General features: G+C 65.1%; 48 protein-coding genes and 2 pseudogenes. 36 read left to right on the top strand and 14 right to left on the bottom strand.

Annotation, left to right across the window (positions count from 1 at the left end; all coding sequences use genetic code 11):
- Window positions 1–18: 18 nt before the first annotated feature.
- Entirely contained in the window at window positions 19–1,119 is a 1,101-nt protein-coding gene (locus XI09_RS43800; RefSeq protein WP_271572494.1) for a LacI family DNA-binding transcriptional regulator, read from the bottom strand.
- 200 nt (window positions 1,120–1,319) lie between these two features.
- Between XI09_RS43800 and XI09_RS43795 the strand changes: the two genes are divergently transcribed.
- From XI09_RS43795 to XI09_RS43730, 14 genes and pseudogenes are all read left to right on the top strand, one after another.
- On the top strand, window positions 1,320–2,387 hold the full coding sequence (locus XI09_RS43795; protein WP_092183118.1) for an ABC transporter ATP-binding protein: 1,068 nt from the start codon (window positions 1,320–1,322) through the stop codon (window positions 2,385–2,387).
- A 43-nt stretch (window positions 2,388–2,430) separates the two neighbouring features.
- Window positions 2,431–3,750 carry an ABC transporter substrate-binding protein gene (locus XI09_RS43790; protein WP_271572493.1) on the top strand — a complete coding sequence of 440 codons (1,320 nt, stop codon included), beginning with the start codon at window positions 2,431–2,433 and terminating at the stop codon, window positions 3,748–3,750.
- A gap of 59 nt (window positions 3,751–3,809) precedes the next feature.
- Window positions 3,810–4,766, top strand: a complete 957-nt coding sequence (locus XI09_RS43785; RefSeq protein ID WP_271572492.1) for a carbohydrate ABC transporter permease — start codon at window positions 3,810–3,812, stop codon at window positions 4,764–4,766.
- Complete coding sequence (locus XI09_RS43780) at window positions 4,759–5,685, top strand: carbohydrate ABC transporter permease (protein ID WP_271572491.1); 927 nt, start codon at window positions 4,759–4,761, stop codon at window positions 5,683–5,685. Before XI09_RS43785 ends, XI09_RS43780 begins: the two co-directional genes overlap by 8 nt.
- A gap of 65 nt (window positions 5,686–5,750) precedes the next feature.
- Window positions 5,751–6,737, top strand: a complete 987-nt coding sequence (denD, locus tag XI09_RS43775) for a D-erythronate dehydrogenase (RefSeq protein ID WP_271572490.1) — start codon at window positions 5,751–5,753, stop codon at window positions 6,735–6,737.
- Window positions 6,738–6,766: 29 nt separating this feature from the next.
- Window positions 6,767–7,759 (top strand): sugar kinase, encoded by a 993-nt coding sequence (locus XI09_RS43770; RefSeq protein WP_271572800.1) that lies wholly within the window; start codon window positions 6,767–6,769, stop codon window positions 7,757–7,759.
- 13 nt (window positions 7,760–7,772) lie between these two features.
- Window positions 7,773–8,423 (top strand): bifunctional 4-hydroxy-2-oxoglutarate aldolase/2-dehydro-3-deoxy-phosphogluconate aldolase, encoded by a 651-nt coding sequence (eda, locus tag XI09_RS43765; RefSeq protein WP_271572489.1) that lies wholly within the window; start codon window positions 7,773–7,775, stop codon window positions 8,421–8,423.
- Between the two features lie 60 nt (window positions 8,424–8,483).
- Window positions 8,484–9,653, top strand: coding sequence for an acetyl-CoA acetyltransferase (locus tag XI09_RS43760; protein ID WP_271572488.1), 1,170 nt, complete (start codon window positions 8,484–8,486; stop codon window positions 9,651–9,653).
- A gap of 118 nt (window positions 9,654–9,771) precedes the next feature.
- Entirely contained in the window at window positions 9,772–9,978 is a 207-nt protein-coding gene (locus XI09_RS43755; protein ID WP_271572487.1) for a hypothetical protein, read from the top strand.
- A 120-nt stretch (window positions 9,979–10,098) separates the two neighbouring features.
- A pseudogene (locus XI09_RS43750) lies at window positions 10,099–11,299 on the top strand (CaiB/BaiF CoA transferase family protein).
- A 169-nt stretch (window positions 11,300–11,468) separates the two neighbouring features.
- Window positions 11,469–12,605, top strand: a complete 1,137-nt coding sequence (locus XI09_RS43745) for a thiolase family protein (protein WP_271572486.1) — start codon at window positions 11,469–11,471, stop codon at window positions 12,603–12,605.
- Window positions 12,602–12,961, top strand: a complete 360-nt coding sequence (locus XI09_RS43740) for a Zn-ribbon domain-containing OB-fold protein (protein ID WP_271572485.1) — start codon at window positions 12,602–12,604, stop codon at window positions 12,959–12,961. The genes XI09_RS43745 and XI09_RS43740 overlap by 4 nt, the downstream gene beginning before the upstream one ends.
- Window positions 12,962–13,455: 494 nt before the next feature.
- On the top strand, window positions 13,456–13,983 hold the full coding sequence (locus XI09_RS43735; protein ID WP_271572484.1) for a carboxymuconolactone decarboxylase family protein: 528 nt from the start codon (window positions 13,456–13,458) through the stop codon (window positions 13,981–13,983).
- Between the two features lie 25 nt (window positions 13,984–14,008).
- The gene (locus XI09_RS43730) at window positions 14,009–14,311 is read left to right on the top strand and encodes a nucleoside triphosphate pyrophosphohydrolase family protein (protein ID WP_271572483.1); all 303 of its coding nucleotides are present in this window, start codon (window positions 14,009–14,011) and stop codon (window positions 14,309–14,311) included.
- Window positions 14,312–14,531: 220 nt separating this feature from the next.
- On the opposite strand, the gene glsA is transcribed toward XI09_RS43730, so the two are convergent.
- The 4 genes from glsA to XI09_RS43710 form a co-directional block, all read right to left on the bottom strand.
- On the bottom strand, window positions 14,532–16,373 hold the full coding sequence (gene glsA, locus XI09_RS43725; protein WP_271572482.1) for a glutaminase A: 1,842 nt from the start codon (window positions 16,371–16,373) through the stop codon (window positions 14,532–14,534).
- Window positions 16,374–16,393: 20 nt separating this feature from the next.
- Window positions 16,394–18,466 carry a TRAP transporter permease gene (locus XI09_RS43720; protein ID WP_271572481.1) on the bottom strand — a complete coding sequence of 691 codons (2,073 nt, stop codon included), beginning with the start codon at window positions 18,464–18,466 and terminating at the stop codon, window positions 16,394–16,396.
- A 151-nt stretch (window positions 18,467–18,617) separates the two neighbouring features.
- Window positions 18,618–19,784, bottom strand: a complete 1,167-nt coding sequence (locus XI09_RS43715) for a TAXI family TRAP transporter solute-binding subunit (RefSeq protein WP_271572480.1) — start codon at window positions 19,782–19,784, stop codon at window positions 18,618–18,620.
- Window positions 19,785–19,950: 166 nt separating this feature from the next.
- On the bottom strand, window positions 19,951–20,172 hold the full coding sequence (locus tag XI09_RS43710) for an acetyl-CoA carboxylase biotin carboxyl carrier protein subunit (protein ID WP_027543130.1): 222 nt from the start codon (window positions 20,170–20,172) through the stop codon (window positions 19,951–19,953).
- A gap of 94 nt (window positions 20,173–20,266) precedes the next feature.
- On the opposite strand from XI09_RS43710, the gene XI09_RS43705 reads away from it, so the two are divergent.
- The 6 genes from XI09_RS43705 to XI09_RS43680 all read left to right on the top strand — a co-directional run bounded on the left by XI09_RS43705 (window position 20,267) and on the right by XI09_RS43680 (window position 26,822).
- A complete protein-coding gene (locus XI09_RS43705) occupies window positions 20,267–21,241 on the top strand; it encodes an IclR family transcriptional regulator (RefSeq protein WP_177234045.1) in 975 nt (324 codons plus the stop codon).
- Window positions 21,171–22,730, top strand: coding sequence for an acyl-CoA carboxylase subunit beta (locus tag XI09_RS43700; RefSeq protein WP_271572479.1), 1,560 nt, complete (start codon window positions 21,171–21,173; stop codon window positions 22,728–22,730). Before XI09_RS43705 ends, XI09_RS43700 begins: the two co-directional genes overlap by 71 nt.
- 413 nt (window positions 22,731–23,143) lie before the next feature.
- On the top strand, window positions 23,144–24,553 hold the full coding sequence (locus XI09_RS43695) for a TadE/TadG family type IV pilus assembly protein (protein ID WP_271572799.1): 1,410 nt from the start codon (window positions 23,144–23,146) through the stop codon (window positions 24,551–24,553).
- A gap of 10 nt (window positions 24,554–24,563) precedes the next feature.
- The gene (locus XI09_RS43690; protein ID WP_271572478.1) at window positions 24,564–25,121 is read left to right on the top strand and encodes a TadE/TadG family type IV pilus assembly protein; all 558 of its coding nucleotides are present in this window, start codon (window positions 24,564–24,566) and stop codon (window positions 25,119–25,121) included.
- Window positions 25,122–25,124: 3 nt separating this feature from the next.
- Window positions 25,125–25,790, top strand: a complete 666-nt coding sequence (locus XI09_RS43685; RefSeq protein WP_271572477.1) for a TadE/TadG family type IV pilus assembly protein — start codon at window positions 25,125–25,127, stop codon at window positions 25,788–25,790.
- Between the two features lie 486 nt (window positions 25,791–26,276).
- On the top strand, window positions 26,277–26,822 hold the full coding sequence (locus XI09_RS43680) for a hypothetical protein (RefSeq protein WP_271572476.1): 546 nt from the start codon (window positions 26,277–26,279) through the stop codon (window positions 26,820–26,822).
- Window positions 26,823–27,002: 180 nt separating this feature from the next.
- Here XI09_RS43680 and XI09_RS43675 read toward each other — a convergent pair whose 3' ends face one another.
- Window positions 27,003–28,178, bottom strand: a complete 1,176-nt coding sequence (locus XI09_RS43675; protein ID WP_271572475.1) for a patatin-like phospholipase family protein — start codon at window positions 28,176–28,178, stop codon at window positions 27,003–27,005.
- A gap of 225 nt (window positions 28,179–28,403) precedes the next feature.
- Here XI09_RS43675 and XI09_RS43670 point away from each other — a divergent pair, with 225 nt between their 5' ends.
- From XI09_RS43670 to XI09_RS43660, 3 genes are all read left to right on the top strand, one after another.
- Window positions 28,404–29,186 carry an acetoacetate decarboxylase gene (locus XI09_RS43670; RefSeq protein WP_271572474.1) on the top strand — a complete coding sequence of 261 codons (783 nt, stop codon included), beginning with the start codon at window positions 28,404–28,406 and terminating at the stop codon, window positions 29,184–29,186.
- Between the two features lie 110 nt (window positions 29,187–29,296).
- The gene (locus XI09_RS43665; protein WP_271572473.1) at window positions 29,297–30,313 is read left to right on the top strand and encodes a transporter; all 1,017 of its coding nucleotides are present in this window, start codon (window positions 29,297–29,299) and stop codon (window positions 30,311–30,313) included.
- Between the two features lie 10 nt (window positions 30,314–30,323).
- Window positions 30,324–31,727, top strand: coding sequence for a carbohydrate porin (locus XI09_RS43660; RefSeq protein WP_271572472.1), 1,404 nt, complete (start codon window positions 30,324–30,326; stop codon window positions 31,725–31,727).
- A 6-nt stretch (window positions 31,728–31,733) separates the two neighbouring features.
- Here the strand turns inward: XI09_RS43660 and XI09_RS43655 are convergent, their stop codons facing one another.
- From XI09_RS43655 to XI09_RS43645, 3 genes are all read right to left on the bottom strand, one after another.
- Window positions 31,734–33,029 (bottom strand): MFS transporter, encoded by a 1,296-nt coding sequence (locus XI09_RS43655; protein WP_271572471.1) that lies wholly within the window; start codon window positions 33,027–33,029, stop codon window positions 31,734–31,736.
- 82 nt (window positions 33,030–33,111) lie between these two features.
- Window positions 33,112–34,338, bottom strand: a complete 1,227-nt coding sequence (locus XI09_RS43650) for an acetyl-CoA C-acyltransferase (protein WP_271572470.1) — start codon at window positions 34,336–34,338, stop codon at window positions 33,112–33,114.
- A gap of 265 nt (window positions 34,339–34,603) precedes the next feature.
- A complete protein-coding gene (locus XI09_RS43645) occupies window positions 34,604–35,374 on the bottom strand; it encodes an enoyl-CoA hydratase (RefSeq protein WP_271572469.1) in 771 nt (256 codons plus the stop codon).
- A gap of 154 nt (window positions 35,375–35,528) precedes the next feature.
- On the opposite strand from XI09_RS43645, the gene XI09_RS43640 reads away from it, so the two are divergent.
- Together XI09_RS43640 and XI09_RS43635 are read left to right on the top strand one after the other, a co-directional pair.
- Window positions 35,529–36,062 (top strand): PaaI family thioesterase, encoded by a 534-nt coding sequence (locus XI09_RS43640; RefSeq protein ID WP_271572468.1) that lies wholly within the window; start codon window positions 35,529–35,531, stop codon window positions 36,060–36,062.
- Window positions 36,063–36,126: 64 nt separating this feature from the next.
- The gene (locus XI09_RS43635) at window positions 36,127–36,753 is read left to right on the top strand and encodes a TetR/AcrR family transcriptional regulator (RefSeq protein WP_271572467.1); all 627 of its coding nucleotides are present in this window, start codon (window positions 36,127–36,129) and stop codon (window positions 36,751–36,753) included.
- 106 nt (window positions 36,754–36,859) lie between these two features.
- Here the strand turns inward: XI09_RS43635 and XI09_RS43630 are convergent, their stop codons facing one another.
- Window positions 36,860–37,774 carry a LysR family transcriptional regulator gene (locus XI09_RS43630; protein ID WP_271572466.1) on the bottom strand — a complete coding sequence of 305 codons (915 nt, stop codon included), beginning with the start codon at window positions 37,772–37,774 and terminating at the stop codon, window positions 36,860–36,862.
- Window positions 37,775–37,877: 103 nt separating this feature from the next.
- Between XI09_RS43630 and XI09_RS43625 the strand changes: the two genes are divergently transcribed.
- From XI09_RS43625 to XI09_RS43590, 8 genes and pseudogenes are all read left to right on the top strand, one after another.
- The gene (locus XI09_RS43625) at window positions 37,878–39,374 is read left to right on the top strand and encodes a CoA-acylating methylmalonate-semialdehyde dehydrogenase (RefSeq protein WP_271572465.1); all 1,497 of its coding nucleotides are present in this window, start codon (window positions 37,878–37,880) and stop codon (window positions 39,372–39,374) included.
- 22 nt (window positions 39,375–39,396) lie between these two features.
- On the top strand, window positions 39,397–40,542 hold the full coding sequence (locus tag XI09_RS43620; protein ID WP_271572464.1) for an isobutyryl-CoA dehydrogenase: 1,146 nt from the start codon (window positions 39,397–39,399) through the stop codon (window positions 40,540–40,542).
- Window positions 40,539–41,606, top strand: a complete 1,068-nt coding sequence (locus tag XI09_RS43615) for an enoyl-CoA hydratase/isomerase family protein (RefSeq protein ID WP_271572463.1) — start codon at window positions 40,539–40,541, stop codon at window positions 41,604–41,606. The genes XI09_RS43620 and XI09_RS43615 overlap by 4 nt, the downstream gene beginning before the upstream one ends.
- Before the next feature lie 21 nt (window positions 41,607–41,627).
- A pseudogene (gene mmsB, locus XI09_RS43610) lies at window positions 41,628–42,524 on the top strand (3-hydroxyisobutyrate dehydrogenase); the annotation flags it as partial.
- Window positions 42,525–42,656: 132 nt separating this feature from the next.
- Complete coding sequence (locus XI09_RS43605) at window positions 42,657–44,375, top strand: AMP-binding protein (protein WP_271572462.1); 1,719 nt, start codon at window positions 42,657–42,659, stop codon at window positions 44,373–44,375.
- Window positions 44,376–44,855, top strand: coding sequence for a MaoC family dehydratase (locus tag XI09_RS43600; protein ID WP_271572461.1), 480 nt, complete (start codon window positions 44,376–44,378; stop codon window positions 44,853–44,855).
- Window positions 44,856–44,974: 119 nt separating this feature from the next.
- Window positions 44,975–45,892, top strand: a complete 918-nt coding sequence (locus tag XI09_RS43595) for an SDR family NAD(P)-dependent oxidoreductase (protein WP_271572460.1) — start codon at window positions 44,975–44,977, stop codon at window positions 45,890–45,892.
- Between the two features lie 260 nt (window positions 45,893–46,152).
- Window positions 46,153–47,385 carry an NAD(P)/FAD-dependent oxidoreductase gene (locus tag XI09_RS43590; protein ID WP_271572459.1) on the top strand — a complete coding sequence of 411 codons (1,233 nt, stop codon included), beginning with the start codon at window positions 46,153–46,155 and terminating at the stop codon, window positions 47,383–47,385.
- A gap of 172 nt (window positions 47,386–47,557) precedes the next feature.
- Here XI09_RS43590 and XI09_RS43585 read toward each other — a convergent pair whose 3' ends face one another.
- The 3 genes from XI09_RS43585 to XI09_RS43575 form a co-directional block, all read right to left on the bottom strand.
- The gene (locus XI09_RS43585; RefSeq protein ID WP_271572458.1) at window positions 47,558–48,637 is read right to left on the bottom strand and encodes a D-TA family PLP-dependent enzyme; all 1,080 of its coding nucleotides are present in this window, start codon (window positions 48,635–48,637) and stop codon (window positions 47,558–47,560) included.
- Window positions 48,638–48,745: 108 nt separating this feature from the next.
- Window positions 48,746–50,557 carry an ABC-F family ATP-binding cassette domain-containing protein gene (locus XI09_RS43580; RefSeq protein ID WP_271572457.1) on the bottom strand — a complete coding sequence of 604 codons (1,812 nt, stop codon included), beginning with the start codon at window positions 50,555–50,557 and terminating at the stop codon, window positions 48,746–48,748.
- A gap of 2 nt (window positions 50,558–50,559) precedes the next feature.
- A complete protein-coding gene (locus XI09_RS43575) occupies window positions 50,560–51,063 on the bottom strand; it encodes a YaiI/YqxD family protein (protein WP_271572456.1) in 504 nt (167 codons plus the stop codon).
- A 106-nt stretch (window positions 51,064–51,169) separates the two neighbouring features.
- Between XI09_RS43575 and XI09_RS43570 the strand changes: the two genes are divergently transcribed.
- Window positions 51,170–51,970, top strand: coding sequence for a hypothetical protein (locus XI09_RS43570; RefSeq protein WP_271572455.1), 801 nt, complete (start codon window positions 51,170–51,172; stop codon window positions 51,968–51,970).
- Between the two features lie 376 nt (window positions 51,971–52,346).
- Here XI09_RS43570 and XI09_RS43565 read toward each other — a convergent pair whose 3' ends face one another.
- On the bottom strand, window positions 52,347–54,719 hold the full coding sequence (locus XI09_RS43565; protein WP_271572454.1) for a xanthine dehydrogenase family protein molybdopterin-binding subunit: 2,373 nt from the start codon (window positions 54,717–54,719) through the stop codon (window positions 52,347–52,349).
- A gap of 213 nt (window positions 54,720–54,932) precedes the next feature.
- On the opposite strand from XI09_RS43565, the gene XI09_RS43560 reads away from it, so the two are divergent.
- The gene (locus XI09_RS43560; protein ID WP_271572453.1) at window positions 54,933–56,006 is read left to right on the top strand and encodes a Ppx/GppA phosphatase family protein; all 1,074 of its coding nucleotides are present in this window, start codon (window positions 54,933–54,935) and stop codon (window positions 56,004–56,006) included.
- A 1-nt stretch (window position 56,007) separates the two neighbouring features.
- On the top strand, window positions 56,008–56,691 hold the full coding sequence (locus XI09_RS43555) for an RlmE family RNA methyltransferase (protein WP_271572452.1): 684 nt from the start codon (window positions 56,008–56,010) through the stop codon (window positions 56,689–56,691).
- Window positions 56,692–56,812: the final 121 nt, after the last annotated feature.

The raw sequence follows: 56,812 nt of genomic DNA, 5'->3' as shown, positions 1-56,812 counted from the left end.
TTCCTCACAAATCCGATACTAGTCATGGCTACTTGGTAACGCTACCATTTTGTTCGCCGTGCCCGCACCCGATGCGGTCGGCCTGCTGTCCGAACGCCGCGCCGACGAGCTTTGCCGCTCGATCACCTTAAAGCCGAGATCGAGCACCGGCTGCTCCGGGCGCCGTCCGTCGATCGCCTCGATCAGCATGGTGGCGGCCGTCTTGCCCATCTCGTAGCGGTTGGTGCGCACGCTGGTGAGGGTGGGGACGGCGGAGGCCATGAATTCGAGGTCGTTGAAGCCGACGATGGCGATCTGCTCGGGGACTGCGATCTCCCGGCGCCGGCATTCGAACAGCACGCCGAGCGCGAGGTCGTCGTTGGCGCAGAACACCGCATCGAGGTCGGGCTCGCGTGCCAGGAGGTCGGTGAACAGGGCGCCGCCGAGCGTCACGGACGTCGGTGTGGCGGTCGTGACGACGAGGCGCTGCTCGAACAGGGAGGCGTCTTTCATGGCCGAGGCATATCCGTCCAGCCGCCGCTGCACCCGCGGGTCCATGCGCGCGCCGACGAATCCGATCTTGCGGTGACCTTGCGCGAACAGGTGGGCAATCGCCGCGCGCGCTGCCTCATAGTGGGAAAAGCCGATCATCATGTCGACCGGATTGGGCCCGATCTCCATGATCTGCACGATCGGGCAGTCGGCCGCCTCCAGCATCGCGTGCGATTCCGCGGTCTGGTCGATGCCGGTGACGATCAGCCCGGCCGGCTTCTGCGCAAGAAACAGGCGCAGCAGCTTCTCCTCCTGGAGGATGCTGTAGCGGGTGTTGGACAGCTGGATCGAGTAACGGCTGCCTTCGGAGGCGTCATAGATGCCGCGCAGCACGTCGGAAAACACGTTGTTGGTCAGTGACGGAATCAAGACGCCGATCACCTCGGTGCGTTGCGAGGCGAGCGCCCGTGCCGCCAGGTTCGGCACATAGCCGAGCTCCTTGGCCGCGCTCTCGACCCGCGTCCGCTTGGCGACCGAGAGCGCCTCGGGATTACGGAAGAAGCGGGACGCCGTGATCGGGCTGACGCCGGCAAGCTCGGCGACTTCCGCCAGCCGGATTTTGCCTGACTTGGTGCGTTTTCGACCCATTGCTGCTCTTAACACAGTCATTGTCGCAAACAAAGGAACGTTGACAGCGCTACCAGCAGCGACTAACCAAAGACAAATTGCCAAAACCGCACAAACTGCCGACAATGTCGCCTGGTAAGACCGGGCTTCGTTCGGTGAAGTTCAGAAAAAACAAGACGGTCGCGGCGCGAGGCGCCGTGGACCTTCGAGGAGGGAGCTAGATGTCGTCTGTGCAAATCCGCGACGTGCGGAAATCGTTCGGCAATTTTGAAGTCCTGCACGGCGTCTCGATCCCGATCGAGGACGGCCAGTTCGTCGTTCTGGTTGGCCCCTCCGGCTGCGGCAAGTCGACGCTTCTGCGCATGCTCGCAGGCCTCGAGAACATCACCTCCGGCACGATCTCGATCGGCGACCGCGTCGTCAACAATGTCCAGCCCAAGGAGCGGGACATTGCGATGGTGTTCCAGAACTACGCGCTCTATCCGCATATGACCGTCGGCGAGAACATGGGCTTCTCGCTGAAGCTGCGGAACGCGAGCTCCGACGAGATCAACAAGCGCGTCAAGCGCGCCGCCGAAATCCTCGCGCTGTCGCCGCTGCTCGAGCGCTATCCGCGCCAGCTCTCCGGCGGCCAGCGCCAGCGCGTCGCCATGGGCCGCGCCATCGTGCGCGATCCGCAGGTCTTCCTGTTCGACGAGCCCTTGTCGAACCTCGACGCCAAGCTGCGCGTCGCCATGCGCACCGAGATCAAGGAGCTGCACCAGCGGCTCAAGACCACGACCGTCTACGTCACCCACGACCAGATCGAGGCCATGACCATGGCCGACAAGATCGTCGTTATGCATGACGGCATCGTCGAGCAGATGGGCACGCCACTCGAACTCTACGACAAGCCCGAAAACCAGTTCGTCGCCGGCTTCATCGGCTCGCCGGCCATGAACTTCCTGAAGGGGCATGTGCGCGTCAACGGCGCTGCGACCTTCGAAGGGCCGAACGGCGTCAAGCTGCCGCTCAGGAACGCGCCGGCGGGGTCCGACGGCCGTCCCGTGGTCTTTGGTGTCCGGCCCGAGCATTTCACCATCGCCGACGACGGCGCGGAGGCCGAGATCGTCGTGGTCGAGCCGACCGGCTCGGAAACCCAGGTGTTCGCAAAGCTCGGCGGCGAGCAGGTCGTCGCCGTCTTCCGCGAGCGTCACCAGTTCAACCCGGGCGACAAGGTCCGGCTGAGGCCCGATCCATCGGTGGTTCACTTGTTCGACGAGGCGACGGGCAAGCGCCTCAACGCGTAGCGCAAGACGTAAGACAAGAAAAAAGCATCACAGGGAGGACGACATGCAAGACTTTACCCGCCGGGCTCTGCTTCAAGGCGGAACGGCGCTGGCTGCCACCGGCGCACTGACCGGGCCGGCACTGTTCGACTTCGCAAGGGCTTGGGCGGCGGACGCGCCGTGGAAGGCGGAGTCCGGCGCCAAGCTGACCGTGATGCGCTGGAAGCGCTTCGTGCCGCAGGAGGACGATGCTTTCAACGCAACGGTGGCGGCCTTCAAGGCGGCCACCGGCACCGAGATGAACGTGTTCAGCGAGTCCTTCGAAGACGTGCAGCCCAAGGCATCGGTCGCCGCGAACACCGGCTCGGGCCTGGACATGGCCTGGGGTCTCCACACGCTGCCACAGCTCTTCCCGACAAAGGTTCTGTTGATGAACGACGTCGCGGATTATCTTGGCAAGAAGTATGGCGGGTGGACCGACGCCGCCGCCAAGACCTGCAAGAAGGGCGATGACTGGCTCGGCATCCCCGTCGCGACCGTCGGCGGTTACATGACGTACCGGAAGTCGGCTACCGACAAGGCGGGCTTCAAGGAGTTTCCGAAGGACTTTCCCAGCTTCCTCGAGATGTGCAAGGCGCTGAAGGCGAACAACACGCCGGCCGGCTTCGCGCTCGGACACGCCAGCGGCGACGCCAACGCCTGGCTGCACTGGATCCTCTGGGGGCACAACGCCTGGACCGTCGACAAGGACGACAAGGTCATCATCAATTCGCCGGAGACGGCGAAGGCGCTGGAATACTGCAAGGCGCTGTCGGAAACCTTCATCCCCGGCGTCGCATCGTGGAACGATTCGTCAAACAACAAGGCGTTCCTGGCCGGTGAACTCTATTGCACCTCGAACGGCATCTCGATCTATGTCGCTGCAAAGGACGATTCGACCAAGAAGGATCTGGCGGAGGATACCTATCACGCGTTGTGGCCTGTCGGCCCCATCGGCAAGCCGACCGAGTTGCAGCTCACGGTTCCAATCCTGACGTTCAACTTCACGAAATATCCGAACGCCGCGAAGGCGTTTACCGCCTTCATGCTGGAGAAGGAGAACTTTGAGAAGTGGCTTTCCGGCGCCCGCGGCTATCTCACACACACCCTCAACGCCTACGATTCCGCACCGGTCTGGACGGCCGATCCGAAGAATGCGGTGTTCGGCCAGGCCAGTAAGCGCGCGCTGCCGGCCTCGGGCATCGGCACGCCTGGCGAGAAGGCGGCGACCGCGATCGCCGATTTCATCGTGGTCGACATGTTCGCGAACTACTGCACCGGCTCCAAGGACCTCAAGGGTTCAATGACGGAGGCCGAACGGCAGTTGAAGCGCATCTATCGCTAAAGTCGCGGGGCGGGCGGTTTCGGCCGCCCGCTTATTCACACCGATCAGGGATGTCGGGCATGGCTGATATCGCAGTTGCTCCCCGGGCCAAGCCTCAGTTCCGCGAAGCGAGCGCCTGGGACCAGCTCAAGCACAACCGCAACTGGCTCGGCTTCTGGTTCATGCTGCCGGCCTTGGCGTTTCTGATCTTTTTCCTGGCGTATCCGCTGGGCTTGGGCATCTGGCTGTCCTTCACCGACACCCGCATCGGCCGGGTCGGCCAGTTCATCGGCACCGAGAACTATGAGTGGCTGTGGGACGACTCCATCTTCTGGCTGTCGGTGTTCAACACGCTGCTCTACACCTCCGTCGCCAGTGCCATCAAATTCGCGATCGGGCTTTATCTCGCACTGCTGCTGAACGAGAACATGCCGTTCAAGGCGATGCTGCGCGCGATGGTCCTGATCCCCTTCATCGTGCCGACGGTGCTCTCGGCGCTGGCGTTCTGGTGGATCTTCGATTCGCAGTTCTCGATCATCTCGTGGTCGCTGAAGCACCTCGGCCTGATCAGCCAGAACATCAATTTCCTGGGCGATACGACCTGGGCGCGGATCTGCGTGATTTTCGCCAATATCTGGCGCGGCGTGCCTTTCGTCGCGATCACGCTGCTCGCAGGGCTCCAGACTGTGTCCCCGTCGCTCTATGAAGCCGCGACCCTCGATGGCGCTTCCAGCTGGCAGAGATTCCGCTACATCACCTATCCGCTGCTCACCCCGATCATCGCGGTCGTGATGACCTTCTCGGTGCTGTTCACCTTCACCGATTTCCAGTTGATCTGGGCGATGACGCGTGGCGGTCCGGTCAATGCGACCCATCTGATGGCGACCTTGTCGTATCAGCGCGCGATCATCGCGGGACAGTTGGGGGAGGGTGCTGCAATCTCCAGCGCCATGATTCCCTTCTTGCTCGCGGCCATCATGATCTCCTGGTTCGGCTTGCAGCGCCGCAAGTGGCAGCAGGGAGAGAGCAATGACTGACCTGCCCACCAGATCCATCGATCTCAGGAAGGTACTGTCGGGCTCGGCGCCGACGGCCGATCACAGTGAGGGCATGAGCTATCTGCAGTCGGTGCCGCGCCGGATCGTGACGCTCTATTTGCCGCTCGCGATCATCGTCGTCATCCTGCTGTTTCCGTTCTACTGGATGGCTTTGACCTCGGTGAAGCCGGACGAGCAGTTGCTCGACATGGAGACCTACAGCCCGTTCTGGACCTGGAGCCCGACCTTCAAGCACTTCCACAAGTTGCTGTTCGAGAGCTACTACCCGCACTGGCTTTGGAACACGATGTATGTCGCTATCTGCGCCACGGTGCTCTCGATCATCGCATCGGTACTCGCGGCCTATGCCATCGTGCGGTTGCGCTACAAGGGCGCCAACCTCGTCGGCGGGCTGATCTTCCTCGCCTACCTCGTGCCGCCCTCGATCCTGTTCATCCCGCTCGCCACCGTCGTGTTCCAGTACGGCCTGTTCGACTCGCCGATGGCGCTGATCCTGACCTATCCGACCATCCTGATCCCGTTCTCGACCTGGCTGTTGATGGGCTATTTCAAGACCATCCCGTTCGAGCTTGAGGAGTGCGCATTGATCGACGGCGCGAGCCGCTGGCAGATCCTGATCAAGATCGTGCTGCCGCTCGCAATCCCCGGCCTGATCTCGGCCTTCATCTTCTGCTTCACCCTGTGCTGGAACGAGTTCATCTACGCACTGACCTTCCTGCAGTCGACCAGCAACAAGACGGTGCCGGTCGCGATCGTCAACGAGTTCGTGGATGGTGACATCTACCGCTGGGGTTCGCTGATGGCGGGGGCGCTGGCCGGCTCGCTGCCGCTCGTCATCCTTTACGCCTTCTTCGTGGAGCATTATGTGTCGGCGATGACCGGCGCCGTGAAGGAATGATCGCGGGGCTTGCCGAGGGCGCGTCAGGAGCGGCGCGTTCCGGCCAATAAGAAGGAGTTAAGCTCTTGCACATTCTGGTTCTGGGCGCCGCCGGCATGGTCGGCCGCAAATTCTGTGAACGGCTGTTGCGCGACGGCCGGCTCGGCAAGAGCGAGATCACCAAGCTGACCATGCACGACGTGGTCGAGCCCAAGAAGCCGGAGAAGGCCGGTTTTCCGGTCGAGACGGTGTCGGGCGATTTCGCCGTGCCGGGCGCAGCCGAAAAGCTGATCGCCGGACGTCCGGACGCGATCTTCCATCTCGCCGCGATCGTCTCGGGCGAGGCCGAACTCGATTTCGACAAGGGCTACCGCATCAATCTCGACGGCACGCGAATGCTGCTCGACGCCGTCCGCCTCGTCGGCGGCGGCTACAAGCCGCGCGTGGTGTTCACGTCCTCGATCGCGGTGTTCGGTGCCCCGTTCCCGGACGCGATCGGCGACGAGTTCTTCCACACGCCGCTGCTCAGCTACGGCACCCAGAAGGCGATCGGCGAGCTCCTGCTGGCCGACTATTCCCGCCGCGGCTTCCTCGACGGCATCGGCATCCGCCTGCCGACCATCTGCATCCGGCCCGGCCTGCCCAACAAGGCGGCATCGGGCTTCTTCTCCAACATCCTGCGAGAGCCGCTGGCCGGCAAGGAAGCGGTCCTCCCGGTGTCCGAGGACGTCCGCCACTGGCACGCCACGCCGCGTTCGGCCGTCGGCTTCCTGCTGCATGCCGGCACCATGGACCTCGCCACCGTCGGCCCGCGCCGTAACCTGACCATGCCGGGCTTGTCGGCAACCGTCGGCGAGCAGATTGCCGCCTTGAAGCGCGTTGCCGGCGAAAAGGTCGCCGCCCGCATCAAGCGGGAGCCCGATCCCTTCATCGTCGGCATCGTCGGCGGCTGGCCGCGCAATTTCAACGCCAAGCGGTCGCTCGAGCTCGGCTTCACCACCGCCGAGAAGAGTTTCGACGATATCATCCGCATTCACATCGAAGACGAACTCGGCGGCAATTTCGTCGCCTGACGCAATCGATGAACAGCGTGGATCTGGTGATGGCGAGCGTTGCTTGCATCGGCGAATGCATGGTCGAGCTCCGGCAGGCCCAAGGAGGACACTCCGCGGGACAATCTGCCGGACAGTCCGCCGGGCAGGGCGGTGGTCTCTACTCGCGCGGCTTCGGCGGTGATACCCTCAACACCGCGGTCTATCTGGCGCGGCTCGAGGTCAAGGTCGACTACCTCACCGCGCTCGGCGACGATGCCTTGAGCGACGAGATGATCGCGGCCTGGACCGCGGAGGGCGTCGGCACGAGGCGCGTCGTGCGGTTGCCGGGCAAGCTGCCCGGCCTCTACATGATCCAGACCGACGCGAAGGGCGAGCGCCAGTTCTTCCACTGGCGCGACAGTGCGGCCGCGCGCCAGCTGATGAGCCTGCCGGAGACGGACGAGCTGCTCAACTCGCTGATGAGCTACGACATCGTCTACCTCTCCGCGATCACGCTCTCGATCTACGACGCCCCCGGCCGCGAGCGCCTGTTCGCGGCGATCAAGCGCGCCCGCCTGCTCGGCACCCGCTTCGTGTTCGACACCAATTTTCGCGCGCGGGGATGGCCCGATCGCGATGTCGCCCGCGAGGCGTTTGCCACGGCGTTCGCGACCGCCGACATCGTGCTGACCTCGACCGAGGATCTCCTCGCGCTCTATCCCGGCGAGAGCCACGACCAGCTGATGGCGCGGATTCCTTCGCCCGAACTGGTGTTCCGGCTCGCCGAGCCCGTCAGCCTGCTGCGCTTCCCCGGCGGGACCAGCGAGGTCCGTGCCGAACCAATGACCAAGCCCGTCGTTGACACCACGGCCGCCGGCGACAGCTTTGCCGCGGCCTATATTGCGGCGCGGCTCGCCGGTTCCGAGCCGGTCGAGGCGGCGCAGGCCGGCCATCGCCTCGCCAGCCTCGTGATCTGCTATCCCGGCGCCATCATTCCGGGCTATGCCATGCCGCCAAAGAGGCGGCACCGGCCGGCGACCACGCGTCAAGCGACCAAGTGAAACGAAAGCCAAGATGACCACGACTGCCCAACAGAACCACCTCGTCGCGCTGTTCAAGGCCGCGACCGTCATTCCCGTCCTCACCATCGAGCGTATCCAGGATGCCGTGCCGTTGGCGCAAGCGCTGGTCGCCGGCGGCATCCGCACTTTGGAGGTGACCCTGCGCACCTCCGTTGCGATCGAAGCAGCGAGGGCGATCATGGCCGAGGTGCCCGAGGCGGTCGTCGGCATCGGCACGATTCTCAATCCGGCGGACTTCACCCGTGTCGAGAAGCTCGGCGTCGCGTTCGGCATCAGCCCGGGCCTGACCCCCGATCTCCTCAAGGCGGCGGCCCATAGCTCCTTGCCGTTTGCGCCGGGCATTGCCACGGCGTCCGAACTGATGATGGCGCTGTCCTACGGCCTCGACGTCGCAAAATTCTTCCCGGCCGAGCAGGCCGGCGGCATCAAGGGCCTGCGCGCGCTTGGCGGGCCGTTCCCGGGCGTACGGTTCTGCCCGACCGGCGGGGTCGGCGAGGCCAATGCCGCGACCTGGCTGGCCGAGCCCAATGTGGTGGCGGTCGGCGGCTCCTGGCTGTGCCCGACGGCGGAGATCAGGGCGGGGAACTGGGCCGGCATAACTGCCATCTGCCAGCGTACCCTCAAGGCCCTGAAAGGCGCGTGAAGTCTTGCCTTCCCTGGGCTAAGACTTAGCTCAGGGAAGAGATTCCAGGGAGAAAAGACCATGACCGCCAGCATCGTCGGATGGGCGCATACGCCGTTCGGCAAGTTCGACACCGAAACCGTGGAAAGCCTCGTGGTGCGGGTCGCCAACGAGGCGCTGGCGGACGCCGGCATTTCGGCCGGGGATGTCGACGAGATCGTGCTGGGCCATTTCAACGCCGGCTTCTCGCCGCAGGACTTTACCGCCTCGCTGGTGCTCCAGGCCGACCCGAAGCTGCGCTTCAAGCCGGCCACCCGCGTCGAGAACGCCTGCGCCACGGGCTCTGCCGCCGTGCACCAGGGCCTGCGCGCGATTGCCGCAGGCGCCGCCAAAATCGTGCTGGTCGTCGGCGTCGAGCAGATGACGCGGACGCCGGGGCCGGAGATCGGCAAGAACCTGCTCAAGGCGTCCTATCTGCCGGAGGACGGCGACACCGTCGGCGGCTTTGCCGGCGTGTTCGGCAAGATCGCCAGCTCCTACTTCCAGAAATACGGCGACCAGTCCGATGCGCTGGCGCTGATCGCGGCCAAGAACCACAAGAACGGCGTCGCCAATCCCTTCGCCCAGATGCGCAAGGATTTTGGCTTCGAGTTCTGCCGCGCCGAGAGCGAGAAGAACCCTTACGTCGCCGGCCCCCTGAAGCGTACCGACTGCTCGCTGGTCTCCGACGGCGCCGCGGCGCTGGTCCTGGCCGATGCCGAGACCGCCAAGGGCATGAGCAAGTCGATCGGCTTCCGCGCCACCGCGCATGCCCAGGACTTCCTGCCGATGTCCAAGCGCGACATCCTCCAGTTCGAAGGCTGCACGGTCGCCTGGCAGCGGGCGCTGGAGCAGGCAGGTGTCACGCTTTCCGATCTCTCCTTCGTCGAGACCCATGACTGCTTCACCGTCGCCGAACTGATCGAATATGAAGCGATGGGCCTGACGCCGAAGGGGCAGGGCGCCCGCGCCATCAAGGAGGGCTGGACCCTCAAGGACGGCAAGCTGCCGGTCAATCCGTCCGGCGGCCTGAAGGCCAAGGGCCATCCGATCGGCGCCACCGGCGTTTCCATGCATGTGATGACCGCGATGCAGCTCGCAGGGCAAGCGCCCGAGGGCATGCAGCTCAAAAATGCAAAACTCGGCGGCATCTTCAACATGGGCGGTGCGGCGGTCGCCAACTACGTCTCCGTGCTGGAGCCGCTGAAGTAAGTTCGTCTTGTCAGGTGGGCAAAGGCGCGAAAGCGCCGTGTCCACCTTCTTTGCGCTAGATCATGGTGGGCTGATCTGGTCTCCTTAATGCTCTTGATTGATTTGCAGGGAATGCATCATGGGCAATGATTACGAAGACTCGCTGTCGATGGACGCACTCAACGATCGCATCGCGATCCTCGAGGACAATATCAGGCAGCTCATCGAGCAGGCCGCGGCCGCTTCCGGCGAGCAGAACGAGTCGCGTATCGCCGACCGGATCAGCCAGCAGAACGAAGAGCTCGACCGGCTCCTGAAGATCCGCGAATCCCGCGAGAAGAAATAGCGGCGGCGTCGCCATGCATGCGGCCATACGCCGGCCGCCCTTGCGCGCGCGACACCGCTGCCGTTAGCTGGACCGAAATCGCGGGCCGCGCTTTGCGCCCGCGCAATCGGGAGCGAACGAATGGGGCCGCTGAAGGGCATCAAGGTCGTCGATATGACCACCGTGCTGATGGGGCCCTACGCGACCCAGATGCTCTGGCGACTACGGTGCCGACGTGATCAAGGTGGAGTCGCTGGACGGCGACGTCACCCGCCTGATCGGCCCGATGCGCCACGCCGGCATGGGCCCGGTGTTTCTCAACACCAACCGCAGCAAGCGTTCGATCTGCCTCGATCTGAAGAAGCCTTCGGGGCGCGATGCCGTGCTGCGGCTGCTGAGGGATGCCGACGTTCTCGTCTACAACGTCCGCCCGCAGGCGATGGCGCGACTTCAGCTCGGCTATGACGTCGTCTCCGCGGTCAATCCGCGCCTCGTCTATGCCGGTGTGTTCGGCTTCGGCCAGGACGGGCCCTATGCCGCCAAGCCCGCTTATGACGATCTGATCCAGGGCGCCACCGCGCTCCCCGCCTTGATGGCGCAGACCGGTGACGGCACCCCGCGCTATGTGCCGAACGCGCTGGTTGACCGCATCGTCGGCCTCACCGCCGTCGGCGCGATCTGCGCCAGCCTCGTGCACCGCGACCGCACCGGGCGCGGCCAGCGCGTCGACATCCCGATGTTCGAGACCATGGCCGGCTTCGTCATGGGCGACCACATGGGCGGGCTCACCTACGAGCCGCCGCTCGACAAGGGCGGCTATGCCCGCCACCTTTCGCGCGACCGCAGGCCCTACAAGACCTCGGACGGCTATCTCAGCGTCATCGTCTACAACGACAAGCAGTGGGAAAACTTCTTCAAGGCCACGGGCCGTGACGATCTGCGCGCCGACCCCAAATTCGCGACCTTCGCCGGCCGCGCCGGTAATATCGACGTCGTCTATGCCGAGCTCGCCCGCATCTTCGAGACGCGCACGACGGCCGAATGGATCGACCTGCTGACCAGGGCCGACGTGCCGGTCATGCCGATGCACGACCTCGCGTCGATGCTGCACGACGAGCATCTGGAGGCGACCAATTTCTTCCCGGTCGTGAACCATCCGACCGAAGGACCGATCCGCAGCATGAAGGTGACGGCGAGCTGGTCGGAGACCGAGGCCGAGCCTATCAGGCTTGCGCCACGTCTCAACGAGCACGGCGCGGAGATACTGAGGGAGATCGGCTATTCCGCGGACGAGATCGCCGCCATGGTGCGCGATGGCGTGACGCGTGCAGCGCCGGAATAGGGGAGGAAGCGATGGCGCAAACTCTCTCGTCCGTCATTCCGGGGCGCGACGAAGTCGCGAGCCCGGAATCCATAACCACCATCGGGAGTATGGATTCTCAGGTGCGCAATTGCGCACCGGGGCTCGCGCCTAAAAAGGGCGCGCCTCGGAATGACGAGGAGGAGAGAGCATGAGCCTCATCACCGGCGTCGGCCTCACGCCGTACGGCAAGCACGAAGGCTCATCCTCGCTCGACCTGATGAGCAGGGCCGCGCAAGCCGCGCTGGACGATGCCGGGCTCAAGCGCTCGGACATCGACGGCATCCTCTGCGGCTACTCCACCGTGTCGCCGCACATCATGCTGGCGACCGTCTTCGCCGAGCATTTCGGCATCCGCCCGAGCTACGCCCACGCCGTGCAGGTCGGCGGCGCCACCGGGCTGGCGATGACGATGCTTGCCCATCACCTCGTCGAAGCAGGCGTCGCGCGCAACGTGCTCGTCGTCGCCGGCGAGAACCGCCTCACCGGACAGAGTCGCGATGCCTCGATCCAGGCGCTGGCGCAGGTCGGCCATCCCGATTACGAGGTGCCGCTCGGCCCGACCATTCCCGCCTATTACGGCCTCGTTGCCAGCAGGTATATGCACGAATATGGCGTGACCGAAGAGGACCTTGCTGAATTCGCGGTGCTGATGCGCGCCCACGCCTGCACCCATCCCGGCGCGCAATTCCGCGAGCCCATCACGGTCGCCGACGTCATGGACTCGAAGCCGGTCGCGATGCCGTTGAAACTGTTCGATTGCTGCCCGGTGTCGGACGGCGGCGCGGCCTTCGTCATCAGCCGCGAGCGGACGGGCGAGGCCGGTGTGCGCATCCGCGGCTGCGCCCAGGCCCACACCCATCAGCATGTCACGGCCGCACCCGGCTTAAGTGAGCTCGGCGCCGAGATCTCGGTCGCGCGCGCCAGGCAGGCCACCGGCCTTGCGATGTCCGACGTGCGCTATGCCGCGATCTACGACAGTTTTACGATCACTCTCGCGATGCTGCTGGAAGACCTCGGCCTCGCCGGCCGCGGTGAGGCGGCTGGGCGCGTGCGATCAGGCCATTTCGGCCGCGATGGTGCGATGCCGCTCAACACCCATGGCGGCCTGCTCAGCTACGGCCATTGCGGCGTCGGCGGCGCGATGGCGCATCTGGTCGAGGCGCATTTGCAGATGACGGGGCGGGCGGCGAATCGCCAGGTGCGCGACGCCTCGATCGCGCTCTTGCACGGCGATGGCGGCGTGCTGTCGTCCCATGTCAGCATGTTCCTGGAGCGGGTGCGATGAGTGAGCGTCTAGCCGACTGGACCAAGGGCGAAGAGGCCATCACCTACCAGACCTGCACGTCATGCGGTCATGTGCAGTATTTCCATCGCGCCTTCTGCGCGGCCTGCGGTGCGTCCGGCCCGTCCGAGCAGCGCGCCAGCGGCAAGGGCAGGGTCTATGCGACCTCGCTGGTCTGCCGCGCGGCGACGCCCGAGACGCGCGCGCACGTGCCCTACAACATCCTGCTGGTCGATTGCGCCGAGGGTTTTCGCATGATGGCCCATGGCGAGAACGACCTCGCCATCGGCGACGAGGTCGATGCGGGCTTCAAGCCGTTCGCCGGGAAGCTCGTGCCGTTCTTCACCAGGAGCAAGTAGCGGGATTTCGTCATTCGGGGGCGGTCCGAAAGACCGAGCCTGGAACGGGTATTCTGAGCCTGGCCTGTGCGAGAGCCACCCCGGAACGACGAAAACTCTGACAACGCTTACAACTCTTACTAGCGCCCGTAGAACAAGATGCTGGCGATGACGAGCATCGCCGTCACCGCCAGCATATGCGCGAGCGCTCCCGAGGCCGCCCCCTTGGTGGCTTCCTTCATGCCTTTTCTCCCTAGACTTGGGCGTGACTCATCGCTGTGCGCGCTGCACAGCCGACGGTCCTGTTTTTTTACTCGGAACACCCCACTTCGAGTATCCGCTGCAATGTGTCCCCACGCGGCGAATATCGACTGTGCCAGGGTCGATCAGCAATGCGGCGGCATTTTGACTCGATAATGTTGCTCCTGAGGTCACGCGCGCATACAGTTTCGGGGAACTTTCGCCGGCAACGACAATGAGCATCAAAGGCTCCGGAAAAAATCATCAGGAAAATCATGGCCCGCATCGATTACAGCGACCCGTCCAAGGCGTCCGATCGCACCCGCGAAATCCTCGACAAGAACCGCCACGCCAATATCTTCCGGATGATGTCGCATTCGCCGAGCTATTTTGAGCAGTACTGCCGCCTCGGCGGGGCCATCCGCCACAAGGGCGAGCTCGATCCGGTCGTGCGCGAGCTCGCGATCACCCGCACCGGCATCTTGTGTGAGGCGCCCTATGAGATCGTTGCCCACAAGCGCATCGGCAAGAATGTCGGCGTCACCGACGAGCAGAACGAGGCGCTGGAGAACTGGCAGGGCGCGAGCTGCTTCGATGAGGTGCAGCGCGCCGCGCTCGCCTTCACCGACGAGATCGTGAAATTGAACAAGCCGACGGACGCGACCTTCAAGGCGATCGCATCGAAGCTGACGCCGGCCGCGCTGGTCGAGCTCCAGCTTTCGGTCGGCTTCTACATCATGACGTCGAAATTCCTGGAGACGTTCGAGATCGATCTTCAGCCGGTCACGGAAGTGGTGGGCTGATTCAAAACCGCGGCGAGGGATGCCGATGACGATCGATGAATATGCGGCCTGGGCCGCAAGCGTTGCGAAAGTCGACGAGCATCCGTCGAACGAGCGGCTGTCCTATCTCGGGCTCGGCCTCGCCGGTGAAGCGGGCGAGGTCGCCGATCACATCAAGAAGCTGCTGCGCGATGACTGGCTCGATCAGGCGGGCCTCGTCGATGAGCTTGGCGACGTCATCTACTACTGGGCCTGCCTGTGCGCGGCGACCGGCCAGAAGCCATCCGAATTGCTGAAAGCAAGCGCGGCCAAGATCAATCGGCGACTGAGCGAGGCGGCGAGCCGCTAAGTCCGGTATGGGCGGGAGGCCCGGATCACCTCTCTCCGGCGGGGTGTGCGCTGGGAGGCACCAGCAGTCTCCACAGCGTCATGGCCGGGCTGGTCCCGGCCATCCACGCCTTGCCACGCAGCAAAGAACGTGGATGCCCGGGACAAGCCCGGGCATGACGACCTCTTGTGAACGTTCAAATGCGATTACCCCGGCCGGGAGAGGTGAAGCGCGCCGGCTCTTACGTCGACGTCAGGATGTCCACCTTGGCATTGGCGACGATCAGGCGGTCGGCGAGCAGCTGCGCCAGGTTGCGCATGATGCGCTCGGAGGCCCGCGGATGCTGCTCGCGGAACCGCTCGAAATCCTTCAGCGGGGCTTCGAAGGCCGTCGCCGCCATGTCCGCGAACACGTCGGCGGAACGGGTCTGCTCCAGCAGTGCCATCTCGCCGAACGCCATGCCGGCGGTCAGCGTCGCCAGCCGCACGCCGTCGGGCAGCGTGACATGCACCGCGCCGCTGCGCAGGAAGAACAGGGCGTCGGCGGGATCGCCGGTGGTGAGGATCTTTGCGCCGGACTGATAGGTCCTGATGGTGCAGATCGCGCCGAGCTCCGCCAGTTCGTCGGCGCGGAGTCCTTCGAGCAGCGGCTGCTCGGAAAGCTCGGTGGTCTCGTGAAAGTCGATCGAGCCGCCATAGCGGTAGACGATCTGGTCTTCCGCCCATTCGATCGCGGTGTCGAGCAGGTAGAAGTCGCGGACGTTCTTCAGCTCCGCGGTCCATTCCCGCAGGCTGTTCCACTCCTTCGAGGCACGCCTGACGCCCGACAGCACCACCGTGACGTTCAGCGCGGCGAGTTCCTCGAAAGCCTCGGCCACGAGCCGCGCGCCGGCGCGCGTGGTGGAGGTGACGCGGTGCAGGTCGAAGATCACGAATTGCGGCCGTGGCCGCCCCGCGAGCCGCCGCGACACGTAGTCGACCGCCGATAGCGACAGCGTGCCGACCAGCTCGATGATCCGCACCTCCTGCTCGTGCGCCGCCAGAATCTCGCGCTCCTGCGCACGGCGGACGCGGCGGGACGGGCTCTTGCCGATGTCGTAGTCGGCGATGACGGCGTTGCGCGCGTCGTCGCTGCGGTTGAGCATGTGCAGGTCGTAATGCGAGGACAGCGCCTCGCAGACCTTGATGCCGCGCACGCTGTTGCCGTGCTTGTCGAGCTTCGGCGAATAGCTGCCGAGCCCGAGACGCGCGGGCAGGGCGGCCAGAATGCCGCCGCCGACGCCGCTCTTGGCGGGGATGCCGATGCGGTAGATCCATTCGCCGGCATAGTCGTACATGCCCGAGGACGTCATCACCGACAGCGTGCGCGAGATCGCGTAAGCGCTCATCACCTGCTCGCCGGTCACCGGATTGATGCCGCGATTGGCGAGCGTTGCCGCCATCACCGCGATGTCGCGCGCCGTGACCAGCACCGCGCATTGCCGGAAATAGACGTCCAGCACGGCGGCGACGTTGTCCGAGATCACCGCATTGGTCTTCAGGAGATAGCCGATGGCGCGGTTGCGGTCGCCGGTCTGGCTTTCCGAGGTGTAGACGGCCTCGTCCACGGCGAGATCGCGTCCGGCAAAGCGGCTGAGCGCAAGGCGGATCTGCTCGAAGGCCTCCGCGCCCTTGCTGTCGTAGATCAATCCGGTGCAGGCGATCGCGCCGGCATTGACCATCGGGTTGAACGGGTGATTGTCGGAGTTGAGCCGGATCGAGTTGAAGGGATCGCCCGACGGCTCGACGCCGATCGCGCTCTCGACACGGCCGGCGCCCAAGAGATCCAGCGCCAGCGCGAACACGAACGGCTTCGACATCGACTGGATGGTGAAGGGCACCCGGCTGTCGCCGACCTCGTAGACATGGCCGTCGAGCGCGGCGAGGCTGATGCCAAAATAGGCAGGGTTGGCCTTGCTCAGCTCGGGAATGTAGTCGGCAACGGCGCCGGAGGTTTCGGCGGAGAATTCGTTGAGGCAGGTGTCGAGAAACCGCAGCAAGGGCGGCTTCGAGCGGGTCCAGGCGGAGGCGGGCGGCGGTGTCATCGCCTCCTTGTGCAACGCAATCAGGGCACGCGCAACCCGTCCGGCACCGGCCCCTGCCGTCGGATCAACAGCAGCGCGATCAAGACCGTTGGCGCGAGGATCGCAAGGCCCAGCATGGTGACCTGCATCTGCGACAGCGGCATGATCCCGCCGCCGGGAGTCGCCACCACGAAGCCGCCGATCACCAGCAGCACGCGGATCGGCCATTCCAGCACGCCGGCGCCGCGGAGGTCGCCGACGAAGGGCTGATAGCCCTGGATGCCGCCGCAGATGAACAGCGTGCCGAACGCGGCCAGCGCCATCAGGCCGAGACCGGCGAGATAGGGGCTCGGCCCTTGCAGCACCAGCGCCGGATTGAGCACGAAGAAGAACGGGATGAAATAGATGATGCTGCCGACCCACATCGATTCCCAGCCCGTCTTCATCGCCGGCGAGCCGGCGATGCCGGCGGCGGCGAAGGAGGCGATCGCGACCGGTGGCGTGATCGACGACAGCATGCCCCAGTAGAAGATGAACATGTGCACCGCCATCCTGTTGAGCCCGAGCTTCTCCAGCGCGGGCGCGACCAGGATGGCGAGGAAGATGTAGCAGGCCGTCGTCGTCAGCCCGAGGCCGAGAATGAGGCTGGTGAGGGCGCACATGCCGAGCAGCAGGAAGGGATTGTCGCCGGCAATATGCAGGAGGTCGTTGGCGAGGCTCGACACCACGCCGGTCATCGAGAATGCGCCGATCAGCAGGCCACAGCCGGCGAGGATGCCGACCAGCTCGACGAAGGTGCGTCCGTTGACCTCCAGGAATTTGCCGATCGTGCCGAGCGTCCAGCGCGTGTCCTTGGAGAAGAACTGGTTGAGCACGAGCAGCAGCGCGGTGGCGTAGAACGGCGCGTGGCTCTCGCGCTTGAAGTAGAGCAGCATCACGATCAGGAGCGCGATGACGAAGACGTAGTACCAGCCGTCCTTGATCGTATCCATGATCCGCGGCAGCTCGGCGCGCGGAATGCCCTTCAGCTTGTGGCGCGCCGCATAGGCGTCGACCTGCATGAACAGGCCGATGTAGTAGAGCGCGGCCGGAATGATCGCGGCGATCGCGACGTCGGCGTAGCTGACATTGAGGAACTGCGCGATCACGAAGGCGGTCGCGCCCATCACCGGCGGCGCCAGCACCGCGCCCGTGGAGGCGCAGGCCTCGATCGCGCCGGCATAGGAGGCGCGAAAGCCGCTCTTCTTCATGACGGGGATGGTCATGGTGCCGGCGGTGAGCACGTTGGAGATGATCGAGCCCGACATCATGCCGAGCAGGCCGCTGGCAAAGATGCAGACCTTCGCCGCGCCGCCGCGGAACGTGCCGCACAGCGCGAAGGCGAGGTTGATGAAGAACTTTCCGGCCCCCGTCATCATCAGCGCGGTGCCGAACACGAGGAAGCCGATCACGGTGTCGGCGAAGGCCTGGATGGGAATGCCGAGCAGGCTCTCGCCCGACAGCACGTGATAGGCGGTGGCCTGCTCCAGCGTCGATTGCGTGCCGCGGAACGGGCCTAACCAGCCGGATTCGGCGAACAGCGGATAGACGGTGAAGGGAAGCACGCTCAAGAGCAGGCTCCAGCCGCCGGTGCGGCGTAGCGCCTCCATCAGCATCACCCACATCACGAGGCCTGCGGCGATCACAGTGTTCGGCGCGCCGCCGAATTCCCACCCGGCCTCCGCCGCCTTGCGCACGTTCGACATCAGGAGCAGCGCGGCTGCGAACGTCACGACGAAGAAGACGAGGTCATACCAGGGAATGCGGTCGAGCGGCGCGCGCTCGGTCCCCGGGAAGATCAGGAAGGTGAAGGGCAGCATCAAGGCGATCAGGAGATAGAAATACTCCGTGTTGAGCTGGGTGTAGCCGATGAAGAATCGCAGCGAGAACTGCTGGTTGATGCAGAGCAGGATGGTCGCCGCGGTCGCGGCCACCAGCGTCCAGCGCCAGGCGCCGTGCAGCGCGCGGACGCGCGTCACCTCCGCCTCCTGCATGTTGGCGGCGGCGCCGTGCGGATCGTCGAACACGACCCGCTTGGCCTCGTCCTCGAGGCCGGTGGAGATTGAAGAAGACATGATCGACCCCGCGTGGGCTGCTAATCGCCAACTACGGCGAATGACTGTTGGTTGAATCGAATGCGGCCGCGGGTTCGCTTAACCTCTCCCGCTTGCGGGAGAGGGAGCGCATCTCCGGCGTGGCAATGATCGAGCCCGATCTCACCACGTTCTAGTCCTCGAATCCGTTCGGCATGTCGGCCTTCGCAAGCGCCGCCGCGCGGGCCTTCATCCAGCCGTCGAGGAATGCCTTGTCGTCCGCAGGCGGATTGGACTTGCCGTACTCCGTCCACGCTGCGCCAAGCACTTCCTGGCGCTTGATCAGCTTGTTGTTGTGCGCGTCCTGCGCGTCGCTCCATTGCCCGGCCTCCTTCAGCGCCTTCACCGCGCCGGGATGCACCGGCACCACCCAGTTCTTGGTCTGGCGGTCGGCGGCGAGACCGCCGGCGCCGGGCGCGGAGTCCTTGTAGGCGTCGTAATTCACGATCATCGCCCTGGTGATGGCGTAGGCCTGGTCGGCCGGTTGCGCGGCGTAGGTCACGAAGATCGGGTAGGGGTAGTTGCCGAGCTCGATCGGCTTGTCCGGCGAGATGCCGGCGCCGCAGGTCGCAAGTTGCGGGAAGAAGAACGAGCCGACCTTCTGCATCCGCGCCCATCCCTCCTTGTCCTTGGCCGGCAGCGGCGGCCAGATCAGGCCACGCGGCGAGGTCTCGGCTTCCTTGGCGGGGCCGGTGATGGTGGTGCCGAAGGCGGCGTCGGTGTCGTTGTTGATCAGGCCCTTCCACATCGCGCCGTAGCTGGCGAACTCGACGACCTTGACGTCCTTCTGCGTCAGCCCGGCGAAGGCGAGCACCGCGAGCGAATTCTGGTTCAGCGCCGGCGAGCCGACCACGAAGCCGACGCGCTTGCCCTTGAGGTCCTTCAGCTCCTTCACCCCGGTGTCGGCGGCGACGGCGAGCGAGCCGCAATTGCAGTCGACGCTCGACAGCAGGATCTGCAGCGGCTGCGGGCCCCATTCCCTGGCTCCGAACTCGAACACGCCTTCCTGCGCGAAGTAGGTGCCCGATCCCATCGCCGCGGACGCCGCGCGCTTGGCGCGCAGCGGCGCAAGCCGCGCGACGTCGTTGCCTGCGGGGAGCACGCGCACGTCGGTGCCGTATTTGTCCTTCATCATCTTGCCGACGCCGACCGCGATGTTGAAGCCGGCGGTGCCGGTGTCATAGGCGGTGAACGTCAAGGTCGCCGGCAGCTTGATGTCTTCGGCGAACGAATAGCGTGTAGACGCAAAAGAAATGCCCGCAACCAAGGCAGGTGCGAGCACGAGCAGCCCACGAAGCATGTTTCCCTCCAATGATCATCGCGTTTGCCGCGAAGATTTTCTTTCTTTGTTTGAAACAGATTTTGTTTGAAACAGATCATGTCACCGCGATCAAGCGATGGCAACGCCGTACCGCCAACGCAGGAATGAGGCTGACAGATTGTCGCGGAAGCTACGGATAAAGCGCTCAACTCGCGACGATCGCGATCGCCTGTCCCTCGGCGACGATGTCGTCGAGCTTCACCAGAAGCGATGTGATCGTGCCGCTCGCGGGCGAAGGCACGGGTATCTCCATCTTCATCGCCTCGACCACCACAACGTCGTCGCCATCCGCGACGGTTCCTCCAACTTGCACGGGAGTTGCGCAGACGCGTCCCGCGACTTCAGTGACGATCTTAATTTCTGGCATGCCATCGCCTTTTTGTTGTGGTCGCAAAATGCCTGAGGTAGCTTCTTCTGCAAGCGGAATTTAATTCCGCACAGCGGAACAACTGGTAGGGATCATGGGACGACGTTCGGAGCGGTTGAGTAGGCAAGGTGCGCTCGCTGGCGAAGCCGGTGAGGGTGATGTCATCCAGGTGGTGTCGCGCGCGTTCGACGTGTTGCGATGCTTCGAGGGCCACGAGGCCCGGCTCGGCAATCTCGAGATTTCAAATCGCTGCGGCCTGCCGCGCTCGACCGTGTCGCGGCTCACGCACACGCTGACGCGGATGGGCCAGCTCGTCTATCTGCCGCGCGATCAGAAATATCGCATCGGTCCGAGCGCGGTGGCGATGAGCGCCTCGATGATGAAGGGCGCGCAGCTGCGCAGCATGATCCGCCAGCGGCTCCAGGAAGTCGCCGAGCAACTGCCGGGTACGGTCGGCTTCGTCGTCCCCGATCGCTTCCATCTCGTCTATCTCCAGTTCGCGCGCTCGGCGACCGCGCTTGGCCTGCATGAAGGCACCGGCAGCCGCATCTCGATGGCCTCGACCGCGGCAGGCGCGGCCTACACCGCGGCATTGGCGCCCGAGGTCGGCGATGCCTTCATTGCGGACATGGAGCGCGAAGCTCCCGAGGCGGCCAAGATCCTGAAGCCCCGCATCGAAGCCAACCGTCAGTCGCTGCGCGAGCGCGGCTATGTCGTGGCCTGCGGTCTGTGGAGCCCGCACATCAACGGTCTCGCGGTGCCGATCTGGTCGCCGCAGTACCAGACCTTCGTCGTCATCACGATCGGCCTTCTGTCCGCGATGTATGACGAGCAGCGGCTGCATGCCGAAGTCGCGCCGCTGATGCTCGCGCTCGGCCGCTCGCTCGGCAGCCTGATCGAGGGCGCAGAAGGCGATGTCTTCAACAACCGTATCCCGCGTAAACCGGTCGCAATGGCCGTGCACAACAATAACAAGCCGATCAATTCGGAGGGAGTGAATGAACTGGAAGCCGGAACTCGACGAGCTCGCCCGGCGCGAAGCCTTCGCGCGGGAGATGGGCGGCGTTGACAAGGTCAAGCGACAGCATGACCAGGGCCGGCTGACTGTTCGGGAACGCATCGACAAGCTGATCGACAAAGGCAGCTTTCACGAGATCGGTGCCGTCTCCGGCATCGGTGAGTACGATTCCAGCGGCGAGCTGCAGAAATTGACGCCGGCGAACTGCGTGTTCGGCCGCGCGCGCGTCGACGGCCGCACCGTGGTCGTGGTCGGCGACGACTTTACCGTGCGCGGCGGCTCGGCGGATGCCTCGATCTCGGCCAAGCCCTTGATGGCGGAGGAGATGGCGCACGACTTCCGTCTGCCCATCGTCCGCATCATCGAAGGCTCCGGCGGCGGCGGCTCGGTCAAGACCATCGAGACCAAGGGCGCGGCGAACCTGCCCGGCGGCATCGGCGGCACGCGCTGGTATCGCTTCACGACGGAAAACCTGTCGCGCGTACCCGTGATCGCGCTCGGCCTCGGCTCGGTTGCGGGCCTTGGGGCCGCGCGCCTCGCCGCCAGCCACTATTCCATCATGACCCGGAAGTCGGCGATGTTCGTCGCGGGGCCGCCGGTGGTGAAGGCGCTGGGGCAGGACCTCTCGAAGGAGGAGCTCGGCGGCGCCGACATCCAGACCCGCGCCGGTGCGGTCGATCATGCCGTCGACACCGAGGAAGAGGCCTTCGCCTGCGCGCGGCGTTTCCTGTCCTATCTGCCGTCGTCGGTCTACGAGCTGCCGCCGACCTTGCCCTGCACCGACAATCCCGAGCGCACCGAGGAAGCGCTGATGAACGCGGTGCCGCGCAACCGCAAGCAGGTCTACAAGATGCGGCCGATCATCGAGCAGGTCGTCGACAAGGGCTCGTTCTTCGAGGTCGCCGCCAATTTCGGCAAGCCGATCATCGTTGGCCTCGCCCGGCTCGAGGGCAGGGCGGTGATGCTGCTGGCCAGCGACAGTTTTCACTATGGCGGGTCCTGGACGGCGGATGCGTGCCAGAAGGTGGTACGCTGGGTCGATTTCGCCGAGACCTTCCATCTGCCCATCGTCTATCTCATGGACTGCCCCGGCTTCATGATCGGCCTCGACGCCGAGAAGGCGGCGACCATCCGCCACGGCGTCCGCGCAATGGCCGCGGTCAACCAGACCACCGTGCCCTGGTGCACGGTGATCCTGCGCAACGCCTTTGGTGTGGCCGGCGTGGTGCATCAGCCGGCCGACCGCTTCTCGGTCCGCTATGCCTGGCCGTCGGCCTATTGGGGCTCGCTCCCGCTCGAAGGCGGCATCGAAGCCGCCTACCGCGCCGACATCGATGCGGCCGAGGACAAGGCGGCCAAGCTGAAGGAGATCGAGGAGCGGCTGAACAAGCTGCGCTCGCCGTTCCGCTCGGCCGAGAAGTTCTGGGTCGAGGAGATCATCGATCCCCGGAGGACGAGATCGTTGCTCTGCGAGTTTGCAAGGCTGGCCGAGCCGCTGCGAAAAGCGGGACCGCCGGAGAACATGACGATCAGGCCGTAGCGGCCGGGTGCGTCGCGAAGGCGGGGGCATCCGAAAACCCCGAACGGCCCTTTTGCCAAGGGTGGGACCAAGGGTGGGACGGAGTCCCGCCGCTTGCGACCCTGTCCGGGAGACTGGGCGCGGCTGTGCCGGCCAGCGCCGGTCTTGAGGCCGGGACAGGCTCAGCGGGTACCTGTAACTGTTTACCCGCCGGACTCTGCGATCGCGTTTAACCGACGTTAATGATGCCTTCTCAATATGATACATCCACCCTGTTGCAGCCCATGTTGTGGATTGCTCGTAAGTCTTGATTAAGGGAGCCCTCCGCATATTCCGCCCCTGACGGTGAGTGCCGGGATCGAAACCCGGCAGTCTTTTCCGTCGATTTCAGGGGAAGGGCCGCTGCCGTAGCGACGGCAGCCAGGATGAAACTCATGCTCCGCCGCGCAATGCTTCGTTTCGCGAGAGACCGGAAGGCCAACGTCGCCATCATCTTCGCGCTCACGATGATTCCCATCATCTTTCTGCTGGGCATGGCGCTCGACTATACGCTGGCCCTGCGCAAGCGGGAGCAATTGAACGCGGCTGCCGACGCGGCCGCGATCGCGGCCGTGAGGCCGGCGATGCTGACGCAGAGCGACAAGACCGTCGTCCAGGCCACCGCCGCAGCCGTCTTCGCAGCGAAGGCCAATCTTCCCGGACTGTCGACGACCCCGACACCGACGGTCACTGTCGTCGATTCCGGCCTCGCGCGAACCATCACGGTTGCCTACACCGCGCAGTCCATCAACAATTTCCCCGGCGTTCTCGGCAAGACGACCTGGCAGGTCAGCGGTTCCGCGACGGCGAAGGCGTCGAGCGCACCCAACATGAATTTCTATCTGCTGATGGACGACTCGCCGTCCATGGGAATCGGCGCGACCACGACCGACATCAGCAATCTCATCAAGTACACCGCCCCCGCGTACCAGTCGGCAGTGGGCTCGCAGAACTGCGGCTTCGCCTGTCATGAAACCAATATCGCTCACGACGGCGGGACCAAGGATAACCTCGCGATCGCGCGACAAAGAAATATCACCTTGCGGATCGATCTCGTGACGAGTGCCGTCAACCAGTTGCTGAATAGCTGGTCGAACTGCCCGCAGTCGGGCGTTTCGGGCGGCGTCATGCAGTGCATGTCGGCGTTGAACAACACCACCTACAAAGCGGCGCTCTATACGTTCGATTTGGGTTTGAACGCACTGGCCACGCTGACCACCCCGACCAGCGCCGGAACCCAGGTTTCCAACATCGCGCTGATGCCGGTCGCCTACCAGAACTGCGTCGTTGTGACGACCAACTGTAAGACCGACAATGGCACAGATATCGCCGGCGCGCTTAAAAGCCTCAACGACATCATGCCCACTCCCGGGCTTGGCAGCAACTCGTCGGGAGATACGCCACAGGAGGTGATCTTCCTTGTTAGCGACGGCGTCGAGGACAAGATCGTCTCGGGCGCTTCGACTTGCCCCAACGCGAGCCTCGCCTCCAACAATCGATGCCAGCAGCCGCTCGACACGACGATCTGCACGACCATCAAGAACCGGGGCATTAAGATCGCTGTCCTCTACACGGAATACTTGCAACTTAAGACCCCCAATATCCCGGTCACGAACAACTGGTACATGAGCTGGGTGGACCCGTACAACGAGCCTACTTCCTTGACCGGCACCATCGCACAAAACCTGCAATCATGCGCCTCGCCTGGCTTCTATGCCTCCGTTCAAACCGGTGGCGACATTTCTACAGCGCTGACGAACCTCTTCATCAAGGTTGCGTCAAGCACTGCCAGCCTCGTGCAGTAGAGAAAGCGCCATGACTGGTCCACAGGCGACAACGAGAAGGAGGCGCGGCGGTCGCTGCGCAGCTTTCGCCCGGGACAGCAGGGGCGCCACGGCCGTCGAATTCGCGCTCGTCGCCGCGCCGTTCCTCGCCCTCATCATCGCGCTCATTCAGACGTTCCTCGTTTTCTTTGCCCAGCAATTGCTCGAATCCGTCGTGCGCCAATCGGCGCGCCTCGTCATGACGGGACAGGTTCAGTCCGCGCAGATGACGCAGGCCGTATTCAAGCAGAAGGTCTGCGACCAGGTCGTGATCCTGTTCAACTGCAGCGGCCTGATGGTCGACATGCAGGTGGCGACGTCCTGGTCGGCCGCCAATACGGGCATTCCGACCTTGACCTTCGACGGCACGGGAGCGGTCACGAACACCTGGCAGTACAATCCCGGCGATTCCGGCGACGTCGTCGTTCTCCGGGTGATGTACCAATGGCCGGTGTTCCTCGGGCCGCTCGGTTTCAATCTCTCGAATCTTTCCAACGGCAACCGGTTGATCATGTCGTCCGCCGCGTTCCAGAACGAGCCAGGGAGCTGACTGATGATCGCCGTCTTGTCGTCTCGCGCACGGCACCTGCGAACCGACGTTCGCGGCGTTGCAGCGACGGAGTTCGCCATCGTCGCCCCGTTCATGCTTCTGCTCTATATCGGCGGCGTCGAGCTAGGAAACGGGCTCGCCATGAACGTCAAGGTCAGCGCGACCGCGCACAGTGTCGCCGACATGGTTTCGCAGAACACGCAGGTGAGCGCGGCCCGCATGCAAGCAATTCTTGGCGCCGCGACGGCAATCATGGCGCCTTATGCCGTCAAGAACGGCAGCACCTCCCTGATGACGATCACGGTCTCTGGAGTCTCGACCGACAGCAACGGCAATGCGACGGTGCAATGGAGCACGTCGACGAGCTCGTCGGGGGCGAGAACCGTGGGTCAGCAGATGACCTTGTCCCAGTTCACCGCCACCAATGCGAACAATCCAAACAACGCCAACATCTCACTCGTCCTGAGCGAGGTGTCCTATGACTACACACCCAACCTCGGCTATACGATCGCCGGCACCGTCAAGCTGACCGACAGCTATTACCTGTTCCCGCGCTGCTCGACGAACGGCCCGGCCAACTCGAGCTTTCCATATTACGACGTGAAGTATTCCGCGACGATGACGACGACGTGCACATGCGTTCAGCATCTGCAGCAGAAAACCTGCTAGCTGAGCAAAGCGGCGGCGGTTAACCGGGATGCAGGCGGGCAATGATGGCGTGATGCCGCTGCCCGACGTGCCAAACGTCCGATAGGCGCACGTGGCATCTGGCGCGAGGCCACCGCTGAGTGCTGCAAAGCAAGAGTTTCGATTCGGAATCCAGGCGCTCTGGTGCCTCGTGACTTCGCGAGGCTGGCCGCAGTCGAGCTCCCTGGACAGTGATCCTGCGCAACGCCTTCGGCGTCGCCGGCGGTCGTGACCTCCCGCTTCTGACGCAACGCGAAGCAGGTCGCTTGTCGCAAGCGCTGGAAGCGTCAAAGGCGGACGTTCGTACTCTGCGAGTTAATCATTTCGGTCGCAACGTGTGGCTTATGAGAATTGAAGAGAGCGGCCCGCAAATGCAGCCATTTTCGGCCGTTCTTTAGGCCCATTTCAGCCAAACTGTTATCAGTTGCTCATCGACCGGGGCAGGACCATTCAATTCGGAGTCCTGCAATGTTCAAGCCAGTTCTTTCTGCGTGTCTCTTTGTTGCCGTCAGCTCTATTGCTTCGGAAGCACGACCCTACCGCATTGATCACGCGCCCGAATGCAATGTCATCATGCCCTGCGACTTGTCGTATTCGCAAACGCGCCGCGAGCGCGTTTCCAGGTACTCATCGCAGGCGCCCCATTCAAGGCAACTCACAATGGCCGCCGCTGGCAACGCCGATGCCGTGGTGAATGTCCCTGGCGACCGGGTCGTCGGCGGTCGACCGGCCGGTTGCCCTTCGTCCTTCTGCGGTTGCGGCGCGGCCCTGCGCGTGTTCGGTCGTATGGTGCCGCAATTGAATCTCGCGGCTAACTGGCTGCGCTTTCCGCGTACATCGCCAGCGCCGGGAATGGTGGCGGCACGACGCGGCCACGTGTTCGTCCTGGAGCAGCACCTCGGGGGAGACATCTGGATGGCGTATGACGCCAACTCGGGCGGACACGCAACAAGAATGCATGCGCGTTCCTTGCGAGGGTATACGGTCGTCAACCCGCGCGTCGCGACGCTTTGAGCAAGACTTCCGGCATCAATGTCGGGCAGGGCATCGGCGACTTGTGTATTGCGCCATGATGACATCATGCCGGTGTCTTGCCCGACGAGTCAAACGGCCTTGCGGACGCGTAAGTCATTGATCCGCCATGCCTCGGCTACTGTGCATGGGGTTGTTTTCGCGGTTTTTGTTTGCGCCCCCTCAGGCGCTCTCCGTTTCCCGGTGCACGTCGTGCACGACGAGGCCCATGCCTTGCTCGGGCATCTTGATCCAGTCGCGCCGCTTCAGCGTGCGCTTAGTGTCCTCAAAGCCGCTTGCCCAGTGCTCGCGCATCGAGGTGCCCGAGAATTCGTGGTCCTTGGCGTCGCCCTCATAGGCCTTCTGCTGGTAGATCAAATGCAGGATCGCGATCTCCGGCATATTGCAGAGGCTGGCCTTGAGATTGCGCTCCTCGTCGGAGAGTTGCTCCTCCGGCAGCTTCGCCAGGGCCTTGTAGAGCAGGACCTTGAGATTGTGCGTGCGGCGATAGACGTCGGTGTTATGGCGCGTGCGCGAGGAATACATGATGTCCTTGTGGCGGGCCATCACGTCCTGGATCGAGCGCGGCAGCACGCCGCGAGCGCTGAACAGGTCGACCTGGAACACCAGCGAATTGAGTGCGTCCTCCTGGTCGAGCAGATGCTGGAGCGGCGTGTTGGAAACGATGCCGCCGTCCCAGAAATGATCGGTGCCGATCCGCACCATCGGCAGCGCCGGGGGCAGGGCGCCGGAGGCCATGATGTGCTCCGGTCCGATCTCGTCATGGGCGTTGTCGAAATAGATGAAGTTGCCGGAGAGCACGTTCACCGCGCCGACCGCGAAGCGGACCTTCTTCTCGTTGATGAGATCGAAGTCGACGAGCTCGCGCAGGCTCTCGCGCAGCGGCGTCGTATCGTAATAGCTCGTCGCGGTCCTGGCGCCGACCGGGCTGAACCAGGGATTGACCTGGTGCGGGGCGAAGAAGCCGGGCTGGCCCATGGCTGACGTCATCCACGCGCTGGTGAGGTTGCGCCACTGGCGGAAGACGTCGCCATCCGGCGTGTAGTGCCAGACCTTGCGGTTGGTGATGCGCTCCCAGAAGACTTGCAGCGCATCTAACCGCTTCTCCGGCCGGTTGCCGGCGATGATGGCGGAGTTGATCGCGCCGATCGAAACGCCGCAGACCCAGTCCGGCTCGATGCCGGCCTCGTGCAGCGCCTGATAGACGCCGGCCTGGTAGGCGCCGAGCGCGCCGCCGCCTTGCAGCACCAGCGCGACGCGGTCGCAGCGCTCGGGACGCCAGCCCCGTGCGGGAGCCTGATGGGTCTGATAAGTCGGTTGCGACGTGCGGGCGTCCATGGCGATGCCTCCTGCCTTCACCGAACGATTGCGTCCCGCGGTGACGGCGTGATGACAAGCTAGGTGCCCGATGCATCACCTGCATGCAGGTCAATCGCAACGGGAATGGCCGCAGGTCGTGCGCCTGACGGAAATCCTTCACAGCGCGGTCAATGACGGCCGCTAGCAATCTGCATCACCGCCCGACGCTGCCGGGCAGGCATCACAGACATGAGGAGACCAGCGATGCGCAGGGAAGATGTGCTGAGACTTCCGTCCATGCCGGCCGCGGGACCGAGCTATCCGGCCGGACCCTATCGCTTCGTCAACCGCGAATTCCTCGTCATCACCTACGAGACCGATCCGGACCTGATCCGCGCCGGCCTGCCCGAGCCGCTGGAGCCGATCGACCAGCCGATCGTGCATTACGAATGGATCAGGATGCCGGACTCCTCCGGCTTCGGCAGCTACACCGAGTCCGGCCTCGTCATCCCGGCGCGCCTGCATGGCGAGGAGGTCAACTTCGTCTCGCAGATATATCTCGACGACGATCCGCCGATCGCCGCGGGCCGCGAGATCTGGGGCTTTCCCAAGAAATACGCTCATCCCAAACTCGAGATCGTCAAGGACACGCTGACGGGCACGCTGGAATATGCCGGCCAGCTCGTCGCCATGGGCACGATGGGCTACAAGCACGAGAGCATGGCCGGCAACGGCGATCTCACCCGCGCGACGCTGTCGAAGACGCAGGTGAATCTGAAGATGATCCCGGGCGTCGACGGCCGTCTCGAAGTCTGCCAGCTCGTCGCGATCAACCTCACCGATATCGTGCCGAAGGGCTCCTGGATGGGTCCCGGACGTCTTCACCTTGTGCCGCATGTCAATGCGCCGGTTGCCGATTTCCCGGTTCGCCGCGTCGTCGGCGCGCATCACTACATCGCCGATCTGACGCTGCCGTTCGGCCGCGTCGTGCACGACTACATCAGGGAAGCCGAGGCGGCGGCCGCGACGGGGCTGGCCGCGGAGTAGGGCGCCATCATCATACTGTAACAAAGGCGTAATTGAGTACCCGCGTGGATCCGGAAGATGCCGTCAGCCATCTTCCGGAGACGGGGCATGTGTTGACGGTTGGGGCGACCATGGCTGAGCCGGCAAAGCTTGTCAGCGCGATACCGGGGGCTGAGCCTGCCATTCCGGGCCTGGTCTGGGCGTTCCGCCTGCACAGCGACGGCAGCGCCGAGGCGCTGCCGATCGACCGGCCGATCGAGTTCAGCCATGACGGCCGGCTCTGGCTGCATTTCAATCTGACCGACGCGCGGGCGCGGCCGTGGATTGCAGCCTCACAGCTGCCGCCGCTTGCGCGCGAATTGCTGCTGTCGAACGACACGTTCCAGCAGCTCCATGTCATCGACCACTGCGTCTACGGCGTGTTCTCCGACCTCGTGCGCGACATCGACAGCGCCACCGAAGAGACTGCGTTCCTGCGCTTCGCCATGACCGAGCACCTGCTGGTCAGCGGCCGCCATCAGGCGCTGTGCTCGGCGGATGCGACGCGCCGGGTGCTCGAAGGCGGCTACCGCGTCGACAACGTCGCCCATCTCCTGGAAAAGATCGTCGACGAGGTCGCCGACACGCTGGACAGGATGGCCGACAAGCTCGGGCAGGAGATCGACGGCATCGAGGAACGCATCCTCGCCGACGAGGCGAGGCCGGAGATGCGCCGCACACTCGGCCGGCTGCGCAGGACCTGCGTCAGGCTGCATCGTCAGCTCACCGGTCTGCGCGTGCTGTTTCACCGGCTCGACCAGAAGAACACCGATCACCTGTCGCCGGGCTTGCGGATCCACGCCGGCAAGCTGGCGCAGCGGCTCGATGGCCTCGATCACGACATCGTCGAGCTGCGCGAGCGCAGCCGCCTGCTCGAGGAGGAGCTGCGCTTCAAGAACGAGGAGGAGAGCAACCGCCACCTCCACACGCTCTCCATCGTGACCTCGCTGCTGCTGCCGCCGACGCTGATCACCGGCATCTTCGGCATGAACACCAAGGGCCTGCCGCTGACCGACGTCGAGAGCGGATTTCTCTGGGCGGCGGTGCTGATGGCTTCGTCCGTCGGTGCCGCCTATTTGTTCATGCGGCGCACGGGCATTTTCAAGTAGCGCACCAGCCGTGAACGGCACTGCCGACAGATCTCCGCTGCCAAGCGTGGCTGCAATTGCGCTGGCGTGCACCTTGGCCGGCACGAGCGCGCGCGCCGGCGCCAAGGACGAAAGTGCGGCCGACTGGCTGGCGCCAAAATGGTTCAACGAATGGCATGACGGGCTCGCCAACAAGGGCCTGAATTTCGGCGCCACCTATATCGCCGACAACATCGGCAACGTCTCGGGCGGCGTTGCGCGCGGCGCCATCCATTTCGGTCGCCTCGATCTCTCGGTCGATGCTGATCTCGACAAGCTCGTCGGCTGGACGGGGGGACGCTTCTACGCCAACGCCTTCGTGATCTACGGCCGCGGGCTCTCGCGCAACTACGTGCAGAACCTAGCCACCATCAGCGAGATCGAGGCGCTGCCGGACCAGCGGCTCTACAACGCCTATTTCGAGCAGAGCTTCTTTGGCGACAGGTTGAACATCAGGGCCGGCCAGCAGGCCGCGGATGTCGAGTTCTTCGACAGCCAGACCGACGACCTCTTCATCAACGGCACCTTCGGCTGGCCAGCCATCAAGGCGAGCAACCTCCCGGCCGGGGGCCCGGCACCGCCGATCGCGGTGCCCGGCATTCGCGTCAAGGCCGCGCTGTCGGACCAGATCACCGCCTATGGCGCGGTGTTCAACGGCGATCCGTCCGGGCCGGGCGATGCCGATCCGCAGCTGCGCGACCATCACGGCCTCGCATTCCGCGTCAACGATCCGCCCTGGGTGATCGGGCAGGTCCGCTTCAACTACGACATCGATATCGGCGGCCGTCCGCTCGCCGGCAATTTCACGCCGGGCGCCTGGAAGCATTATGGCTCGTTCGACAGCCAGCGTCTTACCGCGGAGGGCCTGTCGATCGCCGATCCCTCTGGAAGCGGCGTTCCGGCCAAGCTTCGCGGCAACTACGGCATCTTCGCCGTCATCGAGCAGGTGCTCTACCGTCCGCCGGAGGTGAAGGACAACAGCACGTCTGCGTCCATCCCCGGCATCACCGCCTTCGGCCGCATCGCCTACAGCCCGCCGGACCGCAATCTGATCGATCTTTATCTCGACGGCGGCATCGGCTTCGTCGGATTTGTCCCGAGCCGTCCGCTCGACCGCTTCGGCGTGGCGATGGCCTATATGCGGATTTCGAACACCGCTCGCAATCTCGATCTCGACACCCAGGCCTTCACCGGCGTGCAGAGCCCGGTGCGCGGCAACGAGACCCTGATCGAGATGATCTACGAGGCGCATATCAAGCCGGGCTGGCTGGTGGCGCCGTATTTCCAGTATGTGTTCCGCCCCTCGGGCGGCATCCCCAATCCGAACGATCCGAGCGGCGTTTCGCGGATCGGTGACGCCGCAGTCTTCGGCGTCACCACCACGATCCGGTACTAGGGTGGCTTACGCCATCGCGGCCTGCGTCTTCGGCTTCGGCTGCCGCGACAGCGCCAGCACGATCAGCGAGGCGAACACGCAGAGCGCGCCGGCGATGAAGAAGGCGGGCAGGTAGCTCTGGAGCAGCGTTCGCGACAGGCCCGCACCAAAGGCGGCCGTGCCGGCGCCGAGCTGATGGCCGGCAAAGATCCAGCCGAACACCAGATTGGCGCGCTCGGGCCCGAACTTCTGCGCGGTGAGGCGCACGGTCGGCGGCACGGTGGCGATCCAGTCGAGCCCGTAGAACATCGCGAAGATCGACAGGCCGTAGAACGAGAAATCGCTGAAGGGCAAAAAGATCAGCGAGAGCCCGCGTAGGCCGTAGTACCAGAACAGGAGCCAGCGGTTGTCGTAACGGTCCGACAGCCAGCCCGAGAAGATCGTGCCGAAGAAGTCGAAAATGCCCATCGCAGCCAGCAGGCTTGCGGCCTGCACCTGCGGAATGCCGAAATCGAGGCACATCGGGATCAGGTGGACCTGGACGAGGCCGTTGGTCGAGGCGCCGCAGACGAAGAAGGTCGCAAACAGGATCCAGAACGCGCTCGATTTCGAGGCGTCGCGCAGCGTGCCGAGCGCCACCGCCGTGATCGAGCCGTGGTTGACGGGCGGGGCGGGCAGAGGCTCGGTGCCTTCGTCGCCGAACGGGCGCAGGCCGAGGTCGCTCGGACGGTCACGCATCGCGAGCAGCACTGCGAGCGCGGAAACGCCGAGCATGATGCAGACGAAGCCGAGCGCATGCCGCCAGCCGAAGCGTTCGGTGAGGCTTGCGAGCAGCGGCAGGAACACGAGCTGACCGGTGGCGACGCTCGCGGTCATGATGCCGACGACGAGGCCGCGTCGCGCCGCGAACCAGCGCGTGGCGATGGTCGCCCCCAGCACCAGCGCGGTCATGCCGGTGCCGATGCCGATCACGACGCCCCACAGCGCGATCAGCTGCCAGACCTCGGTCATGCCGAGCGATGCGACCAGCGCCGAGACGACGATCAGCTGTGCGGTCAGCGTGACGTTGCGCAGGCCGTAGCGGTTGAGCAGGGCGGCGGCGAACGGCGCCATCAGCCCGAACAGGATGAAGCGGATCGACAGCGCGGACGAGATCTCCGCCGTGCTCCAGCCGAACTCCTTTTGCAGGGGAACGATGAACACGCCGGGCGCGCCGACCGTGCCGGCGCTGATCAGCGCGGCCAGGAAGGTCACGCCGACCATCACCCAGCCGTAGTGGATATTGCGGCGGCTGAGTGTTGCCGCGAGCCAGTTCGAGATCATTGGGCCTCAATCAGGGTTGGCGGTCCCTCGCGGGACTCGCGTCATCGTCGTAGTCTGGCAAATTTGCTGTAAGTCTAAAATGTCAGACTTCCCTCAATTTCGGACATTGCGGCCAGTGCGTCAGCCGCTCGACCGCGATGGCCGTGGCTTCGCCGCCGCCGATGCAGAGGGCGGCAACGCCGCGCTTGAGGTTCTGCGCCTCGAGCGCATGCAGCAGCGTCACGATCAGCCGCGCGCCGGTGGCGCCGATCGGATGGCCGAGCGCGCAGGCGCCGCCGTTGATGTTCAGTTTGTCGCGGGGAATGCCGAGATCGCGCTGCGCCGCCATCGCCACCACGGCGAAGGCTTCGTTGATCTCGAACAGGTCGACGTCACCGGCGGTCCAGCCGACCTTGTCGAGCAGCTTGCGGATCGCCGGGATCGGCGCCGTGGTGAACCATTGCGGCTCCTGGCTGTGCGTCGCGTGGCCCTTGATCACGGCAAGCGCCGGAAGGCCGTTGCGATCGGCGAGCGAGCGCTTGGTCAGCACCAGCGCGGCGGCACCGTCGGCGTTTGCGGAGGAAGCTGCCGGCGTGATGGTGCCATTGGCGCGGAACGCCGGCTTCAGGCCTGGGATCTTGGCCGGATCGACCTTCAGCGGATGCTCGTCATTGGCGATGACGCGCGGGCCGGCTTTCTCGGCGAGCGTGATCGGTGCGATCTCGGCCTTGAATGCACCGCCCTCGACCGCCTTGCGAGCGCGGCTCAGCGTTTCCATCGCATAGGCGTCCTGGTCCTTTCGGGTGAACTGATAGGCCTCCGCGGTAGCCTCGCCGAAATCACCCATGGAGCGGCCGGTCTCGTAGGCGTCCTCCAGCCCGTCCATCATCATGTGGTCGATGATGCGGTCGTGGCCGGCGCGATAGCCGCCGCGTGCTTTTGCGAGCAGATAGGGCGCATTGCTCATGCTCTCCATGCCGCCGGAGACGACGATCTCGGCCGAGCCGGCGCGGATGATGTCGTGCGCCAGCATGGTCGCCTTCATGCCGGAGCCGCAGACCTTGTTGACCGTGGTCGCGCCGGTCGCGTCCGGCAGGCCGGCGGCGCGCGCCGCCTGGCGCGCCGGTGCCTGGCCTTGTCCCGCCGGCAGCACGCAGCCCATGAAGACCTCGTCGACCTTCTCGGGCGCGAGGTTTGCGCGCTCGAGCGCCGCGCCGATCACATGCGAGCCGAGCTTATGCGCGGCTAAGGGTGAGAGCTCGCCCATGAAGCGGCCGAGCGGGGTGCGGGCGGCGGAGACGATGACGACGGGATCGGCGGCTTCGGCCATGACGGGACTCCCTGCGATGACGGCTGAATAAGATTATAGTCATCATATGATGCGGCGCAAAAAATGCAACCGCGGCCGGGATGAGAAATTGTCGTGGCTCGGATGAGATTTGGTCGTTCGATCGGAGGAGGTTGCCCCACAACTCGCTGTCATCGCCCGCGAAGGCGGGCGATCCAGTACGCCGAGGCCGTTGTGATTGAACCGATGGCTCGCGGCGTACTGGATGCCCCGCCTTCGCGGGGCATGACATCGTTGTTGGAGGGACCTACCGCTTCCTGTTGACGAACGCCTGCATCAGGCGCGTCGGCTCGTCGGTCAGGAACGACTCGCCGAACACCTTCACGCTCAGATTCACCGACTCCGTCAGCGGCAGTTCCTCCCATTGCCGCAGCAGAGCCTTCTGCGACCGCAACGCCTCGGGGCCGCATTCGAGCAGCGCCTTCACCGTATGCTCGACGGCTGCATCCAACCCGCCCTCGGGTGCGACCTTGTCGACCAGGCCCCAGGCGAGCGCCGTCGGCGCGTCGATGTTCTCCGCCATCATCACCAGCCAGCGCGCGCGGGCCCAGCCGATCAGGCGCGGCAACAGTGCGGCGTGGATCACCGAGGGGATGCCGACGCGCACCTCCGGCATGCCGAAATGCGCATCATGCGCGGCGATCCGGAAGTCGCACGCGGCGGCCACTTCGAGCCCGCCGCCGAGGCACCAGCCGGGCATGCGCGCGATCACGGGGGCGGGGAACTGACGCACGGCCTCGCAGAGATCGCGCAGGCGGCTGATGAAGGCCTCGGCGGACGTCTGGTCGAGCCTGGCCATCTCCTTGATGTCGGCGCCGCCGATCATGCTTTTCTCGCTCTGGCCGCGCAGCACCACGACGCGGATGCTCCGGTCGGTAGCGAGCTGTTGCAGGCCTTCGCGCACTGCGTCGGTCACGGGCGAGCCCAGGATATTCAGCGGGCCGGCGTTGCAGATCGCGACATGGACGACGCCGCGCGCATCGCGCGTCACGCCGCAGTGGTTGTTGAGCATTTCCATCGTGGGGTCTCGAAGTTTGTTGGACCTGCGCGGGCGCACCGGTCGGGATCACTTCCGGGCCGAAACGCGCTGCTTGTCAAGCGGGCCGGGGAGACGGAGTTGCCAGCGCGAAGTTCGTGGCATAGTATGATATCTATCATACAAAGAGGCTGCCATGACCTGTAACGATCAACTCGACCTGTTTTCGCCCGCGCAGCGGCGCGAGCGTGTGGTGGACTGGCAGGTTCCTGCGCCGGTCGCGAAAGTGGCGATGGGCCTGTCGGGCATGGACGCCATGCTGGGCATTCGCGATGGCCGCTTGCCGCCGCCACCCTTCGCAAAGCTGATCGGATTCACCATGGCGGTGGTCGAGCCGGGCCGGATCGTGATGGAACTGGAGCCGCGCGAGGATCTCGAAAATACCGTCGGCCTCCTGCATGGCGCGACGGCCGCGGCGCTGATCGACACCGCCATGGGATGCGCCATCTCCACCCGGCTGGAGCCCGGGCAGTCGTCCGTGACCCTCGATCTGAAAATGACGTTCCTGCGCCCGCTGTCGGTCCGGTCAGGGCTGATCTCGGCCGAAGGTAAGATCATCAAGCTGGGACGGCAGACCAGCTACGCCGAGGGTTTCGTCCGCGACGGCAAGGGTGCGCTCGCAGTCCATGCAACTGCAACCTTTTCCATGATCGGTCATATCTTAACATGAATTAATCCACCGTCTGGTCCATTTCTGTGTTATGAGATGATCTCCGACATTCAATGAGACCCGCATGCGCTATTCCCGGGAACACAAACAGGAAACCCACGATCGCATCGTGAAGAAGGCTTCCGTGCGGCTGCGCGAAAAGGGTGCGCACGGCATCGGCGTCGCCGACCTCATGAAGGAGGCGGGCCTGACCCACGGCGGCTTCTACGCGCATTTCGATTCCCGCGAGGCGCTGGTGATCGAGGCCTTTGCCTACGCCATGGACCGCTCGATGGAGCACTGGCGCAAGATCAGTGGCGAAGTCTCTCCCGAGAAACGGCTGGCGCTGATCGCCGAGGCCTATCTCTCCGCGCTGCATCGCGACAATCCTGGCCATGGTTGCTCGATCCCTTCGCTCGGCGCTGAGATCGCGCGCGAGAGCCCGAAGACGCGAAAAGCCTTTGCCGGCAAGCTCGACGAGATGATCGAGATGATGACCGACTACATCCCGAACCTGCCGCGCAAGGCCGCGCGCAAGCAGGCGATCGCGACGCTGGCGACGATGGCCGGCACCATGCTGCTGGCGCGGATTGCGGGCACAAGCGAGCTGTCCGATGAGGTGCTGAAGGCCGGCAGGGACAGCGCGCTCGATGGGGCGCGGCGGGAGCCGGCGAAAGTGGCGGCGAAAAGGCCGCGCGAGAAGCAGAGCTAGGCGAGATGCCGTAGGGTGGGCAAAGGCGCTCTTGCGCCGTGCCCACGATGTTTCCAAGATTGCAGCAGAAGTGGTGGGCACGCTTCGCTTTGCCCACCCTACCACCCTACGAAGTTCGCCCCGCAAACAACGCCCGCCCGCGCTCCACGATCTCGCCGATGTAATCCGCCACGGCCCTGATCCGGGCGAGATCCTTGCTGTCGGCGTGCATCAGCATCCAGAACGTCCGGGTGATCGAGACCTCCTCGGGCAGCACAGCCACTAGCTGCGGGTACTCGCGCGCCATGAAATGCGGCAGCACCGCGATGCCGAAGCCCGAGAGCGTGGCGTTGAGCTGTGCGATCAGATTGGCGCTGCGGAAGCGGGCGGAAATCCGCGGCGACACCTGTGGGAGATAATCGAGTTCGGGCGTGAACAGCAGTTCCTCGATGTAGCCGACAAAGCGGTGCTGCGGCAGCACCTCGCGCGAGACGATTGTCGGAAAGCGGTCGAGATAGGCGGGAGCGGCATAGAGCCCGAGGCGGTAGTCGAGCAGCTTGCGGCCGACGATGCGGCCTTCCTTCGGCATGGTCAGGCTGATCGCGATGTCGGCCTCGCGCTTGGAGAGGCTGAACAGTCGCGCAGTAGCCACAAGTTGCAGATCGAGATCGGGATACCGGTCCGCGAAGGGCGCCAGCCGCGGCGCCAGGAAGGCGGTGCCGAAGCCATCAGGCGCACCGATCCGCACCGTTCCAGTCAGCCGCGCCACGGAGCCGCCGACCTGCTCCTGGTTGGCGACGATGGTCGATTCCATCGCTTCCGCGCTGTCGGCGACGCGCTGGCCGGCCTCGGTGAGGAGATAGCCGGTCTTGCGCCGGTCAAACAGCTTTGCCGAGAGGTGCTTTTCCAGCCGGTCGACGCGGCGGATCACCGTGGCATGGTCGACGCCGAGCTGTTTTGCCGCAGCCGAAACCGAGCCGCCCCGCACGATGGCCAGCACGAAGCGAAAGTCGTCCCAGTCGATGCTACCTTGATCCAGCATTTTCGCACATCTATGGTGCAATATATCAGACTTGAATCCTATAAAATGCAGGTCAATAGGATTTGTCAAAGCGATCAGGCTCGACTTCCAAGGAGATCATTCCATGCGTTCAATCGGACATTTCATCGGTGGCAAGGAGGTCAAGGGTACCTCTGGCCGCACCGCCGACGTCTTCGAGCCGATGACCGGTGACGTCCAGGCCAAGGTGGCGCTGGCGTCCAAGGCCGAGGTCCGCGCTGCCGTGGAGAACGCCCGCGCCGCGCAGCCGGAATGGGCCGCGACCAACCCGCAGCGCCGCGCCCGCGTCATGATGAAGTTCGTCGAGCTGGTGCAGCGCGACTACGACAAGCTCGCCGAGCTGCTGGCGCGTGAGCACGGCAAGACCGTGCCCGACGCCAAGGGCGACATCCAGCGCGGCCTCGAGGTCGCCGAATTCGCCTGCGGTATCCCGCACCTGATGAAGGGCGAGTACACCGAGGGCGCCGGCCCCGGCATCGACATCTATTCGATGCGTCAGGCGCTCGGCGTCGTCGCCGGCATCACGCCGTTCAATTTCCCGGCGATGATTCCGATGTGGAAGTTCGCGCCCGCGATCGCCTGCGGCAATGCCTTCATCCTCAAGCCGTCGGAGCGCGATCCCGGCGTGCCGATGCTGCTTGCCGAGCTGATGATGGAGGCGGGCCTGCCGGCCGGCATCCTCAACGTCGTCAACGGCGACAAGGAAGCGGTCGACGCCATCCTCGACGATCCCGACGTCAAGGCCATCGGCTTCGTCGGTTCCACGCCGATCGCGCAGTACATCTATGAGCGCGCCGCCCAGACCGGCAAGCGCTGCCAGTGCTTCGGCGGCGCCAAGAACCACGCCATCATCATGCCCGACGCCGACATGGACCAGGCGGTCGACGCGTTGATCGGCGCGGGCTACGGCTCGGCCGGCGAGCGCTGCATGGCCGTGTCGGTCGCGGTGCCCGTCGGCAAGCCCACCGCCGACCGCCTGATGGAAAAGCTGATCCCGCGCGTCGAGTCCCTGAAGATCGGCACCTCGATCGATCCGTCGGCCGATTACGGCCCGCTGGTGACGCGCGAAGCGGTCGAGAAGGTCAAGGGCTACATCGACATCGGCATCAAGGAAGGCGCAACGCTCGCCGTCGACGGCCGCGGCTTCAAGATGCAGGGCTACGAGAAGGGGTTCTATCTCGGCGGTTCGCTGTTCGACAACGTCACCAAGGACATGCGGATCTACAAGGAAGAGATCTTCGGCCCCGTGCTCTCGGTCGTGCGCGCGCACGACTACAAGGAAGCGCTGGCGCTGCCGTCGGATCATGACTACGGCAACGGCGTTGCCATCTTCACCCGCGACGGCGACGCTGCGCGCGACTTCGCGGCCAAGGTCAATGTCGGCATGGTCGGCATCAACGTGCCGATCCCGGTTCCGATCGCTTATTACACCTTCGGCGGCTGGAAGAAGTCGGGCTTCGGCGACCTCAACCAGCACGGTCCGGATTCGGTCCGCTTCTACACCAAGACCAAGACGGTGACCTCGCGCTGGCCGTCCGGCGTCAAGGAAGGTGCGGAGTTCTCGATCCCGCTGATGAAGTGATCCTCTCAAGAGCGAGGCACCCATGCAGTTCGCTCTGAACGAGGATCAGATCGCGGTTCGCGACATGGCGTTGGCGTTTGCGGCGGAAAAGATCGCGCCGCACGCGCTGCGCTGGGACGAGGAGAAGCATTTCCCCGTCGACGTGATGCGCGAGGCGGCGACGCTCGGCATGGGCGGCATCTACATCCGCGAGGATGTCGGCGGCTCCGCCATGACCAGGTTCGACGCCGCGCTGATCTTCGAGGCGCTGGCGACGGGCTGCCCGACCACGTCGGCCTTCATCTCCATCCATAACATGGCGTCCTGGATGATCGATGCCTACGGCAGCGACACCCAGCGCCACACATGGCTGCCGAAGCTCTGCACCATGGAGCTGATCGCCAGCTACTGCCTGACCGAGCCCGGCGCCGGCTCGGACGCGGCAGCGCTGCGCACCCGTGCGGTGCGCGACGGCGATCATTACGTCCTCAACGGCCAGAAGCAGTTCATCTCGGGTGCCGGCGGTACCGACCTTTTGATCGCAATGGTCAGGACCGGCGGTGACGGCCCCGGCGGCATCTCGACGCTGGTGATTGACGGCAAGACGCCCGGCGTGTCGTTCGGGGCCAACGAGCGCAAGATGGGCTGGAACGCGCAGCCGACCCGCGCTGTGATGTTCGAGGACGCCCGCGTGCCGGTCGCCAACCGGTTGAGCGATGAGGGCGTCGGCTTCAAGATCGCGATGGCCGGCCTCGATGGCGGCCGTCTCAACATCACGGCCTGCTCGCTCGGCGGCGCGCAGACCGCGCTTGACAAGGCGCGTGCCTACATGAAGGAGCGCAAGGCGTTTGGAAAGCGCCTCGACGAATTCCAGGCGCTGCAATTCCGCCTTGCCGACATGGCGATCGAGCTCGAGGCCGCGCGCACCTTCCTGTGGCGAGCCGCCGCGGCGCTCGACCGCAAGGATCCTGACGCCACCATGCTGTGCGCGATGGCCAAGCGCTTCGGCACCGATGTCGGTTTCGAGGTCGCCAACCAGGCGCTTCAGCTCCATGGCGGCTACGGCTATCTCAGCGAATACGGCATCGAGAAGATCGTGCGCGATCTGCGCGTGCACCAGATCCTCGAAGGCACCAATGAAATCATGCGGCTCATCGTGGCGCGCAAACTGATCGAGGACGCGCGATGACGGCAGTGGAAGAGGGCGATCTGGTCGCGCGCGTCGAGGGTGCGGCCGGCGTGATCAGGCTCAACCGTCCCAAGGCCATCAACGCCGTCACCCTGGAGATGTTTCGCGATATCGAGGCCGCGCTCGACCGCTTCGAGACCGATCCGGCCGTCGCCGTGATCCTGCTGGAGGGCGCCGGCGAGCGCGGCCTCTGCGCTGGCGGCGACATCCGCACGCTCTGGGAAAGCTCGAAGGTCCATGGCGATCTCGGCAAGATCCTGTGGCGCGAGGAATACATCCTCAACGCCCGGATCAAGAAGTTCCCAAAGCCCTATGTTGCCTTCATGGACGGTATCGTGATGGGCGGCGGCGTCGGGCTCTCCGCGCATGCGAGTCATCGCGTTGTCACTGACCGTACCAAGCTGGCGATGCCCGAAGTCGGGCTCGGATTCTTCCCCGATGTCGGCGGCACCTGGCTGCTCTCGCGATCGCCCGGCGAGATCGGCACCTATTTCGGCCTGACCGGTCAGATCATGAACGGTCCGGATGCGATCCACGCGAAGTTCGCGGACGCCGTGGTGCCGGCGGCCAAATGGCCGGAGCTGCGCGAGGCGCTGACGAAGGTTCGCGCTGGTGTCACCGCGGCCGAGGTCGCCAAGCTCATCGACGGTTTTGCGACCGGTGAGACCGCGGGGCCGGTTGCCGCGAAAGAGCCTGTTATCGACGCTTTGTTCGGCTTCGACCGCATGGAAGACATCTTCGCGGCGCTCAAGCGTGACGGTTCCGAATTCGCTCTGGCCACGCTGAAGACGCTCGGCGAGAAATCGCCGCGCGGCATGGTGGTGACGCTGAAGCTGCTGCGGCTGGCGCGCGCCGCGTCGAGCCTGGAGGAATGTCTGGTGCGCGAATATCGCGCCGCGCTGGAAGTGTTCCGCAGCGATGATTTCCGCGAGGGCGTGCGCGCCGCCGTGATCGACAAGGACCGCAACCCGACCTGGTCGCCGCCTCGGATAGAAGACGTCACGCCGGACATGCTTGCGCCGTATCTCGCCGAGATTGGCGCCGACGAATTGAAGTTCAACTAATCAACGAAACGTTCAGCGGAGGAAACGAAGATGGCCACGATCGCATTTATCGGTCTCGGCAACATGGGCGGCCCGATGGCGGCCAATCTGGTCAAGGCCGGCCACAAGGTGGTGGCGTTCGACCTCGTCGAGGCCTCGCGCGCGCAAGCCAAGGCCGATGGCGCCGGCATCGCCGACAGCGCAGCGGGTGCGGTGAAGGGCGCCGATGTCGTCGTCACCATGCTGCCGGCCGGCAAGCACGTGCTCGGCGTCTGGAACGAGGTCGTCCCTGTCATGACCAAGGGCGCGCTGATCATCGATTCCTCCACGATCGACGTCGAGAGCGCGCGGCAGGCACACGCGCTGGCCGCCAAGAACGGCGTGCTCTCGGTGGATGCGCCGGTCTCCGGCGGGACCGGCGGCGCCAAGGGGGCGACGCTCACCTTCATGTGCGGCGGCGACGACAAGGCGTTCGCGGCGGCAAAGCCCGTGCTGGAAAACATGGGCAAGAAGATCGTGCATTGCGGCGGCGCCGGCGCCGGCCAGGCGGCCAAGATCTGCAACAACATGATCCTCGGCATTTCCATGATCGCGGTGAGCGAAGCGTTTGCGTTGGCTGAGAAGCTTGGTCTCTCGCATCAGGCGCTGTTCGACGTCGCCTCGACCTCGTCGGGCCAGTGCTGGTCGCTGACGACCTATTGTCCGGTGCCCGGCCCGGTGCCGACCTCGCCGGCGAACAACGACTACAAGCCGGGCTTTGCCTCGGCGCTGATGGTGAAGGATCTGACTCTGGCGCAGGACGCGGCCAAGGCCGCGGGCGCGGCCACGCCGCTCGGCCAGCATGCGCAGGAGATTTATCAGGCCTTCGATAGAGCGGGCCAGGGCGGGGTGGATTTTTCCGGAATTATCAAGCACGTTCGCAGCCTCGCTGGAAAATAGCGAGGCTTTGCCCGTAGCCCGGATGGAGCGAAGCGAAATCCGGGACAGCTTCTGCCAATTGCGTAGCCGGCCCCGGATTGCGCTTCGCTCCATCCCGGCTACGCTCGCAGATCAATTCGACGGGCTCGGATCATGACGACATTTCAGGAAGCGCGCGCGTTCCTTCTACAGCACCGCACGGATTACGAGGCAGCGGTCAAAGGCTTCCGCTGGCCCGATCCGGCCCCCTTCAACTGGGCGCTCGACTGGTTCGACGCCGGGCTGGCGGCGAATGCGGAGAGCGGGGATCGGCCCGCGCTCTGGATCGTCGATGCCGCACAGGACCGGCAGACGAAATTGTCCTTTGCGGCACTGTCGCGCCGTTCCAACCAGGTCGCCAACTTCCTCCGCGCGCAGGGCTTGAAGCGCGGCGACCATCTCCTGCTGCTGCTCGGCAATGTGGTCCCGCTGTGGGAGACCATGCTCGCCGCAATGAAGCTCGGTGTCGTCGTCATCCCCGCCACCACGCTGCTCACCGCCGACGAGCTGCGCGACCGGCTCGATCGCGGCAAGGCGAGGGCGGTGGTCGCCGCGCAGGATCAGGTCGCGAAGTTCGCAAGCCTTGGCGCCGAGAATGTCGTGCGAATCGTGGTCGGTGATGCCTCCGATGGCTGGCTCGCCTATGACGAGGCGACGAAAGCTCCGGAGAGTTTTGCGCCCGACGGCCCCACCAACGCCGACGACCCGATGCTGCTCTATTTCACCTCGGGCACGACGGCAAAACCAAAGCTGGTGCTGCACAGCCAGCGCAGCTATCCCGTCGGCCATCTCTCCACCATGTACTGGATCGGGTTGAAGCCCGGCGACGTCCATCTCAACATCTCCTCGCCCGGCTGGGCCAAGCACGCCTGGAGCTGCTTCTTCGCGCCGTGGAATGCGGGGGCCACCGTGTTCGTGGTCAACCAGCCGCGCTTCGATGCCAAGGCGCTGCTTGCCACCATCGGCCGTTGCGGCGTCACCACGTTGTGCGCACCGCCGACGGTGTGGCGGCTGTTCATCCAGGAGAACCTGGCGTCGTTCAAGGTCGCACTTCGCGAGGTCTGCGGCGCCGGCGAGCCGCTCAATCCCGAGGTGATCGATCAGGTGCAGGCGGCCTGGGGCCTCACCATCCGTGACGGTTACGGCCAGACCGAGACGACGGCGCTGGCGGGCAACTCGCCCGGGCAAAAGATCAAGGTCGGCTCGATGGGCCGCCCGCTGCCGGGCTATCGCGTGCAGGTCAGCGATGCCGACGGCAACGCGGCGAAGGAAGGCGAGGTGACGCTGGTGCTCGGGGCGAGCCGTCCCGCCGGCCTGATGCAGGGCTATCAGGGCGACGACGGCAAGCTCTCGGGCACCGAAGGCACGCTCTATCGCAGCGGCGACGTCGTGTTCGAAGATGACGACGGCTATCTCACCTTCGTCGGCCGCTCCGACGACGTGTTCAAGTCCTCCGATTACCGCATCAGTCCGTTCGAGCTGGAAAGCGTGTTGCTCGAGCATGAACTCGTCGCCGAGGCCGCCGTGGTGCCTAGCCCGGATCCGATCCGGCTCGCGATCCCCAAGGCCTTCGTGCTGCTGACATCGGGCGCCGAGCGAACGCCGGAGACGGCGCTTTCGATTTTCAAGCACCTGCACACGCGCCTGGCGCCGTTCAAGCGCATCCGCCGCCTCGAAATCGTCACGGAACTGCCGAAGACGATCTCTGGCAAAATCCGCCGCGTGCAGCTACGACGTCTCGAGCGCGACGATGATCGCAACGATCCGCTGCGTGGTCGGGAATTCCGCGAGGAGGATTTTCCGGAGTTGCCGAAAACACGGAGTGAGACCTAAGTGAACGAAGTCTGGAAGAAGCCGCCGATTACGCTGGACGCCTATCAGGCGATGGTCGGCAAGGAGATCGGCGTGTCGTCATGGCACCTGATCGACCAGCCCCGCATCGACACCTATGCCGACGTGATCGAGGACCACCAGTTCATCCACGTCGACCCTGAACGGGCGAAGAAGGAGACCGCGTTCGGCACGACCATCGCGCACGGCTTTCTGACGATGTCGCTGCTGTCGATCATGTCTTATGAAGTCATGCCTGTCATCGCCGGCACCACGATGGGCGTCAATTACGGCTTCGACAAGCTCCGCTTCATCTCGCCGGTGCGCTCGGGAAAGCGCGTCCGCGGCCGGTTCGTGCTGGCGGAAGCCAGGCTGCGCAAGCCCAACGAATTGCAGTCCCGCACCAATGTCACGGTGGAGATCGAGGGCGAGGACAAGCCCGCGCTGGTCGCCGATTGGCTCGGCCTGATCTATTTCGCCTGACGCTGCCCGTCGTTGCCGGGCTTGACCCGGCAACCCATCGCTGCTCAAAAGCTTTTCGATTTTGATGGATGGCCGGGTCAAGCCCGGCCACGACGATCCAACATTTGGGAAACGCACTCATGGCAATCAGGTTTGACGGACGCGTCGCCATCGTCACCGGCGCGGGCAATGGCCTCGGACGGGCGCATGCGCTGGGGCTGGCCAGCCGCGGCGCGAAGGTCGTGGTCAACGATTTCGGCGGCGCGCGCGACGGCAGCGGCGGCTCGCTGTCGCCGGCGGAAGCCGTGGTCGAGGAGATCCGCAAAGCAGGCGGCACCGCGATGGCCGATGGCGCCGACGTCTCCAATTTCGAGCAGGTCACCGCCATGGTCGAGCGCGCCACCAGGGAGTGGGGCAGCGTCGACCTCTTGTGCGCCAATGCCGGCATTCTTCGCGACAGGTCGTTCGGCAAGATGGAGGCCGCCGATTTCCAGAAGGTGCTAGACGTGCATCTCGTCGGCACCTTCTATTGCTGCAAGGCGGCCTGGGCCGGCATGCGCGACCGCAACTACGGCCGCATCGTGCTGACCACCTCGTCCTCCGGTCTTTACGGCAATTTCGGCCAGGCCAATTACGGCGCGGCGAAGTCCGGCATGGTCGGCCTGATGAATGTGCTGGCCGAGGAAGGCCGCAAGACCAACATCCGCGTCAACATCATCTCGCCGACCGCGGCGACCCGCATGACCGAAGAGCTGTTGCCGCCGCAGGCGCTGCAACTGATGAAGCCGAACGCGATCACGCCGGCCGTCGAGTACATGCTGAGCGAGGACGCGCCGACCCGCACCATCATGGGCGCCGGCGCCGGCTCCTTCGCGGTGATCAAGATTATCGAGAGCGAAGGCATCAACCTGCCGGAGTCCGAATGGACGCCGGACGCGGTCGCCGCGCATTTCGCCGAGATCAGCGACATGTCGAAGGCGAAGGCGCTGACGGGAGCGTTCGAGCAGACGCAGAAGTATGTGGCGCAGGCCGCGGCGCGCGCGGGGATCAAGCTCTAGCTCCACTGTCATTCCGGGGCGTCGCAACTTGTCCGCCGAAGCTCGTAGAGCGAAGGCGGAAGCGACGAGCCCGGAAGCCATCATGCCTCATGAACGACACCTTCCGTCATGGCCGGGCAGAAGCGCGAAGCGCGTCTTCGCGCTAGACGTCCCGGCCATCCACGTCTTTGGCACGAGGTGCGCGATTTCCGTGGATGCCCGGGACAAGCCCGGGCATGACCACCTGTTGTTTGGCGTTCAGCTAAGCCTAAACTCCCGCCATGACACCATCCGAATCCCACGTCGCCATCATCGGCGCAGGTCCCGCCGGGCTGATGGCGGCCGAGGTGCTGGCGCAGGGCGGCGCGCGCGTCACCGTTTACGACGCGATGCCGTCCGCGGGCCGCAAATTCCTGATGGCAGGCCGGGGCGGGCTCAACCTCACCCACAGCGAGCCGCTGCCGCAGTTCATGCCGCGCTATCGCGAGGCGGCGCCGAAGCTGCAAGCGGCGGTCGAAGCCTTTCCACCCGACGCGCTGCGCGCCTGGAGCGTGGCACTGGGTGAGCCGACTTTTGTCGGCAGCAGCGGCCGCGTGTTTCCAAAAGCGTTCAAGGCCTCGCCCTTGCTGCGCGCCTGGCTGCGGCGGCTCGACGCCGCCGGCGTCCGCTTTGCCTTTCGCCATCGCTGGACCGGCTGGGATGGGGAAGGGCGGTTGCTGTTTCAAACGCCGAGCGGCACCTCCACCGTTGCAGCCGACGCCACGGTGCTCGCGCTTGGCGGCGCAAGCTGGCCGCGGCTCGGGTCCGACGGCAGCTGGGTCGATATCCTCGCGGCCAAAGGCATCGCCATCTCGAGGCTGCGGCCGGCCAATTCCGGCTTCACGGTCGCCTGGTCCGTATTGTTCCGTGACCGTTTCGAGGGCCAGCCGCTCAAGGGCGTCGCGCTGACGATCGGTGCACACACGGTGCGCGGCGAAGCGATGATCACCCGCGGCGGCATCGAAGGCGGCGCGATCTATGCGCTGTCGGCGGAGCTGCGCGAGGCGGTGCTGGGTCTCGGACAGGCGACGCTCACGATCGCACTGCGACCCGACCTCGACGCTGCCGCGCTGACCACGCGGCTATCAGGCACGCGCGGCAAGCAATCGCTCGCGAATTTCCTGCGCAAGGCAGCGCAGCTGTCACCGGTCGGCATCGGCCTGATGCAGGAGGCGGCGATCGCATCCGGCCGGCCGCTGGCCTCGTTCTCGCCGGCTGATCTCGCCCAACTGATCAACGCCATTCCGGTTCGGCTCACCGGCGTTGCCCCAATCGATCGCGCGATCTCGACCGCAGGCGGAATAAGCTTCGACGGGCTCGACGAGCGTTTCATGCTGCGCAAGCTGCCGGGCGTGTTCGCCGCCGGCGAGATGCTGGACTGGGAAGCGCCGACCGGAGGCTATCTGCTGCAGGCATCGTTTGCGACGGGGGCTGCCGCGGGCAGGGGCGTCTTGGAGTGGCTGAAGCGCTCTTAGAACGCCGTCGCCCTTCGAGGGCCGCTGAAGAAGCGGCTACCTCAGGGTGACGGCTCAGAGAAAGCGTCGTCGCCACGACGGACTAAAGCGAGAGCGTCATCCTGAGGTGCGAGCTCTGCGGTTCACCGCAGGGCGAGCCTCGAAGGACGACGCGGGCGCTCCGCAGCGCGCCTTAGCGCAGCTTCCCGCGCGCCGCCACCGGCAGCGTGCCGATGATCTCCTCGCCGCGGACCATCAGCACCTCGTCCATCATGTTGACGACGACGCAGACATGATTGGGCACGATGCGCACGATATCGCCGACATTCGGCCGCGTGTTGCTGCGGGAGAGATCGAGGAAGCCGTGCTCCTCGGCGAAGCGCGCGATCTTCGCTTCGGGGTGCTCCAGGATCAGGCCGTGGCCGTCGAGCCCGCCGGTGTCGGTGGTCAGCGTCTTGGAGCCGGCGTCGAGAATGCCGCGCTCGGGTGCGGCGCGGCTCACGACGGTTGAATAGATGTGCAGCGCGCAGTCGTCCCACGTCGCGGAGCCGGCCGCGACCTGCATGCGGTCGTTGTAGATGTAGGTGCCGAAGCGATGCTCGGTGCCGCCCTTGAGCTTGCCGAGATTGACGAGGTTCGGCGTGCCGCCCGTCGAGACGATCTTTGCATCCAGCCCGTGCGCGCGCACGCCGGCCAGCGCCTCGTCGTAGAATTTTTGCGCGTCGGCCCAGCCGGTCTCGGTCGGATAGAGCATGAAGCCGGCGAATTCGAGCCCTTTGGACCCGGCGATCTCGCGCGCCAGCGCAATCGCCTCCGCCGGTGTCTCGACGCCCGCGCGCTTGCGGCCCGTATCGCATTCGACCACGACCGAGAGCGGGCGGCCTGATGCCGCGGCCGCCTTCGGCAAACCGGCAACGACGGTCGAATTGTCGGCGGCCACCGTCATGTTCGCCTTGGCCTGGAGCGCGCCGAGCCGCGCCATCTTCTCTTCGCCGAGCAGATTGTAGCTGATCAGGATGTCGTCGATGCCGGCATTGGCCATGATCTCGGCCTCGCCGAGCTTCTGGCAGGTGATGCCCTTGGCGCCGCCCGCGACCTGCATCTTCGCAACGGTCGGGTTCTTGTGCGTCTTGATGTGGGGACGATTGGCGACGCCGGCATCGTCGCAGGCCTTCTGGATCCGCGCGATGTTGCGCTCGACCTTGTCCATGTCGATGACGGCGCAGGGCGTGCCGTATTCGCGGGCGATCTTGGCGGCGAGGGGAGTGGTCATATGATCTCTCTATTTTCGGCCCAGTAGGATGGGTAGAGCGCAGCGAAACCCATCAGAACCAGTTCCCGTTGCGCGATGGGTTTCGCTGCGCTCTACCCATCCTACGATTCAAGCCTGTTCAATTTCTTCGCGAAGCATTTCGAGTTCGAGCCAGCGCTCTTCGGCGGCGGACAATTCGTCATGCGCCTTGGCGATGGCGGCCGAAGTGTCGTCGAACTTCTTGCGATCCTTGGCGTAGAGGTTGGGATCATCGAGCACGCGTTGCAGCTTGGCGATATCGGCGTGCAATTTTTCCATCCTCTTCGGCAGCGTTTCCAGCGCGTGCTTCTCGTTGAAGCTCAACCGCCGCTTCGGCGCGGATGCGGGAGCCGCTTGTCGCTCCTCTTTCTTCTCCGCAGCAGGCTGTGCCTTCGCCGTCTCGCGCTTCAAGTCCGCGCCGCGCTGCGCCAGCATGTCGCTATAGCCACCGGCGTATTCGATCCATTTGCCGTTGCCCTCGGGCGCGATCACGGAGGTGACGACGCGGTCGAGGAAGTCGCGGTCGTGGCTGATCAGGATCACCGTGCCCTCGTAGTCGCCGAGCATGTCCTCGAGCACGTCGAGCGTTTCCAGGTCGAGATCGTTTGTCGGCTCGTCCAGCACCAGCAGGTTCGAGGGCTTGGCCAGTGCGCGCGCCAGCATCAGCCGGCCGCGCTCGCCACCCGAGAGCACTTCCAGCGGCGTGCCGCGCTGCTCCTGCGCGAACAGAAAGTCCTTCATGTAGCCGACGACATGCTTCGGCTTGCCGCCGACCATGATCTGGTCGCCGCGGCCGCCGGTCAGCGCCTCCGCCAGCGTCGCTTTGGGATCGAGGCTTTCGCGGTGCTGGTCGAGCGTCGCCATCTCCAGATTGGCCCCGAGCCGCACGGTGCCGGAGTCGGGCCGCATGCCGCCGGTGAGCAGATTGACCAGCGTGGTCTTGCCGGCGCCGTTCGGCCCGATGATGCCGAGCCGGTCGCCGCGCTGGATGCGGGTGGAGAAATTGTCGACGATCTTGCGCTCGCCATAGGCCTTGGTGATGCCCTTGGCTTCGATCACCAGCTTGCCGGACTGCTCAGCCTCGGCGGCTGCGAGATTGGCGCTGCCGGCGGTGCCGCGATAGTTGCGGCGCTGGTCGCGCAGCGTGTGCAGATTGGCCAGCCGCTTCACATTGCGCTTGCGCCGGCCGGAGACGCCGTAGCGCAGCCAGTGCTCCTCGTCGACGATCTTGCGGTCGAGCTTGTGCTGGTCGCGCTCTTCCTCGGCGAGCACCTCGTCGCGCCAGGTCTCGAACGAGGCGAAGCCTCGGTCGATCTGCTTGATCCGGCCGCGGTCGAGCCAGGCGGTCGAACGCGAGAGATTGGTGAGGAAGCGGCGGTCGTGGCTGATCAGCACCAGTGCGCTGCGGCGGCTGTCGAGCTCCTGTTCCAGCCATTCGATGGTGGAGAGATCGAGATGGTTGGTCGGCTCGTCCAGCAGCAGGATGTCGGGCGAGGGCGCAAGCACACACGCGAGCGCCGCGCGGCGAGCTTCGCCGCCGGAGAGGTTTTGCGGGTTCTCGTCGCCGGTCAGCCCGAGCTGCTCCAGCAGATAGCGCGCCTGATGCTGGTCGTCCCCTGGCGCAAGCCCCGCCTCGACATAGGCGAGCGTGGTCTTGTGGTCGCCGAAGTCAGGCTCCTGCGGCAGATAGCGGATCGTGGCGCCCGGCTGCACGAAGCGCGTGCCGCCGTCGGGCTCGACCAGGCCGGCCGCAATCTTCAGCAATGTCGATTTGCCCGAGCCGTTGCGGCCGATCAGGCAGACTCGCTCGCCGGTCGCAACGTTGAGCTCGACGCCGTTCAATAGCGGCGTGCCGCCAAACGTCAGCTTGATGTCCTTGAGTTGGATCAGCGGCGGCGCCATCGTCAGCCCTGACTTGAATTCTGGCTCGTTGCGGCCGCATCAGTGCGGCGGCGCTGGATCCGGCGCAGCGTCTGGTCGAGCGCCGAGAGGAACGTCGACCGGTCGCGCGGTGCGAACGATCGCGGGCCGCCGGTGACTTCGCCGGCCGAGCGCAGATCCGTCATGAGATTGCGCACTGCCAGCGTCATCCCGATCGATTCTTCGGTGAACGGCTTGCCGTTCGGCGCGATCACGTCGGCGCCCGCTTTCACGCAGCGGCTGGCGAGCGGAATGTCGGAGGTCACGACGACGTCGCCGGGCTTGGCGCGCTCCGCGATCCAGTCGTCGGCGGCATCCATGCCGGCCCCCGCCGCGATGCGCTCGATCAGTGGGTCCTGCGGCACGCGAATGAAATTGCCGGCGACCACGCTCACGGGCGCGCCGTGCCGGAGCGCGACGCGGTAGATCTCGTCCTTCACCGGACAGGCGTCGGCGTCGACATAGATGCGGGTGGGCGTGTCAGTCATTGGCGGGGTGGTACCCCATTCGGGCCGCAAAGGCGAGGGGATTGACCGGTGTTCCCCTGGGCCTACGATCGGCCCGAAACAACAGGAATTTTGGGGAAGGCCAACCATGCCGAACCGGCTCGAGACCTACCGCGTCGAGGCCTACAACACCGCCAAACAATCTGAAAACAAGATGCATGACGACATGGTGGCGCGTCGCTTCGGCTTTTCCGGCGGGCTGGTGCCTGGTGTCGACGTCTTCGCCTACATGATGCATGTGCCGGTGGCGTACTGGGGCCGCGATTTCATGTCACGCGGACTGGTGGAGGCCCGCTTCATCAAGCCGGTCTATGACGGCGAGACGGCCGATGTCGATGCGACCGAGCACAATGGCCTGCTCACGATCGAGGTGTTCAGCCGCACCGAGCTCTGCGCCACCGGGACGGCCTCGCTGCCGGCGGCCGCGCCGGCAGTGGCTTTGAGCGACTATCTCGCGGTCCCCGCGGTCGCCGAGCGCAAGCCGGTCAGCCCCGCGACGTTCGAGACCGGCAAATGGCTTGGCACAGAGCCGCGCCGATGGATCGGGCAGGCCGCCGCGGACTATCTCGCCGACATCAGGGAGACTGATCCGATCTTCGCGCGTGAGGGCCTCGGCCATCCTGGCCTGATCCAGCGCGTGATGAACCGCGTCCTCGTCGACAATACCATTTTGGGCCCATGGATCCACGTCGGCAGCCGCATGCAGCTGCTGTCGCCCGCGCGCGCCGGCGACGAGATCGTTGCGCGGGCCAAGGTGACCGCGAACTACGAGAAGAAGGGCCACCGCTTCGTCGAACTCGACGCGCTGGTCGTCGCCAACGGCAGGACACCGCTGGCGCATTGCCAGCATACGGCGATCTACCAGCCGCGCGAGCAGGCGGCGGCGTAGCCATCAGCACCGTCATTCCGGAGCGATGCGAAGCATCGAATCCGGAATCTCGAGATTCCCCGGTGCGCAATTGCGCACCTGAGGTTCGGTCCTGCGGACCGCCCCGGAATGACTGGAAAGAACTCGCTGTCATGCCCCGCGACCCGGCTACGCCAAGGCTTCGCCGGGGTTTAGGTCGAGGGGCGCCGAAGCTTTAGCGTAGGCGGCAGGCGGGGCATCCAGTACGCCGCGGCTTCTCGGTCAATCACGACTGTCTCGGAGTACTGGATCACCCGCTTTCGCGGGTGATGACAGTTGTATGCGGAGTGGTATCGAGCGCCCCTCACGCGTGGATGGCCGGGTCAAGCCCGGCCATGACGATGGAGAGACCGTAGCCCTACGCCGCCTTGCCCTTCGCGTCCTGGATCGCGCGCCACACGCGCTCCGGCGTCAGCGGCATGTCGATGTGCTTGATGCCGTAGTCGGAGAGCGCGTCGAGCACGGCGTTCACCACGGTCGACAGGCTGCCGGCGCAGCCGGCTTCGCCGCACCCCTTGCTGCCGAGCGGATTGGTCGTGGCCGGCACCGGGTGGTCGCCGACCGTCATGTTCGGCACGTCCTCGGCGCGCGGCAGCGCGTAGTCCATCAGCGAGCCCGTGATCGGCTGGCCGCTCTCGTCGTAGCGGACGTGCTCCATCAGTGCCTGTCCAATGCCCTGGACCACGCCGCCATGGAGCTGGCCTGCGACCAGCAGCGGGTTGATCACCGTGCCGAAATCGTTCACCGCGCTGTAGCGCACGATCTGCACCACGCCGGTGTCAGGGTCGATCTCGACCTCGGCGACGTGGCAGCCGTTCGGGAAGGCAGAGGGCACCGGCTCGCTGGTGTGATCGACGTCGAGGCTATCAGGCACGCCCTCCGGCACCTTGCCGTCATGCAGGCGCTTGGCCAGCTCCATGATGTCGATGCTGCGGTCGGTGCCGGCGATGGTGAAGCTGCCGCCTTCGAACTCGATGTCGGCTTCGGAGGCCTCCAGCATGTGCGCGGCGGCGCGCTTGCCCTTTTCGATCACGAGCTTGGAGGCCTCGACGATCGCCATGCCGCTCGCCGTGATCGAGCGCGATCCGCCGGTGCCGTTGCCGGTGTGGACGATGTCGCTGTCGCCCTGCACCAGCTTGACGCTCTCGAAGGGGACGCCGAGCTGGGCGCACAGCACCTGCGCGAACGGGGTGGCATGGCCCTGACCGTAATCGAGCGTGCCGGTGATGAGCTGCACGCCGCCGTCAGGATCGAACACGATCTTGCCGAGCTCGGGGCTCGGCGGCGCGGTGACCTCGAGATAGGAGCCGACGGCGATGCCGCGCAGCTTGCCGGTCTTCTTGCTCTCCTTCTTGCGCTTGGCGAAATTCTCGTGGTCGGAGATTTCGAGCGCCTTGTTGAAGACGGCCTGGAAGTCGCCGCTGTCATAGGTGACGCCGGAGGAGGCCGGGAACGGCATCTGGTTCGGCTTGATGAAGTTGCGCTTGCGCAGGGTCAGCCGGTTGATGCCCATCTCGTCGGCGGCGCGGTCGATCAGCCGCTCCATGTAGTAGTTCGCCTCGGGCCGGCCGGCGCCGCGATAGGCGCCCATCAGCGTGGTGTTGGTCAGCACCGTCTTGATGTCGACGCCCATCAGCGGCGTGCGGTAGACGCTGGAAAAGTTCTTGCCGGTGTTGAGCGAGAGCGGGCCCGGCGCAACGCCGGTGATGTAAGCGCCGAGATTGCCGTAGCCTTCGAGCTTGGCCGCAAGGAAATGCCCCTCGGCGTCGAGCGCGAGTTCGGCATGAATCTTCTGCGCACGGCCGTGGCTGTCGGACAGGAAGCTGGTCGAACGCTCGTCCAGCCACTTCACCGGGCGTCCCAATTCCTTCGCCGCATACAGAATGCACATGTATTCGGGATAGTTGATGTTCTTCATGCCGAAGGAGCCGCCGACATTGGCGGTGAGAATGCGCACCTTCTCGTTCGGCACCTTCAGGTTCTTGGCGAGGTTGGCGCGGTTGCCGGCGACACCCTGCGTCGGAACCTGGAGCGTGTAGCGCTCGGCCTTCTTGTCGTAGGAGGCAAGGCCGACGCGCGGCTCCATCGAGACCACGGCGACGCGGGTGTTCTCGATGTCGATCTTGGTGACGTGGGCGGCGCTGGCAAACGCCGCGTTCACCTTCTCCATGTCGCCATAATGGTAGTCGAGCGCGACATTGTTCGGGATGTGGTCGTAGAGCTGCGGCGCGCCGGGCCTCGCGGCCTCCTCGGGGTCCGTCACCGCCGGCAGCGGTTCGATGTCGAGCTCGACCGCCTCGGCCGCATCGCGCGCCTGGGCCAGCGTCTCCGCCACCACAAAAGCGACGGGATCGCCGACGAAGCGGACCTTGTCGGTCGCGAGCGGCTGGCGGTTGGTCTGGAGCAGGGGCGAGCCGTCACGGCTCTTCAGCGGCAGGCCGCAGGTGAAGGGGCCGTAACCGGCCGCATCGAGATCCTTGCCGGTCCACACCCCCAGCACGCCCGGCATCGCCTTGGCGGCATCGAGGCCGATGCCTCGGATGATTCCATGGGCGTGGGTCGAGCGGACCACCACGGCGTAGGCCTGGCCGGGCAGGTTGAAATCGTCGGTGTAGCGGCCCTTGCCGCGCACCAGGGTGTCGTCCTCCTTGCGGCGGACAGGCTGCCCGACGCCATATTTTTGCAGTGCAATAGCGTTTTCGAGCGTGGACGATTTGGTGTGTTCTTGCATGGATTTGACCTGAAAAGCCGGCAATTGCGCGTTTTGGGGGCGCGCTTGGGGGGCCGGACCCCTCAAAAATAGCCCACGGCCCCGTTCACGACAACGCACGAATGGGCATGGTCCCATGTGATGCGTTGTTGCGCAGGCCTGCCGCGCTGCTAATGTTTCAGGCGAAAAAGCAATTCCAGCTCGGCCCCAGCGGGCCGCGGAAAGACAGTTTGTATGAATGACCACACGCGGCTCCGCGACGGCCATGGGCCGCACGGTGAGCTCGAGGGGTCGATGGCGGCGGTGGCATTGGCCGCTGAGCCGACCGTCGCCGCGCAATCGCCGGGAACCGGCGTCTACGCGGCGCTGGACCTCGGAACCAACAATTGCAGGCTCCTGATCGCTTGTCCGACCAGTGACGGCTTTCGCGTGGTCGATTCCTTCTCGCGCATCATCCGGCTCGGCGAGGGTGTCTCCGCGACCGGTTCCATCAGCGAGGCCGCGATCGAGCGCGCCATCGCGGCGCTCAGCATCTGCCGTGACAAGATCAACTTGCGGAAAGCGCGCCGGCTGCGGCTGATCGCGACCGAAGCCTGCCGCGCGGCCTCGAACGCCGAGGGCTTTCGCAGCCGCGTCGCGGCCGAGACCGGCATCGAGCTCGAGGTGATCGACCGCGAGACCGAGGCCTCGCTCGCCGTGCTCGGCTGCTCGCCGCTGGTTGACCCCAGGGGGCGCGGCGCGATCCTGTTCGACATCGGCGGCGGCTCGACCGAGCTGGTGCGGATCGAGCGCGACCCCGCAAATCCAGAGCCGCGCATAAAAGCCTGGATGTCGATCCCGTTCGGCGTGGTCACGCTCGCCGAGCAGTTCGGCGGCCGCGACGTGACGCCGGAGATCTACGACGCGATGGAGCGGGAGGTCGCACACCACGTCGCGCCGTTCGCAGAAGCGCACGGCCGCGATCTCACCGACATGCACCTGCTCGGCACATCGGGCACGGTGACGACGCTCGCCGGCATCCATCTCAATCTCGCGCGCTACGACCGCCGCCGCATCGACAGCATCTGGATGAACGATTCCGACATCACCGCGACCATCAACAAGCTGCTCGGCATGAGCTACGAGGAGCGCGCCGGCAACAGCTGCATCAGCGTCGAGCGCGCCGATCTCGTGCTTGCGGGCTGCGCCATCCTCGACGCGATCCGCCGCGCCTTTCCGCTGCCGCGCCTGCGCGTCGCCGACCGGGGCCTGCGCGAAGGCATGCTGGTCGAGATGATGCGCGAGGACGGCGCGCTCAGGAGCTGGTGAGATGGCCAAGGACACCACCGGCCGCTTGCACGTCCAGGTCAAGACCGGCGGCAAGCGCAAATTGTCGTCGAAGCTGTGGCTGGAGCGGCAGCTCAACGATCCCTATGTGGCGAAAGCCAAGGCGGCGGGTTATCGCTCGCGCGCGGCATTCAAGCTGCTCGAGATCGACGACAAGTTTCGGCTGCTGAAGCACGGCATGGCCGTGGTCGACCTCGGTGCTGCGCCGGGCGGCTGGAGCCAGATCGCCGCCAAGCGCGTCGGCTCGGTGGACGGCAAGGGCAAGGTCGTTGCGATCGACCTGCTGGAGATGCCCGAAATTGCCGGCGTCGACTTCGCGCAACTCGACTTCATGGACAACGACGCCCCGGCGAAGCTCACGGCGATGCTCGGGGGCGGCGCCGATGTCGTGATGTCCGACATGGCCGCCAACACCACCGGTCACCGCAAGACCGACCAGCTCCGCATCGTCGGCCTGATCGAGACCGCCGCGGCGTTTGCCTGCGACGTGCTCAAGCCCGGCGGGACCTTCCTGGCGAAAACGTTCCAGAGCGGCGCCGACGCCGAGCTGCTCGCCCAGCTCAAGCGCGATTTCGCGACGGTCCGTCACGTCAAGCCGGCGGCGAGCCGGCAGGATTCGTCCGAACGCTACGTGCTGGCGACGGGGTTTCGGGGCGGGGCTGCCTGAGCCAATCTTCGCTGTCGTCCCGGACAAGCGCAGCGAAGCGGAGCGCAGATCTACCGTCTTGTCTGTCAAGGGGGCCGATCGGCTGTAAGTGTGCGGCATCGTGCTCGGCAGTCAAGGCGGC

Origin of the sequence: Bradyrhizobium sp. CCBAU 11386 (genome assembly GCF_028128955.1) — a bacterium.
In the GTDB taxonomy this organism is placed as follows: Bacteria; Pseudomonadota; Alphaproteobacteria; order Rhizobiales; family Xanthobacteraceae; genus Bradyrhizobium.
This window is presented reverse-complemented; position numbering and strand designations above follow the sequence as displayed.

What these genes read in the sequence shown, in the direction of transcription:
- XI09_RS43800 (WP_271572494.1), bottom strand. Translation starts at nt 1,119, where the DNA reads ATGGGTCGAAAACGCACCAAGTCAGGCAAAATCCGGCTGGCGGAAGTC.
- XI09_RS43795 (WP_092183118.1), top strand. Translation starts at nt 1,320, where the DNA reads ATGTCGTCTGTGCAAATCCGCGACGTGCGGAAATCGTTCGGCAATTTT.
- XI09_RS43790 (WP_271572493.1), top strand. Translation starts at nt 2,431, where the DNA reads ATGCAAGACTTTACCCGCCGGGCTCTGCTTCAAGGCGGAACGGCGCTG.
- XI09_RS43785 (WP_271572492.1), top strand. Translation starts at nt 3,810, where the DNA reads ATGGCTGATATCGCAGTTGCTCCCCGGGCCAAGCCTCAGTTCCGCGAA.
- XI09_RS43780 (WP_271572491.1), top strand. Translation starts at nt 4,759, where the DNA reads ATGACTGACCTGCCCACCAGATCCATCGATCTCAGGAAGGTACTGTCG.
- XI09_RS43770 (WP_271572800.1), top strand. Translation starts at nt 6,767, where the DNA reads ATGGCGAGCGTTGCTTGCATCGGCGAATGCATGGTCGAGCTCCGGCAG.
- eda (WP_271572489.1), top strand. Translation starts at nt 7,773, where the DNA reads ATGACCACGACTGCCCAACAGAACCACCTCGTCGCGCTGTTCAAGGCC.
- XI09_RS43760 (WP_271572488.1), top strand. Translation starts at nt 8,484, where the DNA reads ATGACCGCCAGCATCGTCGGATGGGCGCATACGCCGTTCGGCAAGTTC.
- XI09_RS43755 (WP_271572487.1), top strand. Translation starts at nt 9,772, where the DNA reads ATGGGCAATGATTACGAAGACTCGCTGTCGATGGACGCACTCAACGAT.
- XI09_RS43745 (WP_271572486.1), top strand. Translation starts at nt 11,469, where the DNA reads ATGAGCCTCATCACCGGCGTCGGCCTCACGCCGTACGGCAAGCACGAA.
- XI09_RS43740 (WP_271572485.1), top strand. Translation starts at nt 12,602, where the DNA reads ATGAGTGAGCGTCTAGCCGACTGGACCAAGGGCGAAGAGGCCATCACC.
- XI09_RS43735 (WP_271572484.1), top strand. Translation starts at nt 13,456, where the DNA reads ATGGCCCGCATCGATTACAGCGACCCGTCCAAGGCGTCCGATCGCACC.
- XI09_RS43730 (WP_271572483.1), top strand. Translation starts at nt 14,009, where the DNA reads ATGACGATCGATGAATATGCGGCCTGGGCCGCAAGCGTTGCGAAAGTC.
- glsA (WP_271572482.1), bottom strand. Translation starts at nt 16,373, where the DNA reads ATGACACCGCCGCCCGCCTCCGCCTGGACCCGCTCGAAGCCGCCCTTG.
- XI09_RS43720 (WP_271572481.1), bottom strand. Translation starts at nt 18,466, where the DNA reads ATGTCTTCTTCAATCTCCACCGGCCTCGAGGACGAGGCCAAGCGGGTC.
- XI09_RS43715 (WP_271572480.1), bottom strand. Translation starts at nt 19,784, where the DNA reads ATGCTTCGTGGGCTGCTCGTGCTCGCACCTGCCTTGGTTGCGGGCATT.
- XI09_RS43710 (WP_027543130.1), bottom strand. Translation starts at nt 20,172, where the DNA reads ATGCCAGAAATTAAGATCGTCACTGAAGTCGCGGGACGCGTCTGCGCA.
- XI09_RS43705 (WP_177234045.1), top strand. Translation starts at nt 20,267, where the DNA reads ATGGGACGACGTTCGGAGCGGTTGAGTAGGCAAGGTGCGCTCGCTGGC.
- XI09_RS43700 (WP_271572479.1), top strand. Translation starts at nt 21,171, where the DNA reads ATGAACTGGAAGCCGGAACTCGACGAGCTCGCCCGGCGCGAAGCCTTC.
- XI09_RS43695 (WP_271572799.1), top strand. Translation starts at nt 23,144, where the DNA reads ATGCTCCGCCGCGCAATGCTTCGTTTCGCGAGAGACCGGAAGGCCAAC.
- XI09_RS43690 (WP_271572478.1), top strand. Translation starts at nt 24,564, where the DNA reads ATGACTGGTCCACAGGCGACAACGAGAAGGAGGCGCGGCGGTCGCTGC.
- XI09_RS43685 (WP_271572477.1), top strand. Translation starts at nt 25,125, where the DNA reads ATGATCGCCGTCTTGTCGTCTCGCGCACGGCACCTGCGAACCGACGTT.
- XI09_RS43680 (WP_271572476.1), top strand. Translation starts at nt 26,277, where the DNA reads ATGTTCAAGCCAGTTCTTTCTGCGTGTCTCTTTGTTGCCGTCAGCTCT.
- XI09_RS43675 (WP_271572475.1), bottom strand. Translation starts at nt 28,178, where the DNA reads ATGGACGCCCGCACGTCGCAACCGACTTATCAGACCCATCAGGCTCCC.
- XI09_RS43670 (WP_271572474.1), top strand. Translation starts at nt 28,404, where the DNA reads ATGCGCAGGGAAGATGTGCTGAGACTTCCGTCCATGCCGGCCGCGGGA.
- XI09_RS43665 (WP_271572473.1), top strand. Translation starts at nt 29,297, where the DNA reads ATGGCTGAGCCGGCAAAGCTTGTCAGCGCGATACCGGGGGCTGAGCCT.
- XI09_RS43655 (WP_271572471.1), bottom strand. Translation starts at nt 33,029, where the DNA reads ATGATCTCGAACTGGCTCGCGGCAACACTCAGCCGCCGCAATATCCAC.
- XI09_RS43650 (WP_271572470.1), bottom strand. Translation starts at nt 34,338, where the DNA reads ATGGCCGAAGCCGCCGATCCCGTCGTCATCGTCTCCGCCGCCCGCACC.
- XI09_RS43645 (WP_271572469.1), bottom strand. Translation starts at nt 35,374, where the DNA reads ATGGAAATGCTCAACAACCACTGCGGCGTGACGCGCGATGCGCGCGGC.
- XI09_RS43640 (WP_271572468.1), top strand. Translation starts at nt 35,529, where the DNA reads ATGACCTGTAACGATCAACTCGACCTGTTTTCGCCCGCGCAGCGGCGC.
- XI09_RS43635 (WP_271572467.1), top strand. Translation starts at nt 36,127, where the DNA reads ATGCGCTATTCCCGGGAACACAAACAGGAAACCCACGATCGCATCGTG.
- XI09_RS43630 (WP_271572466.1), bottom strand. Translation starts at nt 37,774, where the DNA reads ATGCTGGATCAAGGTAGCATCGACTGGGACGACTTTCGCTTCGTGCTG.
- XI09_RS43625 (WP_271572465.1), top strand. Translation starts at nt 37,878, where the DNA reads ATGCGTTCAATCGGACATTTCATCGGTGGCAAGGAGGTCAAGGGTACC.
- XI09_RS43620 (WP_271572464.1), top strand. Translation starts at nt 39,397, where the DNA reads ATGCAGTTCGCTCTGAACGAGGATCAGATCGCGGTTCGCGACATGGCG.
- XI09_RS43615 (WP_271572463.1), top strand. Translation starts at nt 40,539, where the DNA reads ATGACGGCAGTGGAAGAGGGCGATCTGGTCGCGCGCGTCGAGGGTGCG.
- XI09_RS43605 (WP_271572462.1), top strand. Translation starts at nt 42,657, where the DNA reads ATGACGACATTTCAGGAAGCGCGCGCGTTCCTTCTACAGCACCGCACG.
- XI09_RS43595 (WP_271572460.1), top strand. Translation starts at nt 44,975, where the DNA reads ATGGCAATCAGGTTTGACGGACGCGTCGCCATCGTCACCGGCGCGGGC.
- XI09_RS43590 (WP_271572459.1), top strand. Translation starts at nt 46,153, where the DNA reads ATGACACCATCCGAATCCCACGTCGCCATCATCGGCGCAGGTCCCGCC.
- XI09_RS43585 (WP_271572458.1), bottom strand. Translation starts at nt 48,637, where the DNA reads ATGACCACTCCCCTCGCCGCCAAGATCGCCCGCGAATACGGCACGCCC.
- XI09_RS43580 (WP_271572457.1), bottom strand. Translation starts at nt 50,557, where the DNA reads ATGGCGCCGCCGCTGATCCAACTCAAGGACATCAAGCTGACGTTTGGC.
- XI09_RS43575 (WP_271572456.1), bottom strand. Translation starts at nt 51,063, where the DNA reads ATGACTGACACGCCCACCCGCATCTATGTCGACGCCGACGCCTGTCCG.
- XI09_RS43570 (WP_271572455.1), top strand. Translation starts at nt 51,170, where the DNA reads ATGCCGAACCGGCTCGAGACCTACCGCGTCGAGGCCTACAACACCGCC.
- XI09_RS43565 (WP_271572454.1), bottom strand. Translation starts at nt 54,719, where the DNA reads ATGCAAGAACACACCAAATCGTCCACGCTCGAAAACGCTATTGCACTG.
- XI09_RS43560 (WP_271572453.1), top strand. Translation starts at nt 54,933, where the DNA reads ATGAATGACCACACGCGGCTCCGCGACGGCCATGGGCCGCACGGTGAG.
- XI09_RS43555 (WP_271572452.1), top strand. Translation starts at nt 56,008, where the DNA reads ATGGCCAAGGACACCACCGGCCGCTTGCACGTCCAGGTCAAGACCGGC.